General features: G+C 71.2%; 50 protein-coding genes, 1 tRNA gene and 1 pseudogene (2 of these 52 cut by a window edge). 21 read left to right on the top strand and 31 right to left on the bottom strand.

Translation table 11 applies throughout. The features are described 5' to 3' along the window. The 3 genes from ACIBF8_RS23155 to ACIBF8_RS23145 form a co-directional block, all read right to left on the bottom strand. Positions 1-3,803, bottom strand: partial view of a carbohydrate-binding protein gene (locus tag ACIBF8_RS23155; protein ID WP_396785522.1) — the 5' portion only. 1,129 nt of this gene lie to the left of the window's left edge; 3,803 of the gene's 4,932 nt are visible here — the first part of the coding sequence; its start codon is at positions 3,801-3,803; the stop codon falls past the left edge of the window. A gap of 346 nt (positions 3,804-4,149) precedes the next feature. Then, positions 4,150-5,112 (bottom strand): zinc metalloprotease, encoded by a 963-nt coding sequence (locus ACIBF8_RS23150; protein WP_396785520.1) that lies wholly within the window; start codon positions 5,110-5,112, stop codon positions 4,150-4,152. A 158-nt stretch (positions 5,113-5,270) separates the two neighbouring features. After that, a complete protein-coding gene (locus tag ACIBF8_RS23145) occupies positions 5,271-6,023 on the bottom strand; it encodes a TIGR03089 family protein (protein ID WP_396785518.1) in 753 nt (250 codons plus the stop codon). Between the two features lie 288 nt (positions 6,024-6,311). Between ACIBF8_RS23145 and ACIBF8_RS23140 the strand changes: the two genes are divergently transcribed. Continuing rightward, positions 6,312-8,612, top strand: coding sequence for an esterase-like activity of phytase family protein (locus ACIBF8_RS23140; protein ID WP_396785516.1), 2,301 nt, complete (start codon positions 6,312-6,314; stop codon positions 8,610-8,612). Between the two features lie 92 nt (positions 8,613-8,704). Here the strand turns inward: ACIBF8_RS23140 and ligD (ACIBF8_RS23135) are convergent, their stop codons facing one another. Both ligD (ACIBF8_RS23135) and ligD (ACIBF8_RS23130) read right to left on the bottom strand, forming a co-directional pair. After that, positions 8,705-9,619 carry a non-homologous end-joining DNA ligase gene (gene ligD, locus ACIBF8_RS23135; protein ID WP_396785513.1) on the bottom strand — a complete coding sequence of 305 codons (915 nt, stop codon included), beginning with the start codon at positions 9,617-9,619 and terminating at the stop codon, positions 8,705-8,707. Then, complete coding sequence (ligD, locus tag ACIBF8_RS23130; RefSeq protein WP_396785511.1) at positions 9,609-10,550, bottom strand: non-homologous end-joining DNA ligase; 942 nt, start codon at positions 10,548-10,550, stop codon at positions 9,609-9,611. Before ligD (ACIBF8_RS23130) ends, ligD (ACIBF8_RS23135) begins: the two co-directional genes overlap by 11 nt. A gap of 85 nt (positions 10,551-10,635) precedes the next feature. Between ligD (ACIBF8_RS23130) and ACIBF8_RS23125 the strand changes: the two genes are divergently transcribed. From ACIBF8_RS23125 to ACIBF8_RS23100, 6 genes are all read left to right on the top strand, one after another. Beyond that, positions 10,636-11,664, top strand: coding sequence for a Ku protein (locus ACIBF8_RS23125; protein ID WP_396785509.1), 1,029 nt, complete (start codon positions 10,636-10,638; stop codon positions 11,662-11,664). Positions 11,665-11,737: 73 nt separating this feature from the next. Beyond that, the gene (locus ACIBF8_RS23120) at positions 11,738-12,376 is read left to right on the top strand and encodes a DUF4241 domain-containing protein (protein WP_396785507.1); all 639 of its coding nucleotides are present in this window, start codon (positions 11,738-11,740) and stop codon (positions 12,374-12,376) included. Positions 12,377-12,522: 146 nt separating this feature from the next. Further along, entirely contained in the window at positions 12,523-13,191 is a 669-nt protein-coding gene (locus ACIBF8_RS23115; RefSeq protein WP_396785505.1) for an FKBP-type peptidyl-prolyl cis-trans isomerase, read from the top strand. A gap of 188 nt (positions 13,192-13,379) precedes the next feature. After that, positions 13,380-14,207: a hypothetical protein gene (locus tag ACIBF8_RS23110; protein WP_396785543.1), complete on the top strand. Its 828-nt coding sequence runs from the start codon at positions 13,380-13,382 to the stop codon at positions 14,205-14,207. A gap of 32 nt (positions 14,208-14,239) precedes the next feature. Continuing rightward, on the top strand, positions 14,240-14,893 hold the full coding sequence (locus tag ACIBF8_RS23105; RefSeq protein ID WP_396785503.1) for an HAD family hydrolase: 654 nt from the start codon (positions 14,240-14,242) through the stop codon (positions 14,891-14,893). Between the two features lie 28 nt (positions 14,894-14,921). Further along, the gene (locus ACIBF8_RS23100; protein WP_396785501.1) at positions 14,922-15,932 is read left to right on the top strand and encodes an NADPH:quinone reductase; all 1,011 of its coding nucleotides are present in this window, start codon (positions 14,922-14,924) and stop codon (positions 15,930-15,932) included. Between the two features lie 187 nt (positions 15,933-16,119). Here ACIBF8_RS23100 and ACIBF8_RS23095 read toward each other — a convergent pair whose 3' ends face one another. Next, positions 16,120-17,754, bottom strand: coding sequence for a fatty acid--CoA ligase (locus ACIBF8_RS23095; RefSeq protein ID WP_396785541.1), 1,635 nt, complete (start codon positions 17,752-17,754; stop codon positions 16,120-16,122). A gap of 71 nt (positions 17,755-17,825) precedes the next feature. On the opposite strand from ACIBF8_RS23095, the gene ACIBF8_RS23090 reads away from it, so the two are divergent. Further along, positions 17,826-18,317, top strand: coding sequence for an NUDIX domain-containing protein (locus tag ACIBF8_RS23090; protein ID WP_363609188.1), 492 nt, complete (start codon positions 17,826-17,828; stop codon positions 18,315-18,317). Between the two features lie 174 nt (positions 18,318-18,491). On the opposite strand, the gene ACIBF8_RS23085 is transcribed toward ACIBF8_RS23090, so the two are convergent. Next, positions 18,492-20,168, bottom strand: coding sequence for an MDR family MFS transporter (locus ACIBF8_RS23085; protein ID WP_396785499.1), 1,677 nt, complete (start codon positions 20,166-20,168; stop codon positions 18,492-18,494). Between the two features lie 175 nt (positions 20,169-20,343). After that, positions 20,344-20,886: a type 1 glutamine amidotransferase domain-containing protein gene (locus tag ACIBF8_RS23080; protein ID WP_396785497.1), complete on the bottom strand. Its 543-nt coding sequence runs from the start codon at positions 20,884-20,886 to the stop codon at positions 20,344-20,346. A gap of 170 nt (positions 20,887-21,056) precedes the next feature. Here ACIBF8_RS23080 and rfaE2 point away from each other — a divergent pair, with 170 nt between their 5' ends. Continuing rightward, positions 21,057-22,886: a D-glycero-beta-D-manno-heptose 1-phosphate adenylyltransferase gene (gene rfaE2, locus ACIBF8_RS23075; protein WP_396785494.1), complete on the top strand. Its 1,830-nt coding sequence runs from the start codon at positions 21,057-21,059 to the stop codon at positions 22,884-22,886. Then, positions 22,883-23,761, top strand: a complete 879-nt coding sequence (locus ACIBF8_RS23070) for a glycosyltransferase family 2 protein (protein WP_396785492.1) — start codon at positions 22,883-22,885, stop codon at positions 23,759-23,761. Before rfaE2 ends, ACIBF8_RS23070 begins: the two co-directional genes overlap by 4 nt. Positions 23,762-23,767: 6 nt before the next feature. On the opposite strand, the gene ACIBF8_RS23065 is transcribed toward ACIBF8_RS23070, so the two are convergent. The 3 genes from ACIBF8_RS23065 to ACIBF8_RS23055 are packed head-to-tail and all read right to left on the bottom strand — an operon-like array spanning position 23,768 to position 25,939. After that, positions 23,768-24,877 (bottom strand): glycosyltransferase family 9 protein, encoded by a 1,110-nt coding sequence (locus ACIBF8_RS23065; RefSeq protein ID WP_396785490.1) that lies wholly within the window; start codon positions 24,875-24,877, stop codon positions 23,768-23,770. A gap of 7 nt (positions 24,878-24,884) precedes the next feature. Next, entirely contained in the window at positions 24,885-25,436 is a 552-nt protein-coding gene (locus tag ACIBF8_RS23060; protein ID WP_396785488.1) for an Hsp20/alpha crystallin family protein, read from the bottom strand. Continuing rightward, the gene (locus ACIBF8_RS23055) at positions 25,436-25,939 is read right to left on the bottom strand and encodes a DUF2231 domain-containing protein (protein WP_396785486.1); all 504 of its coding nucleotides are present in this window, start codon (positions 25,937-25,939) and stop codon (positions 25,436-25,438) included. The genes ACIBF8_RS23060 and ACIBF8_RS23055 overlap by 1 nt, the downstream gene beginning before the upstream one ends. Positions 25,940-26,104: 165 nt before the next feature. Here ACIBF8_RS23055 and ACIBF8_RS23050 point away from each other — a divergent pair, with 165 nt between their 5' ends. The 3 genes from ACIBF8_RS23050 to ACIBF8_RS23040 all read left to right on the top strand — a co-directional run bounded on the left by ACIBF8_RS23050 (position 26,105) and on the right by ACIBF8_RS23040 (position 28,421). Continuing rightward, complete coding sequence (locus ACIBF8_RS23050) at positions 26,105-26,722, top strand: pyridoxamine 5'-phosphate oxidase family protein (RefSeq protein WP_396785484.1); 618 nt, start codon at positions 26,105-26,107, stop codon at positions 26,720-26,722. 27 nt (positions 26,723-26,749) lie between these two features. Further along, a complete protein-coding gene (locus tag ACIBF8_RS23045; protein ID WP_396785482.1) occupies positions 26,750-27,394 on the top strand; it encodes a class I SAM-dependent methyltransferase in 645 nt (214 codons plus the stop codon). 85 nt (positions 27,395-27,479) lie between these two features. Further along, entirely contained in the window at positions 27,480-28,421 is a 942-nt protein-coding gene (locus tag ACIBF8_RS23040; protein ID WP_396785480.1) for a patatin-like phospholipase family protein, read from the top strand. A gap of 4 nt (positions 28,422-28,425) precedes the next feature. Here the strand turns inward: ACIBF8_RS23040 and ACIBF8_RS23035 are convergent, their stop codons facing one another. After that, entirely contained in the window at positions 28,426-29,073 is a 648-nt protein-coding gene (locus ACIBF8_RS23035; RefSeq protein WP_396785477.1) for a TetR/AcrR family transcriptional regulator, read from the bottom strand. 702 nt (positions 29,074-29,775) lie between these two features. Between ACIBF8_RS23035 and ACIBF8_RS23030 the strand changes: the two genes are divergently transcribed. Continuing rightward, positions 29,776-30,687, top strand: coding sequence for an SDR family NAD(P)-dependent oxidoreductase (locus ACIBF8_RS23030; RefSeq protein WP_396785475.1), 912 nt, complete (start codon positions 29,776-29,778; stop codon positions 30,685-30,687). 409 nt (positions 30,688-31,096) lie between these two features. On the opposite strand, the gene ACIBF8_RS23025 is transcribed toward ACIBF8_RS23030, so the two are convergent. Next, positions 31,097-31,170: transfer RNA gene (locus tag ACIBF8_RS23025), tRNA-Thr, on the bottom strand. Positions 31,171-31,314: 144 nt separating this feature from the next. Between ACIBF8_RS23025 and ACIBF8_RS23020 the strand changes: the two genes are divergently transcribed. Continuing rightward, the gene (locus tag ACIBF8_RS23020; protein ID WP_396785473.1) at positions 31,315-33,057 is read left to right on the top strand and encodes a metallophosphoesterase family protein; all 1,743 of its coding nucleotides are present in this window, start codon (positions 31,315-31,317) and stop codon (positions 33,055-33,057) included. A gap of 150 nt (positions 33,058-33,207) precedes the next feature. Here the strand turns inward: ACIBF8_RS23020 and ACIBF8_RS23015 are convergent, their stop codons facing one another. The 6 genes from ACIBF8_RS23015 to tmk form a co-directional block, all read right to left on the bottom strand. Next, entirely contained in the window at positions 33,208-34,047 is an 840-nt protein-coding gene (locus ACIBF8_RS23015) for a stage 0 sporulation family protein (RefSeq protein ID WP_396785471.1), read from the bottom strand. Positions 34,048-34,356: 309 nt separating this feature from the next. Then, on the bottom strand, positions 34,357-35,037 hold the full coding sequence (locus ACIBF8_RS23010) for a hypothetical protein (RefSeq protein WP_396785469.1): 681 nt from the start codon (positions 35,035-35,037) through the stop codon (positions 34,357-34,359). Beyond that, positions 35,037-35,342 carry a hypothetical protein gene (locus ACIBF8_RS23005; RefSeq protein WP_396785467.1) on the bottom strand — a complete coding sequence of 102 codons (306 nt, stop codon included), beginning with the start codon at positions 35,340-35,342 and terminating at the stop codon, positions 35,037-35,039. The genes ACIBF8_RS23010 and ACIBF8_RS23005 overlap by 1 nt, the downstream gene beginning before the upstream one ends. Before the next feature lies 1 nt (position 35,343). Continuing rightward, complete coding sequence (locus ACIBF8_RS23000) at positions 35,344-35,673, bottom strand: YbaB/EbfC family nucleoid-associated protein (protein WP_007454690.1); 330 nt, start codon at positions 35,671-35,673, stop codon at positions 35,344-35,346. Between the two features lie 123 nt (positions 35,674-35,796). After that, positions 35,797-37,062 carry a DNA polymerase III subunit delta' gene (locus ACIBF8_RS22995; protein ID WP_396785465.1) on the bottom strand — a complete coding sequence of 422 codons (1,266 nt, stop codon included), beginning with the start codon at positions 37,060-37,062 and terminating at the stop codon, positions 35,797-35,799. Continuing rightward, positions 37,062-39,158: a dTMP kinase gene (gene tmk / locus ACIBF8_RS22990; RefSeq protein ID WP_396785539.1), complete on the bottom strand. Its 2,097-nt coding sequence runs from the start codon at positions 39,156-39,158 to the stop codon at positions 37,062-37,064. The genes ACIBF8_RS22995 and tmk overlap by 1 nt, the downstream gene beginning before the upstream one ends. A gap of 308 nt (positions 39,159-39,466) precedes the next feature. Between tmk and ACIBF8_RS22985 the strand changes: the two genes are divergently transcribed. Next, positions 39,467-40,672: an amino acid deaminase/aldolase gene (locus tag ACIBF8_RS22985; protein ID WP_396785463.1), complete on the top strand. Its 1,206-nt coding sequence runs from the start codon at positions 39,467-39,469 to the stop codon at positions 40,670-40,672. A gap of 43 nt (positions 40,673-40,715) precedes the next feature. On the opposite strand, the gene ACIBF8_RS22980 is transcribed toward ACIBF8_RS22985, so the two are convergent. After that, positions 40,716-41,321, bottom strand: coding sequence for a TetR family transcriptional regulator (locus tag ACIBF8_RS22980; RefSeq protein ID WP_396785461.1), 606 nt, complete (start codon positions 41,319-41,321; stop codon positions 40,716-40,718). 226 nt (positions 41,322-41,547) lie between these two features. Between ACIBF8_RS22980 and ACIBF8_RS22975 the strand changes: the two genes are divergently transcribed. Then, entirely contained in the window at positions 41,548-42,864 is a 1,317-nt protein-coding gene (locus ACIBF8_RS22975; RefSeq protein ID WP_396785459.1) for a D-arabinono-1,4-lactone oxidase, read from the top strand. 7 nt (positions 42,865-42,871) lie between these two features. Here the strand turns inward: ACIBF8_RS22975 and ACIBF8_RS22970 are convergent, their stop codons facing one another. Further along, the gene (locus tag ACIBF8_RS22970; RefSeq protein ID WP_396785457.1) at positions 42,872-43,450 is read right to left on the bottom strand and encodes a DUF559 domain-containing protein; all 579 of its coding nucleotides are present in this window, start codon (positions 43,448-43,450) and stop codon (positions 42,872-42,874) included. Between the two features lie 51 nt (positions 43,451-43,501). On the opposite strand from ACIBF8_RS22970, the gene ACIBF8_RS22965 reads away from it, so the two are divergent. Further along, the gene (locus ACIBF8_RS22965) at positions 43,502-43,816 is read left to right on the top strand and encodes a hypothetical protein (protein WP_396785455.1); all 315 of its coding nucleotides are present in this window, start codon (positions 43,502-43,504) and stop codon (positions 43,814-43,816) included. A gap of 139 nt (positions 43,817-43,955) precedes the next feature. Here the strand turns inward: ACIBF8_RS22965 and topA are convergent, their stop codons facing one another. The 6 genes from topA to ACIBF8_RS22935 form a co-directional block, all read right to left on the bottom strand. Beyond that, positions 43,956-46,850, bottom strand: coding sequence for a type I DNA topoisomerase (gene topA / locus ACIBF8_RS22960; RefSeq protein WP_396785453.1), 2,895 nt, complete (start codon positions 46,848-46,850; stop codon positions 43,956-43,958). 406 nt (positions 46,851-47,256) lie between these two features. Continuing rightward, complete coding sequence (locus ACIBF8_RS22955) at positions 47,257-47,973, bottom strand: hypothetical protein (RefSeq protein WP_396785451.1); 717 nt, start codon at positions 47,971-47,973, stop codon at positions 47,257-47,259. Beyond that, positions 47,964-48,503 carry a hypothetical protein gene (locus tag ACIBF8_RS22950; protein ID WP_396785449.1) on the bottom strand — a complete coding sequence of 180 codons (540 nt, stop codon included), beginning with the start codon at positions 48,501-48,503 and terminating at the stop codon, positions 47,964-47,966. Before ACIBF8_RS22950 ends, ACIBF8_RS22955 begins: the two co-directional genes overlap by 10 nt. Before the next feature lie 103 nt (positions 48,504-48,606). After that, positions 48,607-50,967, bottom strand: a complete 2,361-nt coding sequence (locus ACIBF8_RS22945; protein ID WP_396785447.1) for a sodium-translocating pyrophosphatase — start codon at positions 50,965-50,967, stop codon at positions 48,607-48,609. Between the two features lie 316 nt (positions 50,968-51,283). Beyond that, positions 51,284-51,721 carry an ATP-binding protein gene (locus ACIBF8_RS22940; protein ID WP_030334228.1) on the bottom strand — a complete coding sequence of 146 codons (438 nt, stop codon included), beginning with the start codon at positions 51,719-51,721 and terminating at the stop codon, positions 51,284-51,286. Next, positions 51,718-52,074, bottom strand: coding sequence for an STAS domain-containing protein (locus tag ACIBF8_RS22935; RefSeq protein WP_396785445.1), 357 nt, complete (start codon positions 52,072-52,074; stop codon positions 51,718-51,720). The genes ACIBF8_RS22940 and ACIBF8_RS22935 overlap by 4 nt, the downstream gene beginning before the upstream one ends. 233 nt (positions 52,075-52,307) lie before the next feature. Here ACIBF8_RS22935 and ACIBF8_RS22930 point away from each other — a divergent pair. The 3 genes and pseudogenes from ACIBF8_RS22930 to ACIBF8_RS22920 all read left to right on the top strand — a co-directional run. Continuing rightward, positions 52,308-54,794: pseudogene (locus tag ACIBF8_RS22930) on the top strand (DEAD/DEAH box helicase); the annotation flags it as partial. A gap of 99 nt (positions 54,795-54,893) precedes the next feature. Beyond that, complete coding sequence (locus ACIBF8_RS22925) at positions 54,894-55,103, top strand: hypothetical protein (protein ID WP_396785443.1); 210 nt, start codon at positions 54,894-54,896, stop codon at positions 55,101-55,103. Between the two features lie 164 nt (positions 55,104-55,267). Then, positions 55,268-55,846, top strand: coding sequence for a hypothetical protein (locus ACIBF8_RS22920; protein WP_396785441.1), 579 nt, complete (start codon positions 55,268-55,270; stop codon positions 55,844-55,846). Between the two features lie 225 nt (positions 55,847-56,071). Here the strand turns inward: ACIBF8_RS22920 and ACIBF8_RS22915 are convergent, their stop codons facing one another. From ACIBF8_RS22915 to ACIBF8_RS22900, 4 genes are all read right to left on the bottom strand, one after another. Next, the gene (locus ACIBF8_RS22915; protein WP_396785438.1) at positions 56,072-56,491 is read right to left on the bottom strand and encodes an Rv3654c family TadE-like protein; all 420 of its coding nucleotides are present in this window, start codon (positions 56,489-56,491) and stop codon (positions 56,072-56,074) included. Next, positions 56,491-56,808 carry a TadE family type IV pilus minor pilin gene (locus ACIBF8_RS22910; RefSeq protein WP_396785538.1) on the bottom strand — a complete coding sequence of 106 codons (318 nt, stop codon included), beginning with the start codon at positions 56,806-56,808 and terminating at the stop codon, positions 56,491-56,493. Before ACIBF8_RS22910 ends, ACIBF8_RS22915 begins: the two co-directional genes overlap by 1 nt. Before the next feature lie 101 nt (positions 56,809-56,909). Next, the gene (locus ACIBF8_RS22905; RefSeq protein WP_088981045.1) at positions 56,910-57,077 is read right to left on the bottom strand and encodes a DUF4244 domain-containing protein; all 168 of its coding nucleotides are present in this window, start codon (positions 57,075-57,077) and stop codon (positions 56,910-56,912) included. A gap of 22 nt (positions 57,078-57,099) precedes the next feature. Further along, positions 57,100-57,360 carry the final stretch of a type II secretion system F family protein gene (locus ACIBF8_RS22900; protein WP_396785436.1) on the bottom strand. It continues 399 nt past the right edge of the window, so the window shows 261 of its 660 coding nt (coding positions 400-660); the start codon falls outside the window, past its right edge; it ends in the stop codon at positions 57,100-57,102.

Here is a 57,360-nt window from a genome sequence, read left to right as displayed (position 1 = left end):
GTGGCCTTGTGGTCCGGGGTGCCGTCACCGTTGACGTCGACGGTGCCGTCGGGCGCGACCCGCGTCGGCCAGAGCTCGGCGGCGGTGACCGTGTAGAACTGGTAGTCGGCGAGCAGCTCGACGACGTCGTGGCTGACGGTGACACCGATCTTCGACTTCAGGTTGGTGCCCACGCCGTGCTCGTGCCCGGCGAGGACCAGGAACACGTTCGGGTTGACCTCGACGACCTGCTTGAAGAGCGGTGAGCCGTCCGGTGCGGAGAAGTCCGCGCCGCGTCCGTCCGGGTTGGCCGAGGGCTTCAGGTAGTCGTGGGAGAGCAGGATCCCGTTGCGGTCCTTGTACCGCTTGAAGATCGAGTCGGCCCACTTGGCCTCGGCCGGCGTGACGCCGTACGACAGGCCGACCGCCACGAAGTCCAGACCACCGGCGGAGAAGAGCAGGTAGTTGTTCTGGTTGTCCTTGCCCGGCGTGACGGAACCGTCGGCCTTGGTCGCCTCGTCCCACGCGTGGTACTCGGTGCCCTTGGGCCAGGACTGCGCTGTCCCGTAGTACCGGTCGGCGCTGAACGTACGGCTGAACCGGGACGTGGGACCGGTCTCGGCGCCCAACTGGTCGTCGTGGTTGCCCGCGATGACCTGGTTGACGACACCGTTGTCGTCGAGGATCTTCTGGAAGCCGGAGGCGGCGGCGAGTTCCTTCTCGACCTGCTCGTGCAGACCGGGCCGCTTCAGCGAGCCGTCCGGGTTGGTGGCCAGCGGGTCGTAGTAGTCGTTCTCGATGACATCGCCGGTGTGCGCGGCGTACGCGATCTTGCGGCTGGCCGCGTTGTCGGCGATCCACTGCATCTGGTCGCGGTACGCGGCCGACCAGATCGCCTGCTCCTCGGCCGTCTCGACGTCCGTGGGCTCGGCCTTGCCGTCCCAGTCGTCGTACGTGCCGCCGGCCGCACCCTCGGTGATGTACTGGGTGTCGGTGAAGTGCGCCAGCGAGAAGTCGTACGAGGCCGGGTCCTCGAAGCGATCCTTGTCGTTCTGCGCCGTCGAGTCGTGCGGGGACAGATCGTCGGCGAACGGGTCCTCGCCGGTGACCAGCACGTGCACCACACCGCCGTCGCGGTAGCCGGCCTCCACCGGCGCGGTCAGCACCGTCTCCTGCCCGGCCTGGCCGCGCGAGGAGGTCAACACGACCCACTTGTCGGTGGCCGGGTTCCACGCCCGCAGCGCCACGATCCGCGCCGGGTCGATGCTGCCTGACCAGCGCAACGTCGGCACCTGCTTGGTCGCCCCGAGCGGCAGGTCGTACCGCTGGAAGATCACCCCACGGCTGGACGGCGTGTCGATCGTCGCGCCGTCGAGCGGGCGCAGCGAGGCCACGTCCACGTTCCTGTCGTGCTGGACGTCGAGCGTGGTCGGCACGTCGGCCGCCTCACCCTGGTAACCGCCGGTCGGCAGGACCACGTCCGCCCTGGTGAAGGTGGCGGTCAGCCCGACCCCCTCGGCACCGGGGATCCGGGCGGACAACTCGGCCGAGAGCGGGTCGGTGTTCTTGACCGTCGAGTTCAGCTCGGTCGGGACGTCCGGGATGCTCGCGCTGCTGAACCGCACCTCGCGGGTGGCGGCGTTGCCGAGCGCGTCGGTCGCCGTCACCGCGATGGTGTGCTGCCCGGCCGGCAGGCCGTGACCGATCTGGTCACCCTGCTGCACGGCGACGCCGTCGAGCGTGATGACCGGCGCGCCGACCACCCCGGAGGCGTCCTTGATGGTGACGTCGAGCGCGACGGTCGAGGTCAACCGCTGCCCGGCCGCCGGGACGCTCTCCGCGACCTCCGGGGCCGTGTTGTCGGTGGTGAAGCGCCGTGTCGAGGTCTTGTCCCCGACGACCGCCTTGATGGTGTGGGCACCGTCCGCGATCGTCGTCGTGTCCACGTCGGCGCGCTTACCCAGCGCCGGTAGCGCCGAGCCGTCCGCCGCGGTGACGTCGAACAGGACCATCTTGTTCAGCACCGCGTTGTGACTGCTGCCGCAGGTGCCGTCACCGATGTACGTGGTCACCTGGGAGCCGGCGGGGTAGCTCGCCGAGCCGATGGTGACCGTGGTCTGCGCGGTCGACCGGGTCAGCTGGGTCGCCTTTCCGCCGGTCGGCAGCAGTTGGAAGTCGCGCAGGGTGAAGTCGTCGAAGTTGTCGCAACCGCCCGGCTTGGCGCTGCCGTGGTCGTTGCCCGCGACGAACTCCACGGCGTTGACGCCCGGCACCAGCCACTCGTTCGGGAAGGCGAGGTCGGCGACCTCCTTCTCCCACATGCCGATCTCCAGCGGGATGCCGTTGATCAGCACCTTGTTGTCGTACCCGTTGTCGCTGCCGTTGCCGCCGACGAACACCTTCAGGTGCGCGTCACCCCCGCTGCCGAGGGTGTCGACCGTACGCGTCGTCGGGGCGTCCGCGATGGTGAAGTGAAGTTCGGCGTCCCTGTTGGCAGCACAGGTGCCGTCGCCCAGCGCCATCGAGGCAGCTGTCGTCTCCACCTTCGTCACGGTCGTGCCGCTGGTGGTGACGACATACGTGGTGCCGGCCGTCACCGTGCCGGCCGTGCTCAGGGTGAGGCTCGTTGCCGCCCGGTTGAGCGTGAAGTCGTCGTGGTTGGCGCAGGTCGCGCCGTTGAGGGTGCCGTTGTAGTCGCCGGTTTTGATCTCGACGATGTTGTCACCGAGGTGCAGGAACCGGTTCGGGAACGCCAGCTTGACGTCCTCGGCGCCGGTCGCGCCGTAGTCACCGCCGAGGTCGACCCGGTGGCCGTTGACCAGGGCGTAGTTCTGGTAGCGCGCCCCGATGGAGTTGCCGGCCGCGACCGCGAGGCCGAGCGTGGCGGTGCCGGCGGCCAGCGCCTCCACGTTCTCGGCGGGCTTGTCGTCGATGGCCAGCGACTCGACCTGGTCCTTGCCACCGCCGGGCAGCGCGGCGATCACCGGCCGGGTGCCGCGTACGCGGGCACCGTCACCGGGGGTGACCACGGCCGCGCCGGCCGGCGCGTTGTTGACGTCCACCGTCACGGACGTCTTCGCGCCCGACAGGGTGGTCGCGCTGACGGTGTGCGTACCGTTGCTGAGCTTGCTGGTGTCAAGGTCGGTGCGCAGGCCGGACGTGCCGCCCGGCTCGCCGGAGATGACGAAGGTCAGGTCCTGGTTGAGCAGCTTCGCCGAGCTTCCGCAGGTGCCGTCGCCGAAGCTGTAGCTGAAGAGGTTCTGCTCACCGTCGGCGACCACGCCGAGCAGGCTGAGGCTGATGCTGCTCAGCGCGTAGTCGTCGTAGTTGGGGCAGCGGCCACCCTCACCGTTGGGCAACTCCTCGTAGCCCACGGCGGTCTTGGTGGTCGTGTCGACCCAGTTCGCTCCAGCGTGGACGGTGATGGTGTTCGCGCCGACCCGCAGCCAGTCGCCCGGGAAGTCGAGGGTGCCGACCTGCCCACCGGGGATGTCCGGGAGGTAGACCCGGTCCGCCTCGGCCGTGTGGTCGTTGACGGTGACGTAGTTGCGGTAGCGGGCCTCGGTGCCGTTGCCACCCATCTCGAAGGCGAGGTGGGCGGTGCCGGCGGTCCGGTCGGCGTCGATCCGGTCGCCGTCGACCGCGAGAGTGGTCACCGAGTCGTTCTCGGTCACCGGCTCGACGACGACGGGGACCGTGCCCTCGATGTTCTGCCCACTGGTGAGGTTGATCAGCGGTGCGTTGGCGCTGGTCGCGGTCGCCTGCGCGTCCGCAAGCGTGGGGTTGAGGGCTGTTGCCGGTCCGGCGATGAGGATGAGCGCCACCGCGGGCAGGATCCCGCGTGTTCGCTTCCGACCCGCACGTCTCTCGTGCGTCATGGCGGGGTTTCTCCTTATTGATGGGTCAAGGTGGACGCCACCGACGCGGAAAGACCCGCCACGGCACCACGGGGCCGAGCGGTTGGGTCGTGCCAGCGCTCCGGTCCACAGGTGCTGTGGCACGCCGGCGGGCGCGGCCGTTTGATGACCCTGCCGGCTCTGTGCGAACTCGCCAGCCAAGCCGGATGAGAGACGGACGCTGTACGGGTGAACAGTTAGTTGATCAACAGCGCGCACGGAAGGGCTGGCGGGTCGCCGCAGCGCGACCCGCCAGCCCCGGTTACCTGCGAAGTTAGCCGACGCCGCTGGCGCGGAACGCCACCCAGGCGTCGCTCATCCGGTCGGCCTGACCGGCGGTGAACATGTTCATGCAGGAGTCCTGCGTGTAGTCCATGAAGTTGTGGATCGGGTCCAGCCCGGGAGCGGTGCAGGTGTCCGCGCCCACCGGGCAGTCGAACTGTGGCGCCGCCTCGCGCGGGGTGTCCGCGACGAAGTCGCCGGATGCGGAGCAGCCGTGCGCGAAGGTGTGCTCCAGCATCAGCCAGTGCCCCACCTCGTGCGTCAGCGTGTCACCGAGGGCGTACTTGCCGGCCGTGCCGCCCGGCATCGACTCGTCGAGCATCACCACGCCGTCGATGTAGTCGCGGCCGTTGTTGTAGCCCTTCGGGAAGTACGCCCAGCCGAGGAGCCCACCACCGATGTTGGCCGCGTACACGTTCAGCGTGCGGGAGTCGCCGGTGTACAGCGCCTTCTTCATGTCCCGCTCGTTCTTGCCCGGCTCGACCGTGTACCAGGCGCTGTTCACCGTCCACGTGGTGTCGACGAGCGAGAACCGGAACGGCGTGTCGGCGGCGTCGCCCGCCGTACGACCCGCGAACGAGTCGTTGAGCACCGTCATCTGCGCCGCGATCAGGGTGTTCCACCTGGTCGTCTCGGCCGGGGTGAGCGGATGGTCGGAGACCATGTGGAAGACCGTCGGGATGGTGACGCTGCCGTTGGGCAGGCGCGGCGCGTCCTTGATCACGCCGTAGGCGTTGGCTTCGTTCTTGGCGTACAGCTCCGGTTCCTGCGCGGTGGCGCCCTCGGCGACCCGGGCGGCGCCGTGCGCGTCGGCACCGGGTTCGCATGCCGCGACGCCCGGGGAGGCGGTCGCGGGGGCGGCCGTGGCCAGCGCGCCGGAGGCGCCACCGGACGCCAGGAGCGTCGCGGCGGTGGCGGTGAGGACCGCCAGTCGGAAGGTCGGTCTCCTGTGCATCGGTGCACCTTTCAGTGAGGGAGCGGTGCGAGGTCGATGACGTCGTCTTCGGGTATGAGAACACGCCGACGACATCGACAAAAGACCCGCTGAACAGGGCGGATACCGATGTAACGGAACAGGATCGCGGAGCGCTGTTTGGCCGGTCCGGCGTGCGTTCAGAGCACCCGGGTCGCCTGCTCGGCGGCGACGACCGCGTCCCGCCGGGCCGGGTCGAGGTTGGCGCTGATCACCACGGACGCGCCGACCGAGAGCGGCGCGAGCAGCCATTTCAGCGGCTGCTCGGTTTCGGCGGCGTCGACCAGCAGTCGATCACCGGTGCGCAGGTCCAGCATCGCGGCGAACTCCTGGGCGATGGCACCCCACTGGCCGTAGGTGGTGCCGTCCGCGGAGGCTGGGTCCGACGGGCGGATGGCGGTGTGGTCGGGCGTGGCGTCGCCGTGGCGGAGCACCTCGGCGGACCAGTCCAGCCAGCCCAACGGCACGTCGGCGAGGCGACCCGGGCCGGTGCCGACGAGGTAGCGGTGCGTCGCGTCCGGCACGTCCTCCAGCCAGTCGTCCTGTCGTTCGGGGGTCACGAAGACCGCGTCGAACGGACGGTCGCCGCCGGGTTCGAGCACCGCCAGGCCCGCGGTGGCGCGCGGCCGGAACGACACCGCCAGGCCCGAGGCCCAGGCGCCCAACAACACCACGGCGGTACGCCAGTGCGGAGGCAGCAGCACCGCTACGCGGCTGCCGGGGCCCAGCCCGCAGCCGTCCCGCAGCAGGCTGGCGCTGCGCGCCGCCCAGGCACCAACCTGCTGGGCGGTGAGGTCGACCCGCTCGCCGGTCGCCTCGTCGCGGTAGCTGAGCAGCGGACGCTCGACCTCGACGGGTCGGGCTGCCAGGTCGGCCGTGACGATCGGCTGCATCTGCACGCTCCCCGGGTCGACGTCGGGACCACCCTACTCAACGACTTTGGTCGTACCGGTCGTCGGCCGATGGCCGTATCGGGTGACCGGGTGGCCCGCGCACGGTGCAGGTGACCCGCGAGACGCCGCCGAGGAGCGCCGATGCCGCCCGACCCCGTCACCACCGTCGCCCTGGTCGGGGGCGCCTGGTGGCGGCTGCGTGCTTCGCCCGCTGTTCACGTCGCCGCAAGCTGATGCTCCCCGACAGGTGTCAGCCTCCGTGCGGGTACGACCTAACGGAGGAAGTCCTTGACACTCAGAAGAGCATTCACCGCGCTCACCGCAGCCGGTGTCGCCGCCGCCAGCCTGACCGGGGCCACCCCCGCCACGGCCGGCGGGCACCACCACCCGGGCGCATCGCTCGCCTTCGACCGGGTCGCCACCTACCCGGTGTTCCAGAACCGCCCGGCCGGCGAGGACCCGGCGACCCCGACGGTCGCCGAGATCTCGGCGGTCAGCGAGGACGGGCGCACCCTGATCCACACCGACGCGCTGGCCCGGCGCATCGGCTTCCTGGACATCTCCCGTGCCGACCGGCCGCGCGGCCTCGGCACCCTCTCCCTGGCGCAGCTCGGCAACGCCGAGGACGAGCCCACCTCGGTCGCCGTGGTCGGCAAGTACGTGCTGGTGGTGGTCAACACCAGCGGCAGCTACACCGCGCCGTCCGGTCGCCTCGACGTGATCGAGTTGGCCAGCCGTAAGCGGGTGGCCAGCTTCGACCTCGGTGGTCAGCCCGACTCGATCGCGATCAGCAAGGACCAGCGGTACGCCGCGATCGCCATCGAGAACGAGCGGGACGAGGAGGCCACCCCGCCCGGCGGCGAGGAGGGCGACCTGCCCCAGGCGCCCGCCGGCTTCGTGCAACTCGTCGACCTGACCGGCAGGTCTCCGGCCGGTTGGCGGCTGCGGCCGGTCGCGCTGACCGGCGCCGACGGCAGCGCGCTGCCGGCGCTGACGCAGGCCGGCCTCGCCGCGCCGACCGATCCCGAGCCGGAGTACGTCTCGATCAACAGCCGCAACCAGCTGGCCGTGACGCTCCAGGAGAACAACGGCGTCGCCCTGATCGACCTGCCCACCGGTCAGATCACCAAGGTCTTCAGCGCCGGCACCGCCACGATCAGTGGCGTCGACACCAAGAAGGACGGTGTCATCGACCTGACCGGCAACATCGCCGACGTGCCGCGCGAGCCGGACGCGGTGGCCTGGGTCGACGACCGCTATCTCGCCACGGCCAACGAGGGCGACTGGCGCGGTGGCACCCGGGGCTGGTCCGTCTTCGACAGCCGCAGCGGGCACGTCGCCTGGGACGCCGGCAACACGTTCGAGCGGCTCGCCGTCAGGTACGGGTTGCACAACGAGGACCGGGCCGGCAAGAAGGGCACCGAGCCGGAGGGCGTGGCCGTCGCCGAGTACAACGGCGTCCGGTATGCGTTCGTCGGCTCGGAGCGGAGCAACTTCGTCGCCGTCTACGACCTGGGCAACCCCACCCGGCCGGTCTTCCAGCAGCTCCTGCCGACCACCAACGGGCCGGAAGGGCTGCTGCCCATCCCGTCGCGCGGGCTGCTCGCGGTCTCCAGCGAGGAGGACGACGCCGCGGTGAACGTCCGGGCCTCGGTGTCGCTCTTCCAGCTCGGCAAGGGCAGCCCGGCCTTCCCGAGCATCGTCTCCGGCACCGACGGCGCCCCGATCGGTTGGGGCGCGCTCGGCGCGCTGAGCGCCGTCCCGGGCAAGCGGGACCAGCTCTACAGCGTCACGGACGCCGCGTACAGCCAGACCCGCATCCTCACCATCGACGCGAAGCGGACGCCGGCCGTGATCACCGGCGCGCTGCCGGTGCGGGACGCGGCCGGTGCCCCGGTCGGGTACGACGCCGAGGGCATCTTCGCCCGCCCGCAGGGTGGCTTCTGGCTCGCCGTGGAGGGTGCCAAGGGCGCGGAGAACAAGCTGGTCCGCCTCGACGCCGCCGGGGTCACCCGGCAGAGCGTCGCGCTGCCTGCCGAGGTCGCCGCCGGCCTCGGTAAGCAGGGTCTGGAGGGGGTCACCGCGACCACCGACCGGCAGGGCCGGGAGATCGTCTGGGTGGCCGTGCAGCGGGAGTTGAGCACCGACCCGGCCGGCATCGTCCGGCTCGGCCGGTACGACGTCGCGGCCGGCACCTGGAGTTGGTTCGGCTACCAACTGGGGGCGACCACGGTGCCCGGCGACTGGATGGGCCTCTCCGAGATCACCGTGGTCGGCGACCGGCTCGCGGTCATCGAGCGGGACAAGCTGAACGGCCCGGCCGCCACGGTCAAGCGGATCTACACGGTGCCGCTGCCCGGCGCGGCGGCGACCGGCCCGCTGACGGTCCTCCCGAAGACGCTCGCCGTCGACGTGCTGCCCGCGCTTCGCGCCAGCAACGGCTGGACCCAGGAGAAGCTGGAGGGTCTGACCGTGGCCGGCAACGGCGAGGTGTACGCGATCACCGACAACGACGCGGTCCAGGACGCCACCGGAGAGACGGTGCTCCTGCGCCTCGGCTCCAGCCGGAAGGTCTTCGGACACCGCTGACCCGCCAGCCGACCCGGCCCGGCGTCCACCGCTGTGGACGCCGGGCCGACGTGTGGTTGTTGACCAGGGCGCGACGCAGGTAGGCGTGCGGGTCAGCGGGTGGGCAGTTCCGGGCCGCCGTCGAGCAGTGGAGCGAGCAGGTCGCCGTACTCATCGACCCGGGCCAGGACCTCGGCGGCGGTGAACTGGCGGACGGCCGGCTTCCGGCCGCGAGCACCGGCCTCCACCTCGTCCCAGGTCAGCGGCGTCGACACCGACGGCACCGACTGGGCCCGCAGCGAGTACGGCGCCACGGTGGTCTTCGCCGCGTTGTTCTGACTCCAGTCGATGAAGACCTTGCCCGGGCGCAGGTTCTTCGCCATCTTCGACACGATCAGCTTCGGGTGGGCCTTCTCCAACTCCTGGGCGATCCGCCGGGCGTAGTCGGAGACAAGATCGGACGACTGGGTTCCGGCGATCGGGCAGCAGAGCTGCATGCCCTTCTTGCCGGAGGTCTTCGGGTACGACTCGATGCCGTCGTCGGCGAGCCGGTCGCGCATCAGGACCGCCACCGGGCAACACTCGGCGAGCCCGGCCGGTGGGCCCGGGTCCAGATCGACGACCATCATGTCCGGGTGTTCGCCGACCTTCCACTGCGGTGTGTGCAGCTCCAACGCCGCCAGGTTGGCCAGCCAGACCAGGGTGGGCAGGTCGTCGGCGACCACGTAGTCGATGGTCTCCCGGCCCTTCGTCGACCCGGGGGCGGGCAGATTTTCCACCCGCACCCAGTCCGGGGTCGCAGCCGGCGTGTTCTTCTCGAAGAACGACTTGTCGTCCACCCCGTTGGGGAACCGGATCCGGGTCACCGGGCGGTCCCGCAGGTGCGGCAGCAGCACCGGGGAGATCCGGGTGTAGTAGTCGATCACCTCGCCCTTGGTGAACCCGGCCGCCGGGTAGAGCACCTTGTCCAGGTTGGACAGCTCCAGCGCGCGGCCCTCGACGTCCACCCGTAGCCGCTCAGCCGGCATCGTCGACCTCCTCCGGAGGCTTGTCCGGGCGCAACCGCAGCACCCGGGGGAAGCGCAGCCGGCCGTCGGGGGTGCGCTGGCCGTACTTCACCTCCACCACCACCCGAGGCTCTACCCAGATGGCGCCTCGGGCATCCTCGCGCGGCACCCCCGGCGCGAACGGTGACACGCCGGAGCGCAGCGGCTCCAACTCGGCGAGGAGCTGCCGCTCGATGGCCGCGCCGATCCCGCCGCCGACCCGACCCCGGTAGATCAGCCGGCCGTCCGGGCCCGGCACCCCGACCAGCAGCCCGCCGATCCGGCGCGCGCCCGGCCGCCAGCCGCCGATGACGAAGTCGCCGGTCACCTCCAGCTTGACCTTCACCCAGTCCGGCGAGCGCACCCCCGGGCGGTAGACGGCACCGACCCGCTTGGCCATCACGCCCTCCAGGCCGTGCTCTCCCGCCGCCTCGTAGGTGGCTGGCCCGTCGGCGAACACCGGCGGCACCGCCCACCGGGGGCCACCGAGCGCGAGCGCGTCCAGCGCCTCCCGGCGGCGCTGGTACGGCCAGCCGGTCAGGTCGTCGCCGTTCAGCCGGAGCAGGTCGAAGATCATGTACGTCACCGGCATGACCGCGGCCAACCGGGCGGCCTTGTTCCGGTCCCGCACGTGCATCCGCTCGGCCAGCGCGGTGAACGACGGCTGCCCGCCCTGCCCGAGCAGCACCACCTCACCGTCGAGCAGCGCGTCGTCGACCTGCTCGGGCAGGGTGGCCAATTCCGGGTACGCGGCGGTGATCTCGACGCCGGAGCGGGCATAGAGGTGCTGACCGCCATCTGAGATGTCGGCCAGGGCGCGCACGCCGTCCCACTTGAACTCGTACGCCCAGCCGGCACCCGCCGGGAGCGGCCCGGTCATCGCGAGCATCGGCTTGAGCGGCGCGCCGGGCACGACCCGACTGTAGTAGCAGGCCGAACACCTCGCGTCCGGTTCTTTGGGATGCGAGCATGGTCGATACCGGGGAAGGGAGCGCAGGATGCGTGCCATCTGGAAGGGAGCCGTGTCGTTCGGGCTCGTCTCGATCGGGGTGAAGCTCTACTCCGCGACCGAGGAGAAGGACATTCGGTTCCACCAGGTGCACCGCGAGGACGGCGGCCGGATCCGCTACAAGCGCACCTGCTCGGTCTGCGGCGAGGAGGTCACCTACGACGACATCGCCAAGGGCTACGACATCGGCGGCGGCGAGATGGTGATCCTCACCGACGAGGACTTCGCCGACCTGCCGCTGACCAGCTCCCGCGCCATCGACGTGCTGGAGTTCGTGCCGGCCGAGCAGGTCGACCCGATCCTCTACAACAAGGCGTACTTTCTCGAACCGGAGGGCGCGGCGACCAAGCCGTACGTGCTGCTGCGCGACGCGCTGATCGACTCGGAGCGGGTAGCCATCGTCAAGGTGGCACTGCGCCAGCGGGAGCAGTTGGCCACGCTGCGCGTCCGCGAGGGTGTGCTGCTGCTCAACACCATGCTCTGGCCGGACGAGATCCGTAACCCCGACTTCGGTTTCCTCGACGAGGACCTCAAGGTGCGTCCACCGGAGCTGGCCATGGCCAGCTCGTTGATCGACTCGATGACCGGCGAGTTCGAGCCGGACGTCTTTACCGACGACTACCGGGCCGCGTTGCAGGAGGTCATCGACGCCAAGGTGGAGGGTCGGGAGGTCGTCCAGCCGGAGGAGGTCGAGGAGGCCCCGGCCGCGGCGGTGGACCTGATGGCGGCGTTGAAGGCCTCGGTGGAGCGCGCCAAGGCGGCTCGCGGTGAGCAGCCCGCCCGTGGTGGTGGCGGTGGCGGCGAGCCGACGCCCATCTCGTCGGCCCGCTCCGCCCAGAAGGCGGCCGAGAAGAAGGCCGCCAAGGCGCCCGCGAAGAAGACCGCGGCGAAGAAGACCGCCGAGAAGAAGGCGGCCGAGCCGGCGAAGAAGACCGCCGCCAAGAAGACCGCCGCGAAGAAGGCCGAGCCGGCGAAGAAGGCGGCCGCGCGCAAGACCGCACCCCGCAAGAGCGCCTGACCGTACGGCAGCGACGGCGGTGTCCGCCGGGCCGGGTACGCTCCGCCGGCCGCTGGCGACCGGAGGAGCCCCCATGCCGTACACCCCTGACCTGGACCGGTTGCTGACGCCGGGCGCCCGCTTCACCGACGAGCACGGCGGTTACCTGGTCGAGGTCCATCCGGTGGGCGACATCGTGCTGCCGACCGGCCAGGTGGTCGGGTGTGACCCGCTGGTCTGCCCGGAGGCCGAGCCGTTCACGGTCACGGTGCCACCGGGGCGGTATGCCGCCCGCGCCTGGGTGGCGGTGGTGCTGCGGGAGGACGCCGAGGTGGACCGGCGGGTGGCCGCGTTTCAGCTGGTGGTCTCCGACGAGCCGACGAGCCGCTGGGAACCGGCCGTCGCGGGCGACCAGGACGTCGCCACCCTCGGTGCGGACGACTACTTCGGGTACGGGGTGGACGCCGGCACCGGCACCTTCGCCGACCCGGCAGCGCTCGCCGTCCTGGAGAGCTGGGACTACGACCGGGTCGAGCAGGTCTTCATCCCGGCCGAGCTGCCCTCGTCCCCGGTCCCGGGGCTGATCACCGCTGTCCTGGACGAGGCCAGCGGTGCCAACGTCGTCACCGTGACCACCGGTTGGGGCGACGGCTGCTACGGCACCTGGATCGGCCGTGCCGCCGACGGTCGGGTCACCTCGTTCGTGACCGACTTCATGGTCGTCCCGGAATAACCGCCCGGGAAAGCCCTGGAACTGTCGCGTTGGGCGATCCGGGGCGTCCGCGGCGGGCACGGTAGGCCGCGGTGCGGGTACCGTGTGCGTCGGCTTTCCCCCCGGCACCGGGTGCCGGCCACACTTCGCAGCAGGGAGTCGACGACGTGAGCGAGCGGACGCAGCAGAAGGGCCCGGACCAGAGCCCGGCAACCAAGTCGGGGCGCCGCCTGGCCGCCCAGTTGGCGGAGAAGAAGGCCGCCGACGCGAGGCGCAAGCGCAACGCGTGGGCCAGCGGCCTCGCCGCCGTCGCCGTGGTCGGGGTGCTGATCGCCGTGTTCGTGACGATCGGCGGGGGCGACGACAAGGCCAAGAACCAGGCCGACGCGACCCCGTCCGCCTCCGCCCCGGCCCCCGACGAGGCCGGCGCGCCCCCCGCTCCGCAGCTGCCCGAGGGCGCCGACCCCGCGCTGGGCACCAAGCCGACGGTGACGCCGGGCACGGGCGACCTCAAGAAGCTCGTGGTCACCCCGGTGATCAAGGGCAAGGGTCCGGCCGTGCAGAAGGGCCAGAACATCACCACCAACTACGTGGGGGTGTTCTACAAGGACGGCAAGGAGTTCGACTCCTCCTGGAGCAGGGGGGAGCCGGCCACGTTCCCGATCGGCGTCGGCCAGGTCATCCCGGGCTGGGACCAGGGCCTGGTCGGCGTGACCGTGGGCAGCCGGGTGCAGCTCGACATCCCGATGGAGCTGGCGTACGGCAAGGACGCCGCCGCCAAGGGCGCTCCCGAGGGTCCGCTGCGCTTCGTGGTGGACGTGCTCGCCGCCCAGTGACCTGTCCGGGTCGTCCCGGTTGTCGCCGGGCCGCGATGGACTTGTTCACATGGGGCTTACGGCCCGTCACCCAGCGGCAGTAGGTTCGGCGTCACCCCGGGCGGTTCGCCGCCCGGGGTGAGCATCCGGACCGGGACGCGGAGGTGCATGTGACGGCGCTGGACGAGCCTGGGCGGACCGCCCGGTCGATGTGGGCGTACTTCGAGCCGGTGCACGCGGTCACCTACCTGCACCCCCGGGCCCGCGCCGCGTACGAGGCGGTCGGTCTGCGCGGCTACTGGCGCGGTTACTTCGCCGGCCGCGCCGCGCCGCTGGGCGCCACCGAGGCGGCCCCGGTGATCGCCGCCTTCTTCAACTTCGCGCCGCCGATGGTGACGCGCGCGCTGCCGGCGGTGTGGCGGTTGGCCACGCCGCAGGAGGCGCTGCGCGCCCGCCTGACCGGTGCCGTGCAGGCGCTCGCGGAGCTGACCTACGAGCTGCCGGAGTCACACCTGGCGGAGGCCGCCGACCTGCTGGAGCGGGCCGCCTCGGCGGCGCAGACCGCCGGCCGGGTGCTCGGCGCGGCCAACGCGGCGCTCCCGATCGGGGAGTATCCGTTGGCACGCCTCTGGCAGGCCGCCACCACACTGCGGGAGCACCGGGGCGACGGCCACGTGGCGGCCCTGGTGGCCGCCGGGCTGGACCCGGTGGAGACGCTGACCGGGCGGGTCGCGCTGGACGGTTCGCCACCGCAGTACCTGCTGGGCCGGGGCTGGTCGGAGGAGCAGTGGCAGGCGGCCCGCGAGCGGCTGACCCAACGGGGCTGGCTGACCGGGGACGGCGCGGCCACCGAACACGCCCGAGCCGGGTTCCAGGCCATCGAGGACGCCACCGACCGGGCCGCCGCACACCCGTGGCAGGCGCTCGGCCCCGACGACACGGACCGGCTCCGGGAGTTGCTGGAGCCTATCGCCCGGTCCGGCCACACCCTGCTCCCGGAGGGCAGCCCGCTCGGCCTACCCGCGCTGCCCGGCTGACCGGGCGCCCACCGGTCGGGCAGGATGGTCCCGTGGCAGATGCGGTGGTCTTCGACCTAGACGGCGTGATCGTGGATTCCGAGCCGGTGTGGGAGGAGGTCCGCCGGGCGTACGTGGCGGCGCACGGCGGGACGTGGCAGCCGGACACGCAACGCCGCCTGATGGGGATGAGCACCGGCGAGTGGGCCCACTACCTCAGCGGGGAGTTGGGCGTCGACCGCACCGCCGAGCAGGTCGCCGTCGAGGTCGTCGAGGAGATGACCCGACGCTACCGGGGCCACGTACCCCTCATCGACGACGCCGACCAGGTCGTTCGCCGGTTGGCCGCGCGGTGGCCGCTCGGGCTGGCCAGCTCGTCGCCGACCCGGTTGATCGAGGCGGCGCTGGCGGCGACCGGCCTGACCGACGCGTTCGGCGCGACCCTCTCCACCGAGCAGACCGAGCGGGGCAAGCCCGCCCCGGACGTCTACGTGAGCGTGGCCGGGCGTCTCGGCGTCGACCCGGCCCGGTGTGTGGCGGTGGAGGATTCGTCCAACGGGGTGCGCTCCGCCGCGGCGGCCGGGATGCGGGTGGTGGCGGTCCCGCACGGCTCGTATCCGCTCGATCCGGACGCCGCCCAGCTGGCCGTGGTGACGCTGAACGCGATCGGCGAGCTGACCCCCGAGCTGGTGGACAAGCTGGGTTGACGCGGGCCGAGCCGGGTAGAGACCACGGATGAAGGCCATCGTGTACGAGCGCACCGGCGACCCTTCGGTGCTGGAGCTGGTCGACCGGCCGGTGCCGGAGGCGGGTGCCGGTGAGGTCCTGGTGCGGATGGCGGTCTCCGGGGTGAACCCGACCGACTGGAAGTCGCGCCGCAACTCCGCGCCGGACGGCTGGCAGATTCCCGGGCAGGACGGCGCGGGAGTGGTGGAGGCGGTCGGCGAGGGGGTCGACCCGGACCTGATCGGTGAGCGCGTCTGGATCTGGGAAGCCGCCTGGCAGCGGCCGTGGGGCACCTCGGCGGAGTACACGCTGGTGCCGGTCCGACAGGCGGTACGCCTCGGTGACGCCGCGTTCGAGCTGGGTGCCGCCCTGGGCATCCCGTTCCTCACCGCGCACCGTTGTCTGACCGTCGGCGAGTTCATGCCGGACACGCTGCGGGCCGGCGCGCTGGCCGACCACACCGTGCTGGTGCAGGGCGGCGCGGGTGCGGTCGGCAACGCCGCGGTCCAGCTCGCCCGGTGGGCCGACGCCACGGTGATCGCCACGGTGAGCAGCGCGGAGAAGGCGCAGCTCGCGGCGTCGGCCGGCGCCTCCTTCGTGATCAACTATCGGGAGCAGGACGTGGTCGAGGAGGTCCGCAAGATCGCCCCCGACGGGGTCCACACCATCGTCGAGGTCGCCCCCGCCCAAAACGCCCCGATCGACGTACAGGTGCTGCGGCACGGCGGCGCGGTGTGCATGTACGCCGACGGCGGCGGTGGTGAGGTGAGCATCCCGATCCGGGCGATGATGGCGCCGAACGCCCGCTGGCAGTTCGTGCTGGTCTACACCGAGCCGAAGGCGGCCAAGGCGCAGGGCGTGAAGGACGTGGCGGCGGCGGCCAGCCAGGGTGGCATCCGGGTCGGCGCGGACGCCGGCCTGCCGCTGCACTACTACCCGCTGGCCGAGGCGGCCGCGGCGCACCAGGCAGTGGAGGACGCGACGGTGGGCAAGGTGCTCATCACCACCAGCGACGCCTGATCGGGTCGCCACCCACCTGATTTCCCCGTCAGCGGGACAGAAGCGAAGAATTTTCGCAACAATGACGGTGCGGGGTCACCCCGCGTGGAGCGGGCGGCCCCGGCGCGGTGCGAACGCCGGGGCCGCCCCTGGGGAGAGTTGTTCAGGAGTACTCCCGCCCCAACAGGCGACAGTGCCTGCCAAAACGTTACGGGGCTGTCAGCTCCCGGACAGTCAGCTCACCCCCGGCGTACCGCGAACGGACGACCTTCTTGTCGAACTTGCCCACGCTGGTCTTCGGCACCGTGTCGATGAAGGCCCAGCGCTCGGGCAACTGCCAGCGCGCCACCGACCCGGCCAGGAAGTCCCGCAACTCCTCGGCGGTCACCGAGGCACCCTCCCGGACCACCACCGTGGCCAGCGGCCGCTCGTCCCAACGCTCGTCCGGGACACCCACCACGCACGCCTCCAGCACCGCCGGGTGGGCCATCAGCGCGTTCTCCAGCTCCACCGACGAGATCCACTCACCCCCGGACTTGATCACGTCCTTGGCGCGGTCGGTCAGGGTGATGTACCCGTCCGGCGAGAGGGTGCCCACGTCGCCGGTGCGCAGCCAGCCGTCGCGGAACTTCTCCTCGTCCGGGGCGTCGTCACCGACGTACCGGGCGGTCACCCACGGCCCCCGGACCTCCAGCTCGCCCACGGCCTTGCCGTCGGCGGGCATCGGGTCGCCGGACGGCCCGACGATCCGCGCCTGCACGCCCGCCGGCACCCGCCCCTGGGTGTAGCGGTAGCGCCACGCCTGCTCACCGGTCGCACCGGCGGGCGGGCGCGAGACCGACCCCAGCGGGGACATCTCGGTCATCCCCCAGGCGTGGATGACGTTGATTCCGTGCCGCTCGTCGAAGGCGTGCATCAGCGCCGGCGGGCACGCCGAGCCGCCGACGATCACCTCGCCGAGCGAGGAGGTGTCCACGTCGTGGGCGTCCAGGTAGGCCAGCAGATCGGTCCAGATGGTCGGCACCGCGCCGGCCAGGGTGGGCCGCTCGGCGGCGATCATCTCGGCGATCGGCGCAGCCTGGAGGAACCGGTCCGGCATGATCAGCGACGCGCCGGAGAGGAAGGCCGCGTACGGCAGGCCCCAGGACATGGCGTGGAACATCGGCACGATGGCCAGCTCGCGGTCGGTCGGCCCGAGACCGAAACCCTCCGGCATGCAGACCTGCAACGAGTGCAGGTAGATCGACCGGTGCGAGTAGGCCACGCCCTTCGGGTTGCCGGTGGTGCCGGAGGTGTAGCAGAGCGCTGCGGCGTCGCGTTCGTCGACGTCGGGCCAGTCGTACGTGTCGGGGCGGTCGGCGAGCAGCGCGTCCCAGTGGTGCACGGTGATCCGATCGCCGGCGGCCGCCACCAGCGGGGCCGGGTCGCCGCCGCCGACCACCACGACGTGCCGCACCGTGGTCAGCTCACCGATCACCCGGGCCAGCAGCGGAATGAGCGTGCTGTCGACCAGCACCACCCGGTCCTCGGCGTGATTGGCGATGTAGACGACCTGGTCGGGGAAGAGCCGGATGTTGAGCGTGTGCAGCACCGCGCCCATGCTCGGCACCGCGAAGTAGGCGACCAGGTGCTCGTTGTTGTTCCACATGAAGGTGGCGACCCGCTCGTCGCCGGTCACCCCACAGTCGTCGCGCAGCGCGTGTGCCAGCCGGGCGGCGGCCCGCCCCACCTCGGCGTACGTCATCCGGCGGGGTTCGGCGCCCGTCCAGGTGACCACCTCGGCCGTGCCGTGCACCCCTGCGCCGTGGTCGAGGATCCGGGAGATCTGCAGGGGAGCGTCCATCATCGTGCTACGCATGGGTAACAAGCTAGTGTCGGCGGTCACACGTTGGGAACCCCCGTAAGTTGTCGCAGGTGAGCATCTCCTGGGCCGACTCATACGTGGGGCAGTTGCGCGCGCTCGCCGGGGACCGGACGCTGATGTTCGTCGGCGCCCGCGCCGTGGTCAACGACGACGCCGGACGCATCCTGCTGATCAGACGCTCGGACAACGGCCAGTGGGCCATGCCGGCCGGCGCGATGGAGCTGGGCGAGTCGATCGCCGACTGCGCGGTGCGCGAGGTCCGCGAGGAGACCGGGCTGCGTGCGCTGCGGGTCTGCGCGTTCGCCCTCTACACCGGCCCGGACCGGACGAGCACCAACATGTACGGGCACACGTACCAGGTGTTCACGACGGCCTTCAAGGTCGAGGAGTGGGACGGGCAGCTGACCCGGGTCACCGACGAGACCACCGACGCCGGCTTCTTCCCTCGCGACCGGTTCCCCGCCCCACTCTCCGCCTCCGTCGCCGAAACCCTCGCCGACCTGGACGTCTTCGAACAGACCAACCGGCTCATCCTCAAGTAGGTCGGCCCCGGAGTCACCGACCCCGGGGCCGTGTCTCACTGCGGCAGGCGGACCCCCGCCTGACCCTTGATCGACTCGCGCTCACCGGAAGTCTGGGCATCCTCGGCGTCCGGACACCCCGACCTTCGGTGAGCGCGAGTCGATCAAAGGCGTGGTGAGATCAGCCGGCCGCACTCAGATCATCGTCTGGGACTTGGCCTCCATGTCCGCGGCGGCCTCCTCCTTGGATTCGCGGGTCAACGGCTTGCCACCGGGCGCCGGGGCCTCCCCGCCGAGCGGATCCGCGCCACCGGTGGCGCCCTTCGGGCCGGCACCACGCAGTTGCGTGTTGGGCAGCGTCAGGCAGACCACCACCGCCACGATCGCGATCAGGCCGGCGGTCAGGAAGACCATGTCCAGCGCGTCGACGAAGGCGCCCTGGATGGCCGCGCGTACCGGCCCCGGCAGGGCCAGGATGGTGGCCGGATCGTTGATCGAGATGTTGGCGCCGCCACTCGCCGCCACGGCCGCCTGCTCCTGCGGCGGGAGCTGCGCGATCGCGCCGGGCAGCCGGTCGGCGAGCCCACTCGTCAGCCGGGACGAGAGCACCGTACCGAGGATCGCCACCCCGAACGAACCGCCCAGCGACCGGAAGAAGGTCGCCGAGGAGGTGCCGGCTCCCAGGTCGCGTACGGAGACCGCGTTCTGCACCGCCAGGATCAGCGACTGCATACACAGACCCAACCCGACGCCGATCACCACCATGAACCCGAACGCCAACCAGAGCGAGGTGGCCACCTCCAGTTGGGTGAACAGGAACATGCCGACCAGCAGGGTCACCGAGCCGGCCACCGGAAACCACTTGTACCGACCGATCCGGGTCATCGCGCGGCCGGTCAGAATCGAGGTGATGATGATGCCGGCCATCATCGGCAGCATCAGCAGACCGCTGCGGGTCGGCGAGGCGCCCTTGACGATCTGCAGGTAGAGCGGGATGAAGATGATCGAACCGAACATCACCAGACCGATGACGAGCAGGGCCGAGTTGGCCAGTGCGAAGGTGGCGCTGCGAAACAGCCGCAGCGGCAGGATCGGCTCGGCCACCCGGGCCTCCTGGAGGACGAAGAGCACCCCCAGCACCGCACCGACCACGAAGAGCGTGATGATCACGCCGGAGCCCCAGGCGTACTCGTTGCCACCCCAGCTCAGCGCGAGCAGCAGGGAGCTCACCCCGGCGACCAGCAGGCCGGCGCCCAGCCAGTCGATCGAGTGGTCCCGACGTTCGAACGGGATCAGCCGCATCACGTGATAGCAGACGACGATTGCCAGAATCGCCAGCGGCACGTTGATGTAGAAGATCCACCGCCAGTCGGTCTCCGCGAAGTAACCACCCACCAGCGGTCCGGCGATCGACGAGATCCCGAAGACCGCGCCGAACAGGCCCTGGTACCGACCACGCTCCCGGGGTGACACCACGTCCGAGATGATGGTGAACGCGAGCGTCAGCAGACCACCGGCGCCGAGACCCTGGATACCCCGGGTGACGATCAGCTGGGTCATGTTCTGCGACAGCCCGGCCAGCAGCGACCCGACCAGAAACGTCCCGATCGAGAAGAGGAAGACTGGTCGGCGCCCGTACAGGTCGGCCATCTTGCCGTACAGCGGTGTGGACGCGGTCGAGGCGAGCAGGTACGCGGTGACCACCCACGAGTAGTGGTTGATCCCGCCCAACTCGCCCACGATGGTCGGCAGCGCCGTACCGACGATGGTCTGGTCGAGTGCGGCCAGCAGCATGCCGGTCATCAGGCCGAACATGAGCAGCCGGATCTGCTGACGATTCAGCACCGGTGCGTCGGAGGCTTCGGTGGTCATGTGCCCTTCTATCCCGCCACCCGCAGAACATGCGCCAAACCACAAAAAACCCCACCCCCCACCCCCCTTCCCCGGGGTTGATCAAGAGGTTTGCGTCATGCGGACGGCATTTCTTGACGCAAATCTCTTGATCAACAAGGGTGAGAGGGGGTGCGGCTGGGTGGGGGTGGGGGGTTTAGGCGGGGGTGAAGGTTTTGGTGATCTGGGCGCAGAAGGCGGGGAGGTCGTCGGGCTTGCGGCTGCTGGTCAGGTTGCCGTCCGTGACGCACTCCTCGTCTACCCAGGTGGCGCCGGCGTTGGTCAGGTCGGTCCGCAGGGTGGGCCAGGAGGTGATCCGCCGGCCCCGCACCACGTCCGCCTCGATCAGCGTCCACGGGCCGTGACAGATCACCCCGACGGGCTTGCCCGCGTCGAAGAACGCCTTCACGAACCGCACCGCGTCCGGGTCGCCCCGCAGGAAGTCCGGGTTCGCCACCCCGCCGGGCAACACCAGCGCGTCGTAGCCAGCGGCGTCCGCCTTGTCGACGGTCACGTCCACGTCGTAGGTCTTGGAGTGGTCCAGGTGGTTGAAGGACTGGATGGACCCGGGCTTCAGCGAAACCAACTCGGTCGTTGCGCCGGCGTTCTCGACCGCCTCGCGCGGCTGCACGTACTCGACCTCCTCGACGCCGTCGGCGGCCAGGAAGGCGATCCGCTTGCCCTGCAATGTCGCTGCCATCTCGATACATCTCCTTTCCGGGGGTACCTCAATCCCCTTCCCGCCCTCGAACGCCCGAAACAGGTCGGACAGGTTCGGACCGGTCAGGCGGCGTCGAAGGCGGCCTGACCAGCGGCGGGGCCGGCCGCCGCGCAGGTTTGCCCGGCAGGCCGCTGGGGACCCGGGGAGGCATGGCAGGAGCAGCAGCGGAACAGCGCCGGCTCGCCACCGTCGTGGAGAGCTGGCTCGGACGCCCAGTCCTGATCGTCGGTGACGCCATGTTGGACGAATGGCGCTTCGCCGACTCCGACCGGCTCTGCCGGGAGGCACCCGCCCCGGTCCTCACCCTGCGTCGGCGCATCTCCGCGGCCGGCGGGGCCGCGAACACCGCCGTCAACGTCGCCACCCTCGGCGGCCGGGCGGTGCTGGTGGCACCGGTCGGCGCCGACGTCGCCGGCGACGAGCTACATGACTGCCTGGACCGCGCGGGCGTCTGGGACCGCACGGTCAACCAGCCCGGACGGCCCACCCCGGTGAAGCGGCGGATGTTGGCCGGCAACCAGATCCTGCTGCGCGAGGACTCCGGCGACCCGGAGGACTCCCTGGACCACGACGGCGTGGCCCGACTGCTCACCGCCCTGAGCTGCGCCACCGAAGAGTTGCGCGCCGCCGCCGGCGGGGAGGCGCCGACCCTGGTGGTCTGCGACTACGGCCTGGGCGCGCTGCCCGCGCCGGTCCGCGCGTGGCTGGTCGAGCACCGCGAGCGGTACGCCACGGTCGCGTTGGACGCCCACGATCTGGCCGACTGGCGGGGTCTCGCGCCGACCGTGGTCACCCCCAGCTTCGCCGAGGCGACCCGACTGTTGGCCCGTGCCGGCGGTACGACCCGCCCGACTGGCGGGACCGAACTGCACCTGGAACATCCCGAGAGCGACCCGGTCGACGGGCCGTCCGAGATGACCGCCGGCGTGGCCCCGGGCGGGGTACGCGCCGACGACCTCATCGCAAGCGCCAGCGGCCGTCCCGGGCCGGTCGGTGAGCCCACCCCGGGTGAGGGCCGGGTGGCCCTCACCGGCGACGGGCTCAGCGTCACCGGCACCGGCGTCACCGTGAACACCCGGGCCGGTGAAGGTGTCGACCGAGCCGTCCTGGCCGAGTCCCGCCTGGCCGAGCTGCGCGCGCACACCGGTGCCGATGTGGTCGCGGTGACCCTGGACACCGAGGGCGCGGTGGTCGGCGGCACCGACGGGGAGCCGCGACGCAGTCACAGCACCCCGGTGCCGGCGAGCCACGCCGTGGGTGCCGGTGACGCATACCTGGCGGCGATGACGTTGGCCCTGGCCGCCGACGCGCCACTGCCCACCGCCGCCCAGCTCGCCCAGTTGGCGGCCACCATCACCGTCTCGGACACCGGCACCTGCGTGTGCCGGCGGGACGACCTGCTGGCCGCCCTCGACCAGCCGACCGACACCACGGGCCACCCCGCGCTGGTCGGCGGCGACGAGCTGGACGCGATCGTCGCGGAGTACCGCGAGGCGGGCCGGTCGGTGGTGTTCACCAACGGCTGCTTCGACGTGCTGCACCGCGGGCACGTGCGCTACCTGGAGCAGGCCCGCGCGTTGGGCGACCTGCTCATCGTGGCGATCAACTCGGACGGCAGCGTACGACGACTGAAGGGCCCGGACCGGCCGGTCAACCCGGTGGAGGACCGGAGCGCCCTGCTCGCCGCGCTCGCCTGCGTGGACCACGTGGTGGTCTTCGAGGAGGACTCGCCCGCCGCACTGATCGAGGCGGTCCGCCCGGACGTGTACGTCAAGGGCGGCGACTATCCGCCGGAGCTGGTGCCGGAGGCGCCACTGGTGCGCCGGCTGGGCGGTCAGGTGCGCACCCTGGGGTACGTGCCGGACCGGTCCACCTCGGCGATCATCGAGCGGATCCGGTCGCACAGCCAGGACCCGTCGCCACACACCAACGACCCGGCACCCGACCCGTCGCTGCGCACCCGCACCCAGGCGTCGTGAACCGGCCGCTCGACCTCGGCAGCCCCGAGGACTTCCGCGCCGACCGGCTGGTCGACGTGCTCATTCCGACCCGGAACCGCCCCGCTGAGCTGGCCGTCACCCTGGGCGGGCTCGCCGCCCAGGACGGGCTGCCCGGCTTCGGTGTGGTCGTCAGCGACCAGTCCGATGGGGACCCCGCGTACGCGCATCCCGCCGCGGCCACCATGGTCCGGGCGTTGCGTCACCGGGGGCACCCGGTGCTGCTGACCCGCCGGCTGCCCCGCCGGGGGTTGGCCGAACACCGGGCGTACCTGCTCGCCGCCTCGGCCGCCCGGTACGTCCTCAGCCTCGACGACGACATCTGGCTGGAACCGGGGGCGCTGCACCGGCTGGTCACCGCGATCGGTGAGCTGGGCTGCGGGTTCGTCGGCAACGGCGTGCACGGGCTCTCGTACACCGACGACGTGCGGCCGGAGTCGCACGGGCACTACGAGGAGTGGGTCGGCCCGCCCACGCCGGAGCGGATCCGACCCGACACCCCGCAGTGGCACCGGGCCCGGATCCACTCGGCGGCCAACCTGCTGCACATCACCGAGCAGTTGGCGTTGCCCCCGGGCGCGTGGCGGGCGTACAAGGTCTCGTGGATCGGCGGGTGCGTGCTCTACGACCGGGCCAAGCTCGTCGACGCCGGTGGCTTCGACTTCTGGCGTCGGGTGCAGGAGAAGCACCAGGGCGAGGACGTGGCCGCGCAGCTCGCGGTGCTGGCCCGCCACGGCGGGGCGGGCATCCTGCCCAGCGGCGCGTACCACCTGGAGTCGCCCACCACGGTCACCGACCGGGACGTGGAGGCGTGGGAGGTCATCCTCGCCGAGGAGGACACCCCGCAGCCGGCCTGAGCGCCGTCACCGTGCGGCCAGCAACTCCCGGGCGGCTTCCAGGACCTCGGCCACCGGCACGTCGGTGACGAACGAATCCCGGTGCGGGCACTCCCCGTCGCCCGGCCGGTGCGGATAGATGCCCGGCGTGCAGTCCACCCCGCAGACCGGGCAGTGCACGGTCCACGAGCTGATCGGCCGGTGCCGCCCCCGCAACGGGCTGGCCCCGTTGATCAGGTTGCCGACCCAGAAGATCCCCACCGTGGGCGCACCCACCGCGGCCGCCAGGTGCAGCGGGCCGGTGTCGTTGGAGACGACCAACGCGCAGTCGGTATAGCAGCCCACCAGCCCACCGAGGCTGAGCGTGCCCACCTGTGGGCGCACCGGCACCTGCGCCGCGGCGACGACCCTGTCCACCACCTCCTGCTCGGACGGCGTGCCGGTGACCAGCACCTCGTAACCGTCCTCGTGCAGTGCACGGGCCACCTCGGCGAAGCGCTCGGCGGGCCAGCGGCGGCGGGTGTCGGTGGCACCCGGATGCAACGCCACCCGGGGACGACCCGCCGGGCCAAGCACCCGGGCTGCCTCGGCCCGGTCGGCGTCGGTCACCGCCAGCGTCGGCGTGATGGTGGTGGCTGGCGCTCCCACCAGCGCCACCACCTCCAGGTACCGGATCACCTCGTGCTGGTAGTAGACGTAGCGGATCCACCGGTCCAGCGGCGGCGCATCGTCGCTGCGCAGACCGACGGTCAACCGGGCACCGAGCCGGCTGACCAGCGGATTGGAGTTGGCACCCCCACCGTGGAGCTGCACCGCCACGTCGAACCCCGCAGCGGCGGCAGCGGCCAGGAAGTCGTCCATCGACGACTCCGGCTCGCCCGGCTCCGGCGTACGGATGCCGGGCACCGGCGGCACCACCAGCACCCGGTCCACCGGGCCGGGCCGGTCGCGCCAGAGCTTCGCGTGCCACGGCGCACCGAGCAACACGATCTCCGCCGAGGGGTACGCGTCACGCAGCGCATCCAGCGCCGGCAGGGTGAAGATGAAGTCGCCGAGCGCGTTGGCGCGCAGCACGGCGATCCGCCGCACGTCGGGAAGGCGCTCGGAGGTCGGGCCGAGCATGGACGGGGAGACCACGCGGCCGCTACGGCCGGTCGATCTCGCCGACGGTGTCCGGGTGGTGCAGCTCCCGGTCCGCAGCGGGATCGGCCGGCATCGGCGTACCCGTGGAAAGGTCGCCGGAGCGCGGCCCGGTGCGGCCCACGGTGATGGTGCGCGGCGCGGGCCGGGACGCGCGAGGCAGGCGGACCCGGAGCAGGCCGTGGTCCATGACCGCGTCGATGGCGTCCGGGTCGACCCGTGCCGGCAGGTTGACGCGGTACTCGAAGCCGCGCGTCTCGAAGCCGCCGGGGATGCCCTGGTCGGCGTTGACCTCCGCCTCCGAACGGGCGCGCACGCACAACTCACGGTCGTCCAACTCGACCGCCACCTCCTCCGGCGCCACCCCGGGCAGCCGGACGACGACCTCCCAGCCGTCCGAGGTCTCGGTCAACTCGACGTCGGACGTCCCGGCGCGACCTCCGACCAGGCGGCTCAACTCGGCGCGCAGCGACTGCAACTCGCCCATCGGGTCCCAGCCCTGCTGCCGGCTGCCCCGCCACCCCCGGCCGAAGCCACCAAACTGCTGCTCGCTCATCACACCTCTCCGATCCGCTGCTTGGCCGTCGGCGGCCGTAGTGAGCTGGGCGCATCCAGGCCGGCGTCGCGGTCGACGCCCACACCGAGCCGGTCGACCAGCTCGCCACCGAGCCAGGCGCTGATGCCGAGGATCGCCACCGCGACCACCTCGATGGCGACCAGTGCCCCGCCGGCGGCCCGGGACTCCGCGTTGAGCCGCACGGCCCACACGGCGGCGAAGAGCAGGATCACCGCGACGTTGGCGCCGGCGTGCAGCAGGCCCACTCGCTTGGCACGGGTGCCGGTCGGGATCGCCAGCAGGTCGAACGAGCCGGCCGCCGCGGCCAGCAGGCCGCCGATCAGGCCGACGGTGATGTTCCAGTACGCGACCTCGCCGAGGAAGTCGGGACCACCCACGGTGTCCACCACGTCGAACAGCACCGCCGTGGCCAGCAACGCGACCGGGAACATGACCAGCATCGGATGGACTGGGTGGCCCAGTACCTTGAGTCGGCTCTCCATCTCCCGGCCTCCACTGGTCGGATCCTGCGGAACGGTCTCGTGCGACGAGCGGGTCGGGTGAGGCCGTACCCCCGGCAACCAGGCACAAACCTCGCGCTGGTCAGGGCGGCCTAGGCTGACGACGGTGGTGCCCGCCACCGGGTCAACGGCTGAGGGAGGATCAACGTGACGGTGGAGATCACCTCGCACGAGGAGTTACGCGAACTGCTCGGCGAACCGAACACGCGGGCCGCCAACAAGGACCGCCCCCGCCTGCACGAGCGGGACCGCGACTGGCTGGCCGCCTCGCCGTTCTGCCTGATGGCCACGGCCGGCGCGGACGGCAACTGCGACGTCTCCCCCAAGAGCGACCCGGCGGGGTTCGCCCTGGTCCTGGACGACACGACCATCGCGCTACCCGAGCGGCCGGGCAACCGGCGGGCCGACGGCTACCGCAACATCCTCGACAACCCGCACATCGGGTTGCTCTTCCTCATCCCCGGTCGGACCGACACGCTACGGATCAACGGGCGGGCCCGCCTGGTCAGCGACGCGCCGTGGTTCGACGACATGGTGGTCAAGGGACACCGGCCGGTGCTCGCCGTGGTGGTGGAGATCGAGCAGATCTTCTACCACTGCGCGAAGGCGTTCCTGCGGTCCGCGCTGTGGCGGCCCGAGACCTGGCAGCCCGACGCACTACCGTCCCGGGCACGCCTGATCAAGGAGGTCGAAGCGCCGACGGAGAGCCTGGAGGACCTGGAACGGCACTACGGCCCGGAGTACGCGTCGAAGATCTACGTCTGATCACGCCGCTGCTCTAGCGTTGCCGCCATGAGCGTCGACGGTTGGCTGGCCGACACCCGTACCTCCTACGACACGGTGGCGGTCAGCTACGCGCGTCTGGTACGTGACCTGCTGGCGGAGGCACCCCACGAGCGAGCCGCTCTGGCGTCGTTCGCCGATGTCGTGCGGGGCGTCGGTGGCGGGCCGGTCGCGGATGTGGGCTGCGGGACGGGGCGCATCACCGCCTACCTGCACACGCTCGGCGTCGACGCCTTCGGGATGGATCTGTCGCCCGGGATGATCGCGGTGGCCCGCCGTGATCACCCTGAGCTGAGGTTCGAGGTCGGCTCGATGATCGACCTCGAACTCGACGATGCCTCGCTCGCCGGCCTGGTCGCCTGGTACTCCCTCATCCACGTCCCCGACGACCAGATCGGCACGGTGTTCGCGCACTTCCGGCGGGTGCTGCGTCTCGGTAGCCCGCTGCTGATCGGCTTCCACGTGGGTGACGAAACGACACTCAAGACGGAGGGCTACGGCGGCCACCCGATGAACGTGTACGTCCATCGTCGTCAGCCAGCCCAGGTGGCGGCCCGGCTGCGTGAGCACGGCTTCACCGTCGAGTCGCAGCAGACCGTCACCTCGGCGGAGAGCCGGCTCGGCGGGATCATCCTCGGACGACGCGAGCGCTGAACACCGTTGTCAACTTCCTCCGGCCCCTGCTAGCTTAAAAACTGCGAACGATGTTAGCAGTTAACCCGATTCGAGTGGGGGACCGATGACAGACGACGCGCGGCCCGTCTGGGTGCTCGGTGGCGGTGGAGTGGCTGGCATCGCCTGGGAGACCGGAATCCTCGCCGGCCTCGCGGATGAGGGAGTGACGGTGTCCCCGGAGGCTGTCCTCGTCGGCACCAGCGCCGGAGCTGTCGTCGGCGCCCAGATCAGCAGCGGCACGCCGCTGACGGAACTCTTCGAACGCCAGCGCGAAGGCGTTGCCCACGAAACCTCGGCCACCCTCGGCTTCCTCGACCTCCTCCGGCTCGCGCGGGCACAACTGTTCGCCCGCAGTCCCGAGCAGGCCGCTCGCCGCCTCGGGCGGCTCGCTCTCTCCGCGCGCATCGACGACCCGTCGCGGCACCGTCGGATCGCCGAGGCTCGACTGCCCGACCACGCCTGGAAGGACGCGGACCTACGCATCATCGTCGTCGACACCGAGTCGGGTGCCAGTCGCACCATCACCCGGCACGACGACGTACCCCTCGTGGACGCCGTCGCCGCGAGCTGCGCCATGCCGACCTCCGCCGCTCCAGTCGCCATCGAAGGTCGCCGCTACATGGATGGGGGCATGCGGTCGACCCTGAACCTCGACCTCGCCCCCGGCGACGGACCGGTGATCGCCCTCGCGCCGAGCACCGCCGCGATCGGCCCGTGGGCGCGCATTGACAAGCAGCGCGCAGCGCTGGGTACGGGCCGCCGGGTGGAGCTGCTGCTGCGGGACGCGGCCTCCAAACGAGCGCAGGGGGCCAGCGTGATGGACCGATCCATCGTGCCCGCGCTCGTGTCCGCAGCCCGCGACCAGGGCCGACGCGAGGCGTCTCGGGTGGCCGCGGCCCTGTCCACGGCCAGCCATCCATCGCGACGGCGCGTTCGCCGTCCTACCGCATCCAACAAACCGTTACCAGGTTCAGGCATAGCTGAATTAACACCGCCGGGGCCGTGACCGGTCAGGTGAGACATACCCCGTTGAGGAGCATGGTCAGACCTCGCTCGTAGTACTCCTGCTCGTCGGGCAGGCCGAGGAAGAAGTCGGCGGTTTCGGTCAGATGGGGGTAGTCCTGGGGGGAGAGCGACTTCAGTCGTGCGCGTTTGGCCGTGAGCAGGGACTCCCGCAGGGCCGGGTCGGCGGCGGCGGGGTCACCCGGCTGCCGGATCACCAACCCGATCAGCGCGTTGAGCAGGAAGATGCTTAGCTGGGCAGCGGCCACCGGCGAGTGCCCCTCGGCGCGCAGCAGCGCGATGACCCGCTCGGCCAGATCGATGCCGGGGTCCGTACGCATGAAGCGGAGCGGCGTGATCTCGGCGAGGGCGGGGTGCGCGCGCAGGACGCGCAGCAGAGCCGTCATCACGGTACGCAGGTCGGCCTTGCCGCTGCCGGTCAGGTCCACCTCGCCGAGGATCCGTTCGACCAGCGCGTCGAGCAGCGCGTCCTTGTCCTTGAAGTGCCAGTACAGCGCCATGGGTGTGACGTTCCAGGCGGCGGCGACCCGGCGCAGCGTGACGGCGTCGAGTCCGTCGGTGTCGGCGATGGCGAGAGCGGTGGACAGGACCTCCTCGCGGTCGAGTCGTTCGGAGGCGGAGGGTCGGGGTGACATGCGGCTTACTTTATCTCGTAAAAGGCAGTGTTGACGATCGACCACAGAAGCGCTACCGTGACTATACAAAGTAAATATACGTCACATAGTTAAGAGGTGGGCATAAACAGACCGCCCTCGCCACGGCAGCTCGTCGGGCTTCGGCCCGTCGCATGGTGGAGAAGTTCCTCGCCGAAGGATGGAATGTCGTCGCGACGCTGCGCAACCCGGCCCAGTGGGCCGGCGACCAGCCTCACCGACTTATGGTGCAGGCCCTCGACGTTCGCGACGAGGCATCGGTCGCTGAGGCTGTGACCGCGCCTGCCGACCATTCCGGCCGGCTCGACGCGTCGTCAACAACGCGGGTATGTGCCCGTTCCCGGTCTTCAAAGCGACACCGGATGCACGTCATGGCCCCGCCCCCGGTGGGAGCGCAACCGGCTTCTTCGGCACCTCGGCCACGATCGGCCCGTCCGCCGACAACCTCGGAAACCGTCTCGGTCCAGACCCTCTACGGGCCCGTGCGGTACTCGGGTCTGTCAACCGGGTCCCTGGCCTGGTCCGCACGCGGCTGCTGCCGCACCGCCGTCGCAGCACCTTTACGAGTCGTCGACTCGCCCAAGTGCACCGCCGCCTCAGGAATCCGGACAACGCGATCGCCAACGTTCTCGTGAGTAAGCGATACGCATCGGGCACGTCCATAAGTCTTCAAGGGAGAATTCTGTGACCCACACCATTGTCATGACCGGCGCGACTCGGGGGTTCGGCCGGGTCGCCGTCGAGCGCATCCTCGAAGGCGATCCTGAGGCGCACCTCGTGCTCCTAGCCCGCGGCGCCGCGGGAACTAAGCTCGCCGCTCATCTTGGCCAAGGCGGACGCGCCGTGACATCAATCCCGACGGACCTATTGTCACTGGGCAGCGTCCGTACGACGGCTCACGAGCTGATCCAACGGCTCGATACGGGACATCTACCACCGCTGCGTGGATTCGTCGGAAACGCCGGCCTGCTCTACACGAACAACGTCACGAAGAGCCCGGACGGGTTCGAGGCGACATTCGCCGTCAACGTCCTCGCCAATCACGTCCTTCTCCGCCTTCTACAGGACCGATTCAAGGCACCGTCACGGATCGTTCTCACCGTCAGCGACGCTCACTTCGGCGACTTCCGCCACAACGCGGGAATGATGCCCGCGCCGTCATGGCAAGACCCGGCTGCCTTGGCCCGAATCTGCGCCTTCCCGAAGCCGAACACCGTCACAGCGGGAGGGACCGCATACTCCACCAGCAAGCTCGCCGCGATATACCTCATCCACGAGTACGCACGACGTTTACCACAGGGCGTCGACATTGTCGCCTACAATCCCGGGTTCGTGCCCGGCACCGGCCTGAGCCGCGAAGCAGGCGCAGTCGTCCGGTTCGTGGGGCGACGCATCATGCCGTTGATGACGCTGACCCCGATTGCCTCGAGCCAGAAGAACGCCGGCCAACACCTCGCCGACGTCGCGCTCGGACACATCCCGGCACCTTCAGGTTCCTATATCGACCGCACACGAGAAGTCTCCTCGTCCAAGGAGTCCTACGACCCCAGTCGTGAACGACAGCTCTGGGAAACGCTAGAGGACCTGTGCCTCTGAATCACATCCTGACATCTGACCGCCCACGCGATCGGTTTCCTTGTCCGTGATGGCAGGTGGCGCGGTCAGCGGGCGGTGCAGCCGCCGTCGATGGAGAGGGCAACGCCGACGATGATCCATAGCTCAGGCACTGCGTTGGGTCTGCGCAGCCAAGATCACCTTCTGCATATGCCGCCGGGCCGGCGCGGCCCTCTTGCCATACCGGTCCAGGGCTAACGAAGGCACCGACCTGCCTGAAGCTCGTCGCTAGTCACGCGACAACCGGACCCGAGCAACGCGATCATGGGCCGCGTGGGGCGGTCGAACATGGTCGCACGCAGGCGTTATCGGGGTTATTCAGGGGAAATTCAAAACCCCATCGATGGAAATGGGGCCCTGACCAGCGACTGCTGGTCAGGGCCCCGCCCTGAGCCGCCTGACGGAATCGAACCGTCGACCTACGCATTACGAGTGCGTCGCTCTAGCCGACTGAGCTAAGGCGGCAACGATCAGCAAGTGTACGGCACCCCGGCGGCACCGACCGAACGGGATACCCCTGTCGCGCCCGCCCGCAGCAACCGGACATCGGCCGCCATCTGGACGCTTACCGGACAGCGAATGATCAGCTCCGGGACTACGCTGCGGCGGGTGAGCGACGAACGCGACGATTCCCCCCACCAGGAGCGTCCTGACCGCCCGCCGGCCGGTGAACGCGCCGCCCATCGGCCGCGCAGCACCGACCCGCTGGAGCTGGGCTTCACCCCTCGCAGGCCGGTGCCGTGGCTGGCGCCGTTCCTGCTGATCAGCACCGGCATCCGGACGCTGCTCGCGGTGCTCTTCGGGGCGTACCTCGACAAACGTGAGTTGCAGAACGCGTTCGGCGACGGCGTGTTCCGCCAGGTCGGGCCGGACGGCGGGCTGTGGCTCGACTACGTGGCCGACCTGGGTGACGGCTTCAACGCCACGTACTCGGTGGCGTACCTGCTGGCGCAGCCCGAGCTGACGCTCGACGGGCACCGGCTGCCCCGGGCGCAGACCCTGGTGATGGGCGGCGACCAGGTGTACCCGTCGGCGGCCTATGCCTCGTACGAGGACCGGTGCAAGGGCCCCTACCAGGCCGCCTTGCCGGTGGCGCCGGCCGAGAAGCCCACCCTCTTCGCGGTGCCCGGCAACCACGACTGGTACGACGGCCTCACCGCGTTCCTGCGGTTGTTCGTCCGTTCCCGGGACCGCAACTTCGCGGGCTGGGGCACCGGGCAGTCCCGGTCGTACTTCGCGGTAGAGCTGCCGGCCGACTGGTGGTTGCTCGGCGTGGACGACCAGTCCGGCTCGTACCTCGACGACCCGCAGCTGGCCTACTTCGACGAGGCGGCCCGGCGGCTCGGGCCGGAGTCCAAGGTGATCATTGCCGCGCCGGCTCCGACCTGGGTCAAGGCCGCCGACAACCCCACGGCGTACGACTCGATCGACTACTTCATCCGCACGATCATCGACCCGACCGGGGCGCGGGTGCGGCTGCTGCTCTCCGGGGACCTGCACCACTACGCCCGCTATTCCGGACCGGACCGGCAACTGATCACCTGCGGTGGGGGCGGCGCGTATCTCTACCCCACGCACAAGCTGCCGGAGCGCATCGAGGTGCCACCGCGGGACACGTTGGCCCGCAAGGCCAGCACTGCCCAGCCGTACGACCTGGTGGCCCGCTACCCGGACGCGGCGCGGTCCCGACGGTACGGCTGGGGCATCTTCCCCCGGTTGCCGTTCCGCAATCCCGGCTTCACGACGCTGCTCGGCATTCTGCACACCCTGCTGATGCTGGCCATGGCGGGCGCGACGGCGAACTGGGCCGACAGCACCGACCAGCGGCTGTTCAGCGTCCCGTTGGTGGTGATGGTACTGGTGACGGTGGTGGCGGCGGCCCTGTTCGCCAAGCCGCCCAGTGCGAGCGGAAAACGCCACGCCCGGCACTGGATCCTCGGCGTCGGCCACGGCGTGGCGCAGGTGGCCCTGGGAGCGGCCGGCACCTGGGCGTGGTTGGCGCTGCCGTTCTACGACTGGCCGTGGCCGCTGCCGGCAGCCGCGGCGGCGGTGCTCTACGGCCCGGTGATCGGTCTGGTCGCCAGCCAACTGGTGGCGGCGTATCTGCTGGTGGCGGGCTCGTTCGGAGTGAACGTCAACGAGCTCTTCGCCGGCCAGGGCATCGAGGACTCCAAGTCGTTCCTGCGGCTGCGCATCGATCCGGACGGAACGCTGACCATCTACCCGATCGGAGTGGACCGGGTCGCCCGCGACTGGCGGGTCAATCCCGACCAGTCTCCCACCCAAAGCTGGCTGATCCCCAAGTCGCCACTATCCCCCCACCTAACCGACCCCCCCACAGTCCTCCGCTAACAGCCCACCCGCCCCACCCCGCCCCACCCCCGTTGATCATGAAGTTATTGCTCCGACAAGCCGCGCGAGATGGCAATAACTTCATGATCAACGTGGAACGGGGCGGATGCCCGGGCGGGAGGGTCGGGTGGGGTGGGGGTGGGGGCCGGGTTAGGGGGTGTAGTGCTGGTCGTGGGCTTGGCGGGGGGCGCAGACGGAGGCGCGGGAGCAGGAGCAGCGGGAGCCGTCCGCGTCCAGGCGTACCGTCACCGCGTCTCTCGGAACGCTGTGGCCGACGACCCGGCCGTCACCCTCGGGCGTGGAGACCCGGCTGCCGACCGCCGGGGCGGTCTCCTGGAAGCGCTGGTAGAGCGGGTGCTCGTACTTCAGGCAGCACATCAACCGGCCGCACGCGCCGGAGATGCGCAGCGGGTTGAGCGGCAGGTCCTGGTCCTTCGCCATTCGGATGGTCACCGGCTCGAAGTCGGTGAGGAACGTGGCGCAGCACAGGTCGCGACCGCAGGAGCCGATGCCGCCCTGCACCCGCGCCGAGTCGCGTGCGGAGAGCTGCCGCAGCTCGACCCGACAGTGCAGGGTGGCGCCCAGGTCGCGGACCAGGGACCGGAAGTCCACCCGGTGCGGGGCGGTGAAGTACACGGTGCTGCGCTCACCGCCGTTCTCGGCCGAACCCAGCACATGGTCGACGGCCACCACCTTCATCGGCAGGCCGTGCGAGCGGATCAGCCGTTTCGCGGCCACCTTCGCCTCCGCCTTACGCCGACGCAACGCCTCGTCGCGGCGTAGGTCGTCGTCGCCGGCCAGCCCCACCAGGCGGGGGAAGCCGTCGGTGTCCTCGGTCACCCACTGGGCGGCCCACACGCACTCCGCCACCTCGGGCCCGTCGTCGGTGGGCACCAGCACCCGGTCGCCCACCTGCGGACGCAACTCACCCGGGTCGAGGTAGTAGAGGCGCCCGTACCGGTTGAAGCTGACCGCGCAGAGCATGCCCATCCCCCCACCCTACGACGGGTCACGGCGCAGAGCGCACCGGCCGGCTACGCCCCGCTGCCATCCATGACCGTCGACTTGACCCATTGCCGGGCATCCCGTCGTGCCGTTGCTCCTCGCCCGGACGGTTGAATCCGGGTCCGGGCAGGAGACAAGAGGCGCCTTGGCGGCGTTGAGTGGAGGCAGACCTGCGGGGGGTGCAGGGGGAAGACCACGGCGTCGCCGTGGGTGCCGGCTCAGGCCGGGTGCCCGCGAGCGACGCCGTGGCCTGCCCGGGACACAGCGGCCTCGGCCGGCAGGATCGAGACCCGCCTACCAGCCGACCCGGGTGGGCTCGTCGTAGCGGGGTCGCCCATCCGCTGGCGGCCGCCACGCGGTCTCGGCCAGGCTCGGCGCCCACTGGCGCAGCAACGTCTCGGCACCGTCGTACGCGACGCAGAGCACCGCCAGCACCCGTGCGGCGATCTCGGCGGCGTCGGCCACCCCGGGCCCGACCGGCCCGGGACGCGTCGAGGCACCGGTGGCGGTGGCGGCGACCACGGCGACCGCTTCGGCCGAGCGGAGCACGTCGGCCAGCGTGCGGGCCAGGGCGAGACGACTGCCCTCCACCCAGTCGGCGAGGGCGTCCGCGTAACCCGCGGTGGATTCGAGCCGCCCGACCAGGCTGTCCGGCCCTTCGTCGAGGTGGCGCAGCAGCGCCGCCCGCTGTTGCCCGTACGCCGTGGCGGCCGGGCCGGACCAGAGCACCGCGTCGGTGAGCGCGGCGGAGACGTCGTCGTACCCCCGGACGAGCCGGCGCACGGCGTGCCCGGCGCTGGCGAGCGGCACGGGGTGCAGGTCGAGGAAGCTGCGGACCGCGTCGCCGGGCAGCACCTGCATGCGGCGCAGCAGCGGCCAGACCCGGTGCCCCTCGGGCACGCCGGCCGCGATCAGCGTGTCCACCCGGCGCAGCAGGTCGAGGCCGGGCTCGGCGAGCCGGTCCAGGGCGTCCATCACGGCTCCCCGGCGAGCCGGCGGCGGGCCGCCCGGTCGACCTCGGCGTAGCGGTCGGCGGCCTCCCGGACCGCCGCCGCGGCCGCGGCCAGTCGACCGGCCGCGGCGCGGGCCTCCCGGGACCGGTCGTCGGTGGCGGTGGCCCACTGCCGGTGCAGCGCCCGACCGATCTCGCCCGGACGGCCCGGCGCGTCGGCGCCGAACGCGGCCTGGGCCGGGTCGCTGGCGGTGACCGTGTGCGACACGACGGTAAGCGTGGCGCTCGCCTCGTCGAGCCGGGCGGCGAGCGCGCGCAGTGTGTCCATCTCAGGCCCCCGCGAGCGGTCGGTAGGCGGCGAACGTCTCGTTGTGCAGCTTCTCCCGGGCCCACTCGGCGGCGTCGGCCGCCGCGGTGACCGCGGCCTGCACGGAGCCGGCCACGTCTCGCGGGCTGCGGGTGTGCAGCGGCCCGAGGAACCGGACGTCGGTGATCCGTCCACCGGCCGTGACCACCACCTCGACCAGGCCGTCCGGCGACCGGACGGTCACCTCGACGGTCGACACCGCCTGGTCGAACTCGGCCTGGAGGGACTCGATCCGGCGGTAACGGCGCACCGCCTCCTCGATCCAGGCTTCGTCGATCTCCCCCCGCGGCATCGGCCAACTCCTCCCGGGTGATTCCTCACTCAGCGTGCTGTCACCGTCACCACGGCACACCGGACCGTACCGCACCGCAATCGGGCCTGTCGATGCCTGTGGACAACGGCCGAAAGCTGGGGGTCAGCCCTTCCAGAGGGCGAGCATCATCGCCTCGACCGCGATCCGCGGCTTGACGTTCGCCTCGATCGCCGCGCGGCAGGCGAGCACGGCCTCCAGCCGACGCAGCGACCCCTCGGCGTCCCACTTCTGCGCGCCGGCGCCGGCCAGCGCGGCCGTGTCGGTGTGCACCGGGGCGACGGGGGCGCGCAGCGCCATGGTGAGCGCGTCCCGGTAGAAGCCCGCCAGGTCGACCAGCGCCCGGTCCAGTGCGTCCCGCTGGGCCCGGGTGGCCCGGGACTTCTGCCGCTTCTCCAACTCCTTGAGCTGCCCGGCGGCGCCCCGCATCGCGCCGGCCGCGCCCCGGCCGGTGCCACCCGCGCCGAGCGCGGTCTCCAGTGCCGCCCGCTCGGTCGTGTCGGCTTCGGTGACCGACGCCTCGGCCTCCGCCTCGGCCGCCTCGATCAGCGCGGACGCCGCGTCGAACGCCGCGCCGACACCGGTCAACCGGCGGGGCACCGCCAGCACCGCTTCGCGACGCTTGCGGGCGTCCGGGTCGCGGGCCAGCCGGCGGGCCCGACCCACGTGGCCCTGCGCGGCCGCCGCCGCCCACTGCGCCACGTCGGGCGCGATGCCGTCCCGACGAACCAGCACCTCGGCCACCGCGGCGGCCGGCGGCTGCCGCAGGGGTACGACCCGACAGCGCGACCGGATGGTCACCGAGATGTCGTCCGGGTGGGTGGACGGGGCGCAGAGCAGGAAGACCGTCCGCGGCGGGGGCTCCTCGATCGCCTTGAGCAGTGCGTTGCCGGCGGCCTCGGTGAGCCGGTCGGCGTCCTCGATGATCACTACCTGCCAGCGCCCGCCGGACGGGGTGCTGGCCGCGCGGAGCACCAGCGCGCGCATCTCGCCGACGCCGATGGAGAGCCCCTCCGGCACCACCATCCGCACGTCGGCGTGGGTGCCGCCCATCGTGGTGTGGCAGCCGGGGCAGTCACCGCAGCCGGTGCCGTGCACGCACTGCAGTGCGGCGGCGAACGCCCGTGCGGCGACCGAGCGACCCGAGCCGGGCGGCCCGGTGAAGATCCACGCATGCGTCATCCCGGCCGACGGATCCATTCCACCGGCGGCGGACGCGGACTTCTCGTCGCCGGTCGGGCCGGCGGCGATCAACGCGGGCGCCCGGTCGGTCGCGCCAGCACGCAGCACGGCGGCTGCTGCGGCGGCGGCCCGGCGCAGCTCGGCCACCGCCTCGTCCTGGCCGACCAGGTCGGCGAAGACGTCTGTCATCAGGTCTTGTGCTCCATCGTCACCAGCTCCGCGTCGGATAACTCAGGCTGCACCGAGGTGTCCGGGCCCTGCGCCGGCCGGGGGTGCACGATGCCGCCCGGCTTGCCGAGCATCTCCTCGACGCGGCGGACCACCTGCCCGGTGATCTCGTCGGCCGGCCGGGACGCGTCGAGCACCAGGTAGCGCTTCGGGTCGGCGGCGGCGAGGTCGAGGAAGGCGTACCGGACGCGCTCGTGGAAGGCGACCGACTCGGCCTCCAGCCGGTCGGCGCCGGCGTTGCGCGCGGCCACCCGGGACAGACCGGTGTGCGGCTCGACGTCCAACAGCACCACCAGGTCGGGCTTGAGCCCGCCGGTGGCCCAGGAGGAGAGCCAGGAGACCTCGTCGACGGGCAGCGTCCGGCCGGCGCCCTGGTACGCCAGGGACGAGTCGACGTACCGGTCGCTGATCACCACACCGCCCCGGACCAGCGCGGGCCGGACGACGGTGGCCACGTGGTGCGCCCGGTCGGCGGCGTAGAGCAGCGCCTCGGCCCGAGGGGAGGGCGCGTCGTCACCGGAGGTGTCCAGCACGAGTGACCGGATCCGCTGGCCGACCGCGGTCGCGCCCGGCTCGCGGGTGACCACGACGTCGCGACCCTGGCCACGCAGCCGCTCGGCGAGCGCGGTGAGCTGGGTGGACTTGCCGGCGCCCTCGCCACCCTCGAACACCACGAACAGCCCGGCGGAGACGAACGGCTCGGAGGGCATCAGCGGGCGGCCCCGGATCGAGCCCCAGAGGTCGGACAGGACCGGGACGCCCTTCTTGTCGTCCATCTGACCGAACGCGCTGATCCCGGCGAAGATGCCGGCGGCACCGGCGGCGAGCAGGAGCAGTCGGGTGGAGGAGACGGAGATGCCGAGGTCCGCGATGGTCAACTTGCGGGAGCCGCCGACACCGACCAGCAGGCTGCTCAGCCCGATGGCCAGGATCAGCACCAGCCGGGTGCCGATCTGCACCACGGCGAAGACCCGGCCGCGTACCTCGTCCTTGATTTCGCCACCGAGCAGGGTGGTGCCGGCCAGGAAGGCCATGCCGGCGCCAGCGCCGACCAGCACCGCGCCGACGATCGCCATGGACAGGTGGATGGCGAAGGCGAGGGTCATCACGGCGGCGCTGGCCAGCACGATGCTCATGCCGAACCAGCGGCGCCGGGACATCTCCTTGACGACCATCGGGCCGAGGCCGATGCCGACGGCCAGGCCGATGAAGATGGCACCGAAGAGCAGGTAGAAGGCGGCGTCACCCGCGCCGAGCGAGGCGGCGAAGAACTTCGCCGTGCCGATCACGATGCCACCACCGGCGAACGCGCCGAAGATGCCGAGCACCAGGCCGCGGACGAGCCGGGTCTGACCGATGTACTTCCAGCCCTCGGCGAACTGGCGCCGCATGCTCTGCTCGGTGCGCTCCCGCTCGCCGGTCTGCGCCTGGCTGATCTCCTTGATCCCGAATGCCACCACGAGGGCGGTGGCCAGCCGGGAGAAGGAGTTGACCCAGAGCGCGAGTTGGGCGGGCTCCGCCCAGCCGAGGTCGCCACCGGCCACGGCACGGACACTGCGGTCGAGCACCGCGGCGACGACCGCGGCGAGAATCGGAGTGAGGCCGTACGTGGTGATCAACGTGAGCTGGTTGGCCGCTTCCAGCCGGGCGCGCGGGATCAGGTTGGGGACCGCGGCCTCCTTGGCCGGGATCCAGATCAGCGTGACCGACTCGATCAGGAAGGTGGCGACGGTCGCCCACAGGACCACCACCGCGCCGCTGGCGCCGGCGAGCGCCACCATCGGGATCGAGGCGAACAGGACGAACCGGAGCAGGTCGCAGATGACCATCGTCCAGCGGCGGTCGAAGCGGTCGGCGAGGACGCCGGCGATCGGCCCGAGCACCAGCGCGGGCAGCAGCCGGATGGCGATCACGCCACCGAAGGCCGCGCCCTTCGCGGTGCTGCCCTGGACCTGGGAGGCGGCGAAGACGGAGGTGGCCAGCAGGCCGAGCCAGTCCCCGAAGGAGGCCGCGCCGAGCACGATCCAGAGCCGGCGGAACGGCTGGATGCGCAGCACCGACCGGATGGCGGCATAACCGGACGGATCTACCTGACCACCACTGGACGGGTTGGCGGCGCTGCCCGACTGGTCGTTTGAGCGCGACACGCGGGGCGACTCGCCGCTGTTCTGGCTTTCGATGGCCGTACCTCCACGTGCCGGCCCATCGCTGGGCACCTCCGGTGCAACACTCTAGACCCGGTGGGGGGCCACCCCCCGGGCGACATTCTCCTGCTCGCTGAGCCTAGGCCGCCGAAGGTACCGGCCGCAGCCCGGACGTACGCGAGGGTATTTCGCATTCTCCGTCAGACAGTTAGCGTGCACACGTGGCCATCGAAAGCGACAAACTTCGCGAGCGCCTGGATCGGGCGACCGCCCATCTCGACCCCCCGTATGCGGTGGTCGACCTCACCGCCTTCGACGCCAATTCGGTCGCCTTGGCCGATCGCGCCGCCGGCAAACCGGTCCGCCTCGCCAGCAAGTCGGTCCGCAGCCGGGAGTTGATCAGTCGAGCCCTCGCGCGGCCCGGCTGGCAGGGCGTGATGGCGTTCACCCTGCCCGAGGCGATCTGGCTGGTCCGTGCCGGCGTCAGTGACGACGTGCTGGTCGCGTACCCGAGCGCGGATCGGGCCGCGCTCGCCGAGTTGGGCGCCGATCCGACGCTCGCCGCCGCGATCACCCTGATGATCGACGGCACCGGCCAACTCGACCTCATCGACGCCGTCGCGCCCCCGGGTCAGCGCACCGAGCTACGGCTCTGCCTGGATCTGGACGCCTCCTGGCGACCGCTGCGCGGGGTGCACGTCGGCGTCCGCCGCTCACCGGTGCACAGCGCTCGGGCCGCCGGCGCGCTCGCCGCCGCCGTCGCCGATCGGCCCGGCTTCCGGCTGGTCGGGCTGATGTCGTACGAGGCGCAGATCGCCGGCCTGGGCGACGCGCCGCCGGGGCGGGCGCTGCTGGCCGGCGCGATCAGGCTGGCCCAGCGCGGGTCGTACCGCGAGCTGCTGGCCCGCCGTGGTGCGGCGGTCGCCGCGGTACGCGAGCACGCCGACCTGGAGTTCGTCAACGGCGGCGGCACCGGCAGTGTGGCCGCGACCAGCGCCGATCCCGCGGTCACCGAGGTCACCGCGGGATCGGGCCTGTACGGGCCGACGCTGTTCGACGCGTACCGCGCCTGGCGGCCCACCCCGGCGGCGTTCTTCGCCTGTGCGGTGGTCCGCCGACCGACGCCAGAGCTGGCGACGGTGCTCGGCGGTGGTTGGATCGCCTCCGGCCCGGCCGCCGACAGCCGGCTGCCCCGACCGTGGCTACCGGCGGGACTGAAGCTGGTCGGCACCGAGGGCGCCGGTGAGGTGCAGACTCCGCTCTCCGGGACCGCGGCGGCCGATCTGCGCGTCGGCGACCGGGTGTGGTTCCGCCACGCCAAGGCCGGTGAGCTGTGTGAACGGGTCAACGAGCTGCACCTGATCGAGGGGGACGAGGTCGTGGCGACCGTCCCCACCTACCGGGGTGAGGGGCAGGCCTTCCTCTGAGGCCGGAGGCCGGCCCCGGCCGAAGCCCACGCCCCGCGCCGACTCAGGCGGGCTGGGCCGCCTGAGTCTGCTTGCCGGCGGTGGACCGGCCATTGTCCGGGCCGTCGACCTGGCGGTGCAGGTACTCGCGGATCAGTGCCTTCGCCTCCAGCAGCACCCGCTCGTCACCGTCGGATTTACGCCGGAACGCGAGCTTGATCAGCGCGTCCGCCGCCTCGACCGCGATCTCCAGCACGAAGCGCAGCTTGGGTACGTCGGTAAGCCCGAAACGCTCGGTGAGCACCCGGGCCAACTGGTCGGCGATCACGCCGTTGTTGTCCCGCTGCTCGTCCAGCAGGTGCAGGTCGACCACGTCGCCGAAGTGCAGGGTACGGAAGCCGGGAACGGTGCGGTGCATCGTGATGTACTCGTCGATGCCCGCGTCGACGCCGTCCCACCAGTGGGTCATCTCGTCGGAGGCGAATCGCTCGTCGAGGCGCTGGAGGTAGGACTCCATGGTGCGCAGGGTCAGCGCCTGCACGATCGCCCGCTTGTCCGGAAAGAACTGGTAGACCGACCCGATCGCCACCTCGGCCCGCTCGGCGAGCAGGGTCGTGGTCAGCCCCTCGTACCCCACCTCGTCGACGAGTTCGGCGCAGGCATCCAACATGCGCTGTACCCGCGCGACACTTCGACCTTGCACCGGTACGCGGCGCAGCGGCCCGGTCGTGGCGGCTGGTGTGGACACTCTGCGCCACCCCCCTTCGACGGATGAACATATCTCCACGTCACGAGTCCGTGACTACCGGTACAACGAGCGGATCGCAATTGCGGTATTTACCAGCTAGAACGTTCCTGATATGAAGTCAGTTCATATTCATGAATGAGGAGCGCGCATGGCCGGCACCGCACCGCTCACCGCTCGATGGTCCAATTGGGCCGGCAACCAGCGTGGCAGTGCCACCGCGATCCTGCGCCCCGGCTCGCCGACCGACGTCGTAGCAGCCGTCCGATCGGCCACTGCCGACGGCGCTCGGATCCGGGTGACCGGCAGCGGCCACTCGTTCACCGCGGTCGCGCTCGCCGACGACCGTCGGATGGAGCTGTCCGAGCTGGACACCCTGGTCAGCGTGGACGTCGCGCACCGGCTCGTCACCGTACCGGCGGGAATGACCCTGCACGCGCTCAACAGCCTGCTCGCCCGGCACGGCCTCGCGCTGCCCAACCTCGGTGACATCGACGCGCAGACCGTCGCCGGGGCGATCTCCACCGGCACCCACGGCACCGGGGCCGGTTACGGGTGCCTGTCCACCTTCGTCGAGGTGATCACCCTGGTCACCGGCACCGGCGAGGTGCTGCGTTGCTCCGCCGACGAGCACCCCGACGTCCTCGCCGCCGCCCGGGTGTCACTCGGCGCGCTCGGCGTCCTGGTCGAGGTGACCCTGCGCTGCGTGGACGCCTTCGTCCTGCGCGCCCACGAACGCCCGGCCCAACTGGCCGACGTGCTCGGCGAACTGCAGGAGCTGATCGACCGGCACGACCACGTCGAGTTCTACTGGTTCCCGTACACGTCCAGGGTCCAGCTCAAGGCCAACGACCGGGTACCCGCCAACGACCGGCCGCTGTCGCGCTGGCGCGGCTGGTTGGACGACGACTTCCTGTCCAACCGCGTCTTCGCCGGCGCCTGCCGACTCGGCCGGGCCGTGCCCGCGCTGGCCCCGGGAATCAGCGCGGTCTCCGCCCGCGCACTCACCGAGCGTCGGTACACCGGCCGCTCCGACCGGGTCTTCTGCACCCCACGCCGGGTCCGCTTCGTGGAGATGGAGTACGGCCTGCCCCGCGAGGCGCTGCCCGAGGCGCTCGCCGCGCTCCAGCGGATCGTGGACGGCCTACCGTTCAAGGTGCTCTTTCCGGTGGAGGTGCGATTCACCGCCGCCGACGACATCTGGCTGTCGCACGGCTACGGCCGGGACAACGCCTACATCGCCGTGCACCAGTACGTCGGCATGCCGTACGAGCCGTACTTCCAAGCCTTCGAGGCGGTGGCCGCCGGGCTGGGCGGTCGCCCGCACTGGGGCAAGCTGCACTACCGCGACGCCGCCTCGCTGGCTACGGCGTACCCCCGCTTCGCCGACTTCCAGGCCGTCCGCGACCGCCTGGACCCGAACCGCGTCTTCACCAACCCCCACCTGAACCACGTCCTCGGCGCGTAACGGCCCTTCAGCCGCTCCATCCGGCCGCCCGCAGCGCCCCCAGGATCTGACGGAGAGCCTCGTCCGGGTGAGCGCGGATCACCCAGGCGGGGAACCGGAGTACGCGGTCGCCGACCATCCACAGATCGTTCTGGCGACGCATGTCCGCCCACCACGCACGCGGATCGAGATGCTGCCCGCCGTCGATCTCGACATGCACTCCCCACTGCTCGAAATAGGCGTCCAGGTAGCGACGTCGCCCGGTCGAGTCACAACGGACTTTCTGACGATTCGGTTCGGGCAGCCCTGCACGACGGATCAGACCAAGGAAGTCCAGCTCTGCCAGAGAGTGGGCACCGCCTGCGGCGTCCGCAGCCGTGGCCAGAATCAGCTGGCGACGACGGACCCGGGGCAGCCGTTCGACGACCAGGTGCAGGTCATCGCCGGCCACGATCCGCTGTTGGAAACCAGCGGCGACGATCGCCCGCGCCTGCTGGTCATCGCCGGCCCACTGCGCGCCGTCCACGATCGAACGAGCCGGCATGGTCCGTCGAGGTTGACCGACCGCCAGCACGTCTCGATCTGTCAATGTCGTGGTCCGGTGCACCAGTACACCTGGCGGCAGCGAGCCACGCCGGCAGGAGGCGGGGAGCAGGATGTGGATCGGGCGGCCGGGGAAACCGCTGAGGCCACCAGCCCGTGCTGCGGTCAGGCCGCCCAGGATCGCCTGCGGCCCTGCGGCGAGGACGGCTACCCACCGGAGTTGGCCGGCACTGACCGGGCCGTTGTGCGCGATGAACACGGCTCGATGAACCTGACGCCACATCCCGGTCGCCACCCGATGCCGGATGGCCTTGGTCGACAGGTGCCGCCGCGCCTGGTCGAGGCTCACCACATCTTCCTGATGGAAGAGCAGCCAGGTCAGCTCGTCCGCGTCATCGCGAGGCAGCCGGCGACCCCAGGCAGCCGGTGACGAGGCCCTCCGGAGACTCATAACCGTCAAGTCTCCCGATCAGCAACTCCGCCAGCAGCCCCTGTGGATAACAACGAGATCTTGGAAGGATAGTGCCCCTCCAGGGGCGGATTCCTTCCAAGATCTCGCAGATCCGGGCCTACTCCGTGCTCGACGCGGCCTTGCGCGGGGCGGCCTTCTTGGCCGGCGCCTTCTTCGCCGCCGTAGTCGCCTTGGCCGTCGTCGTAGTCGCCTTGGCCGTCGTCGTAGTCGCCTTGGCCGTCGTCGTAGTCGCCTTGGCCGTCGTGGTCTTCTTCGCAGCCGTGGACTTACTCGCCGCGGCCGTCTTCTTGGTGGCCGTGGCCTTCTTCGCCGGGGCCTTCTTCGCCGCCGCCTTCTTGCGCGGCGCCGGACCCTTCGCCCGCTTCTCGGCCAGCATCTCGGACGCTTCCTCGATGCTCAACGCCTCCGGCGTCTGCCCGCGCCGCAGCGACGCGTTGAACTCCCCGTCGGTCACGTACGGGCCGAACCGGCCATCCTTGATCACCAGCGGCTTCTCGGTCGCCGGGTCCACGCCCATCTCACGCAGCGGTGGTGCGGCGGCCCGCCGTCCCCGAGCCTTCGGGGCGGCCAGCAGCGCCAACGCCTCGTCCAGGCCGACCGTGAACATCTGGTCTTCGGACTCGAGCGAACGGAACTCCTCGCCCCGCTTGACGTACGGGCCGTAGCGACCGTTGTTGGCGAAGATCTCGACGCCGTCCGGCGCGACACCGATCAGCCGGGGAAGGCTGAGCAGCTTGAGCGCCTCCTCCAGGGTCAGCGAGTCCGGGGTCTGCGTCCGCAGCAGCGACGACTTCCGCTCACCGCTGGACACGTACGGCCCGAACCGCCCGGACTTGAGCACGATCGGCTCGCCGGTGGCGGGGTCGTCGCCGAGCTTGCGTTCACCGCTGCCGCCGAGGAACAGCTCGTGCACCTTTTCCGGGGTCAGCTCGTCCGGGGCGAGGCCCTCGGGGATCGGCGCCCGGTCGCCCTGGGCGGCGCTCTCCTCACCCTCGGCCGGCGTCGCCGGGGCCTCACCGGGCACCGCCCGCTGGAGGTACGGCCCGTACCGGCCCACCCGCACGACGACCTCGCGGCCCTCGTCGTCGGTGAACAGCGGGATGGAGTTGACGCTGCGGGCGTCGATGTCGCTGAGGTTCTCGGTGACCAGCTTCTTGAGCCCGCCGGAGCGGGCGATGTCCTGGTCGCCGGCACCGTTGGAGCTGCCGAAGTAGAACGCGGTGAGGAAGTCGACCGCGGCGTGGTCACCGCCGGCGATCTCGTCCAGCTCGTTCTCCATGGTGGCGGTGAAGTCGTAGTCGATCAGGCGGGGATAGTGCCGCTCCATCAGCCCGATCACCGCGAAGGCCAGGAAGGTCGGGATCATCGCCTGGCCGCGCTTGGTGACGTACCCCCGATCCTGGATCGTCTGCATGATCGACGCGTAGGTGGACGGGCGGCCGATGCCCAGCTCTTCCAGGGCCTTGACCAGCGAGGCTTCGGTGTAGCGCGATGGCGGCTGGGTGTGGTGACCCTGCGCGGCCAGCTCGTCGGCGGTCAGCGGCTGGTCCTTGACCAGCGCGGGCAGCCGGCGCTCGGCGTCCTCGGCCTCGGCGTTCTCGTCGTCGCTGGACTCGACGTACGCGCGCAGGAAGCCCGGGTCGGTGATGGTCTTGCCGGTGGCGCCGAAGTCGGCTTCCTCCTGCGAGGTGGAGACCGCGCGGATGCGCACCGACACGCTGGAGCCGACCGCGTCGGTCATCTGCGAGGCGATGGTGCGCCGCCAGATCAGCTCGTAGAGCTTGAACTCCTCGGCGGACAGCTCCTTGGCCACCTCGCCCGGGGTGCGGAAGTTGTCCCCCGCCGGACGGATCGCCTCGTGCGCCTCCTGTGCGTTCTTCACCTTGCCGGTGTAGCGGCGCGGCTCCGGCGGGACGCTGCGCTCGCCGTACAACTCGACGATCTGCCGGCGGGCCGCCGAGATGGCGGTCTCCGACAGGTTGACCGAGTCGGTACGCATATAGGTGATGTAGCCGTTCTCGTACAGGCGCTGCGCGGTGCGCATCGTCTGCTGCGAGGACAGGCGCAGCTTGCGGGCCGCCTCCTGCTGGAGGGTCGAGGTGATGAACGGCGCGTACGGGCGACGGCGGTAGGGCTTCTCCTCGACCCGGGTGACGGTGAACGGCCGCCCCTCCAGTCGGGCCGCGAGACCCCGGGCGCCGCCCTCGTCGAGGTGCACCACGCCAGCGCCGGCCCGGACGCGACCGGTGGTCGGCTCGAAGTCCTTACCGGTGGCGATCCGGTCGCCGTTCAGCGCGATCAGGGTGGCGTTGAACGCACGCGGACCCTCACCGGCGTTGGCGACCGCGAGGGTGGCCAGGATGTCCCAGTATTCGGCGGTGCGGAAGGCCATCCGCTGCCGCTCCCGCTCGACCACGATGCGGGTCGCCACGGACTGCACCCGGCCGGCCGAGAGCCGTGGCATGACCTTCTTCCACAGCACCGGGGAGACCTCGTAGCCGTAGAGGCGGTCGAGGATCCGGCGGGCCTCCTGGGCGTCGACCAGATCGCGGTCGATCTCGCGAGGGTTGGCCACCGCCGCCTGGATCGCCGGCTTGGTGATCTCGTGGAAGACCATCCGCTTGACCGGGACCTTGGGCTTCAGCGTCTCGACCAGGTGCCAGGCGATCGCCTCGCCCTCGCGGTCCTCATCCGTCGCCAGGAAGATCTCGTCGACCTCCTTGGCCAGCTTGACCAGCTTGCTGATCTGCTGCTTGCGGTCGGCGGAGACGACGTAGAGCGCGTGGAAGCCGTTGTCCACGTCCACCCCGAGCCGGGCCCAGGGTTCCTTCTTGTACTTGGCCGGCACATCGGCGGCGTTGCGCGGCAGGTCGCGGACGTGACCGAAGCTGGCCTCCACGACGTACCCCGGGCCGAGGTAGCCCGAGATCGTCTTGGCCTTCGCCGGTGACTCGACGATGACCAGACGGGTGGTTCCAGCGTTGCTTGGCACGTCTCTCCCCGACCTCACTCCTGCTCGTAGCCTGCCGGCGCTCGGACAGCGACCGCTTTCGACCCCGCCGTCGCACCGGCGGTCCGGATGTCCAACGTAACGCGCCGCCCGCGTTTCGGGTTCTGCGGGCCGCAAACCGCTTCGGCACTGTCGGACGGCGCCACCGTACACCGTGGGTAGGGCTCGAAGCGGGTCACTGTGACGATGGCGGACCGACGACCGAGGTCCGACCCGCCCGTTTTCCGCCTGGATCAACCCGACCGCTGTCCAACACCAGACACCCACCCGCCCACCTCCGGGCCGCCGCCCAGCCGGGTCGATCAAGGACTTGTGGTGGGCGTTTTAGCCCCGGGAGAGCGGTATGCCCCCCACCACAACTCCATGATCGACGCACCGCGGGTCGGGGTCAGGTCGGCCAGGCGTCGACCGGCGCTGCGCTGGGTGGGTCGCCGACCAGTTCGGTGAGCCGGGCCAATCGGCGGCGTCCGGTGATCCGGTAGGCCGGGCCAGCCTCCCCCGACGTCAGCAGCGTTCCGGCGAGTCCGGCCGCGTCGAGCGCCCTCCCGATCGGCTCCCAGCACTCCTGGCCGTCGGCGCCCAGCCGCAACAGAAAGCCGTCGGGAGGATCCGGCGTCCCGGCGGCGGCGACCCACAGTCGCAACCGCCGACCGGTCAGGTGGAAGGCGGCCGGCGGGCGTTTCGTCGGACCATCCAGCCAGGCCGCCGCGAGCGGCTTCAAGATCCGGGTGTACGACGTACGGACGGCGTGTCGCTCGTCCTCGGTCGGCTCCCAGCTCGCCGCCAGCCCGCGCGACGCCAGCTCGGCGACGAGCACGTGCACCCGCCAGGCGGCGTCCACCTGCACCCAGAGCCGGGCGGTGCCGCCCATCCGGACCACCTCGCCCGGCCCGGCGAGCAGCCCGGCCAGGTCGGCGACCGTGGGCTCGGCCGCCTCCGCGCCGAAGAAGACGAGTTGCCGACCCGCGCCGTCGCTCGGATGCGAGCCATTCGGGGACGAGCTACCGCGGCGTCGCGCGGGGACGGGCGCGTCGGGTTCGGGCGCGGGAAACAGCGCCGGGGGCGACGGTGCCTCCCCGGTGTCACCGAGCCCGCTCAGCGACACTCCGGCACCTCGTTGAATGCCTGTTTCAACTCCTCGGAGTTGAGCTTGCTGGTGTCCAGCGCGCTGGCGTCGTACTCCTTGTTGAGCGTCTCCACCGCGGCCCGCACGCCGTCGTAGAAGACGGTCGGCTCGCCGATGCCCAGGCCGTCGATGGTGTCCCGGGCGCGGCCGTAGGCGTCCCGCATCTTCCCCAGCGAGCTGCGGAAACCGGCGGAGATCGCCTCGCCGTTGTCGGTCTCCGGGACGCCCGCCTGCTCCACCTTGCGGCGCGCGGTCTCGCTGGCCTGCTCCGCCCCACCGAAGAGCCGCACCAGGTTCTCCTTGGCCTGCGCCGGCGTGGTCTGCGCGGTCATCTGCTCATCGGTGCTGCTGGTCAACTTGCTGATCTCGGAACGCCACGGGGTGAGCGCACCGCAGACCGAGGCCGCCCAGGCCCGTGGGCTGGGGCCCCCGCCGCAGCCGGCGAGGACGACGATCGTGGCCAGGACCACCGTGAGCTTTCCGGCGGCAGACGCCCGGCACGTACGCATGCGTTGCAGCGTACGGCCTTTGGCCAGGTGTGGCACCGGGCCGGACGGCCGGGGTCCCCGGTCGACGCGGTACGTCGACCGGGGACCCCGGGTCGGTGGTGGATCAGGCGTTGACCGTCTCCGGACGGTGATCGGTGCTGCCCGCGCCGGTGTTGCCATCGACGTCGGAGTCGGACATCGCGATGCCCTTGCGCTTGCTGAACACCACCGCCGCCACGATGATCGCCGTTGCGACCAGCGCGATGGTCACCCGCAGGCCGACGTTGCGATCGTCGCCGACGCTCCAGGCCACCACGGCGGGGGCGATCAGCAGCGAGACCAGATTCATCACCTTGATCAGCGGGTTGATCGCCGGACCGGCGGTGTCCTTGAACGGGTCGCCGACGGTGTCGCCGATGACCGTGGCGGCGTGCGCCTCGGAGCCCTTGCCGCCGTACGCGCCGTCCTCGACCAACTTCTTGGCGTTGTCCCAGGCCCCACCGGAGTTGGACAGGAAGACCGCCATCAGGGTGCCGGCGCCGATCGCCCCGGCCAGGTACGCCGCGAGCGCGCCGGGCCCGAGGCCGAAGCCGACCGCGATCGGCGCCAGGATGGCGAGCAGGCCAGGGGTCATCAGCTCACGCTGCGCGTCCCGGGTGCAGATGTCGACGACCTTGCCGTACTCCGGGCGCTGGGTGCCGTCCATGATGCCGGGCAGCTCACGGAACTGCCGGCGGACCTCCATCACCACGGCACCGGCCGAGCGGGACACCGCGTTGATGGCCAGCCCGGAGAAGAGGAAGACCACCGCCGCACCGATGATCAGGCCGACCAGGTTGCGCGGGTTCGCCACGTTCAGCGAGTTGAGGATCTCCCCCCCGACGTCGCCCACGCCAGCCGTCGCGTACGCGCTGCTGAGCGTGTCGGTGTACGAGCCGAACAGCGCGGTCGCGGCGAGCACCGCCGTGGCGATCGCGATGCCCTTGGTGATCGCCTTGGTGGTGTTGCCGACCGCGTCGAGCTCGGTCAGCGTGCGAGCGCCGTGCTCGTCGATGTCGCCGGACATCTCGGCGATGCCCTGGGCGTTGTCGGAGATCGGCCCGAAGGTGTCCATCGCGACGATCACGCCGACCGTGGTGAGCAGGCCGGTGCCGGCCAGCGCCACCGCGAACAGCGACAGCGTGATGGAGCTGCCGCCGAGGAGGAAGGCGCCGAAGACGCCGGCGCCGATCAGCAGCGCCGAGTAGACCGCCGACTCCAGCCCGATGCTGATACCGGCAAGGATCACCGTCGCCGCGCCGGTCTGCGAGCTCTTGCCGATGTCCTGCACCGGCCGCCGGTTGGTCTCGGTGAAGTAGCCGGTCAGCGCCTGGATCGCGGCGGCCAGCACGATGCCGATCACGACCGCGCCGATGGCGACCAGTCGCGGGTTGCCGGTGGCGTCGGTGAGACCACTGTCGAACTCGCCGAAGGTCGCCGGCAGGTACGCGTACGCGGCGATCGCCACCAGCACCGCGGAGAGCACCGCGGAGAGGTAGAACGCCCGGTTGATCGCGGTCAGGCCGTTGCGGTCGGACGCGCGCAGCCGGGTGATGAAGACGCCGACGATCGCGATCAGCACGCCGATGGTGGAGATGATCAGCGGGAAGACCAGGCCCTCCTCGCCGAACGCGGCGCGACCGAGGATCAGCGCGGCGACCAGCGTGACCGCGTACGACTCGAACAGGTCGGCGGCCATACCGGCGCAGTCACCGACGTTGTCGCCCACGTTGTCGGCGATGGTGGCGGCGTTGCGCGGGTCGTCCTCGGGGATGCCCTGCTCGACCTTGCCGACCAGGTCGGCGCCGACGTCGGCGGCCTTGGTGAAGATGCCGCCGCCGACCCGCATGAACATCGCGAGCAGCGCGGCGCCGAAGCCGAAACCCTCCAGCACGGTGGGCGCGTCACCCCGGTAGACGAGGACGACCACCGCCGCACCGAGGAGGCCGAGGCCGACGGTGAAGAAGCCGACCACGCCACCGGTTCGGAAGGCGATCTTCATGGCCGCCTCGCGGCCGCCTACCCGCTCCCTCGCGGCGGCGGCCACCCGCAGGTTGGCTCGGGTGGCCAGCCACATGCCGGCACCGCCGATGAACGCGCTGAACAGCGCGCCCACCACGAAGAAGAGTGAGCGGCCGATCTTCACCGCGAGTTCGCTGCCGTCGGTGTCGTGCACCGGCAGCAGGAAGAGCAGTACGACGGCGACCACGACGAAGATCGCCAGGGTGCGGAATTGGCGAAGCAGGTAGGCCGAGGCGCCCTCCTGGACCGCCCCCGAGATCTCCTGCATTTTTTCGGTGCCCTTACCAGCGGCCAGCACCGTTTTTGTCAGGGCGGCAGCGAAACCGAGCGCCACCAACGCGACAACCGCGGCGATGACGACGTAGGTGACATTGCTTCCGGTAAGGGAAAGCCCGCCGCCGTCGGCGGCCAAGGTCTCGGACATCTGTGTCCTCCTGTTACCGAACAATCGCGCCGGTGAGTGGAGACGCACTGACCGACGCCTGGATGCGGACTCGCAAGCGCGCGCCAACCCACCAGCGGACCAGCGATGAACACCCATACCCGCTGGCTGCGGGATAGGTCACTTGCTGACAACCCGGGTACTGTAGCCCTCCGCAGTGTTGGAGGTCACACCCAGGTGGCACCGTGTCGCGATGATCTTCGTCGCTGTGTTATGAAACGAAATCTGATATAGGGCCCGATCCATGCAAAGAAGGCCGCATCCCCGGCAGGGGACGCGGCCTACGCAGCGGAACCGATCAGCGGCCGACCGGCCACACCATCCGCACCTCGGTGCCGATGCCCTCGTCGACCGGGCGCACCTGCAGGTCCTCGACGAAGCCGGCGAGCAGGGCGAAACCGACGCCGGTGGTCAGCGCCTCGTCGGTGAGCGACTCGTTGGCCAGCTCGTCCGGCGGCAGCGCGGTCAGACCGATACCCGCCTCGATCGGCGCCCGGTCCACGACCCGCACCGCGTACGAGCCACCGTCGGACATCTCCACCAGCACCGGGTCGGCCAGGCCGTACTGCCGGTGCAGCGCCACCGCGCGGGTGCACGCCTCACCGATGGCCAGGCGCACCTCGTCGAGCAGGTCCTCCCGGACCCCGGCGCGCCGGGCCACGGCGACCCCGACCAGGCGGGCGGTGCGCACGTGCACCGGGGCGGGCGAGAAGGAGAGCTTGACTGTCGCCATCACGCGCCGGCGCCCGCCGAGTCGGCGCTGATCGCCGCGTCGACCGTCGGGTGCAGCGGGAACACCTGGTCCAGCGCGGTGATCCGGAAGATCTTGAGCAGCGGCTCCTTGTCGCAGACCAGGGCGAACGAGCCGCCGGCCGAGCGCAGCCGCTTGAGCGCACCGACCAGCACGCCCAACCCGGTGGAGTCGAGGAAGTCCACCCGACCGAGGTCGACCACCACGTGACGAGCCCCGCCGTCGATCAGTTCGAGGAGTCGCTCCCGGAGCCGGGGCGCGGTGTAGACGTCCACCTCACCACCGACCTCGAGCACCGTGTGCTCGCCCAGGGTGCGGGTCGCCAGTGACAGCTCCATCGGTCCTCCTCGCCAGAGCCGTAAACTCTCGTGGGCATCTAACCACTACCGCCGGGGCGGCCTGCGGACGCCAGCGCAGGCTTCCCCTTACCCCGGTGTCCGACTTTTCATCTCCGAACACCAGTGCGAGAGTGCAGGGCGTGACCTCCAACGACTTCAGCTCGGCGCGTCGCACGCCGCGCCACGACCTGGAGTCGTCGTCCGCGGCCACCGTATCCGCTGGTCCTGACCTCGGGCCAGCGCCGGCCGACCTGCTGCGCAGGCTGCGCGCCCGGGGCGCCGTCGACCCGGTCACCCACGTCGAGCGGGTGCCGGCCCGCGCCGGGGTGCCCGCGCCGTGGCCGGCGTGGGCGTCGGCGGACCTACGCGCGGCGTTCACCCGGCGCGGCGTGGTCGCGCCCTGGCAGCACCAGGCCGAGGCGGCCACCCTGGCGTACGAGGGCCAGCACGTGGTCGTCGCCACCGGCACCGCGTCCGGCAAGTCACTGGCGTACCAGCTGCCGGCCCTGGCCACCCTGCTCGCCGACCCCCGGGCCACCGTGCTCTACCTGGCGCCGACCAAGGCGCTCGCCGCGGACCAGTTGCGCGCCGTCGCCGCACTGGAGCTGGAGGGGGTACGCCCCGCCTGCTACGACGGAGACACGCCGCGCGCCGAGCGGGAGTGGATCCGCCGGCACTCCCGGTTCGTGCTGACCAACCCCGACATGCTGCACCACGGGATCCTGCCCGGGCACGCCCAGTGGTCCGGTTTCCTGCGCCGACTCGCGTACGTGGTGATCGACGAGTGCCACACCTACCGAGGGGTGTTCGGCTCGCACGTCGCACACGTGCTGCGTCGGCTGCGCCGGCAGTGCGCCCGGTTCGGGGCCACCCCGGTGTTCGTGCTCGCCTCGGCGACCTCCGGTGACCCGGCCACCGCGGCCGGGCGGCTGACCGGCCTGCCGGTGACGGCGGTCACCGAGGACGCCTCACCCCGGGGCGGGGTGACCTTCGCGCTCTGGGAGCCGCCGCTGCTGCCACCCGACTCGGGCTCCCCATCCCCCTTTGTGCCCCCGCAGGCGACCGGCGACGACTCCTCCCCCTCGGTGCCCCCGCAAGCGCACGGTGACGACTCCTCCCCCTCGGTCCCCCCGCAAGCGCACGGTGACGACTCCTCCCCCTCGGTCCCCCCGCAAGCGCACGGTGACGACTCCTCCCCCTCGGTGCCCCCGCAGGCGCACGGTGACCACGACGAACTCCGGCAGGTCCGCCGGTCGGCGCTGCGCGAGACCGCGGACCTGCTCGCCGACACGGTCGCCGAGGGAGTACGCACGCTCGCGTTCGTTCGTTCCCGCAAGGGCGCCGAGGTGGTGGCCGCCAACGCGCGTCGAGCGCTCGACGACGCGGTGCCGGGGCTCGGCGACAAGGTGGCCGCCTACCGGGGCGGCTACCTGCGGGAGGAGCGGCGCGAGTTGGAACGGGCCCTGCTGCACGGCGACCTGCTCGGCCTGGCGTCCACCAACGCGCTGGAGCTGGGCGTGGACCTGGTTGGGCTCGACGCGGTGCTGATCTGCGGCTACCCGGGCACCCGGGCGTCGCTGTGGCAGCAGGCGGGCCGCGCCGGGCGCTCCGGGCAGGAGGCCCTCGCGGTCCTGGTGGCCCGGGACGACCCCCTGGACACCTACCTGGTGCACCACCCGGAGGCGATCTTCGGCGCGCCGGTGGAGGCGACGGTGCTCGACCCGGCCAACCCGTACGTGTTGGCACCGCAGCTCGCCTGCGCCGCGGTGGAGGCGCCACTCACCCCGGCCGACCTGGCCCTCTTCGGCGAAGGGGCGAAGGAGGCGGTCGACGAGTTGGTCGCGGCCGGGGCGCTGCGGCAGCGGCCCACCGGGTGGTACTGGCGGCACCGGGAGCGGCCCGAGGTGGATCTGCGCGGTGAGGGCGGCGCCCCGGTGGCCGTGGTGGAGTCGTCGACCGGCCGGCTGCTCGGCACGGTCGACGGCGGCTCCTCGCACTTCCTGCTGCACCCCGGCGCGGTCTACCTGCACCAGGGCGTCTCGTACGTGGTCGACGACCTCGACCTCGCCGACGGCTGCGCGTTGGTACGCACCGAGGAGCCGGACTGGTCCACCCACGCCCGCGACGTCACCGACCTGTCCGTGGTGTCGGTGCGCTCCTACGTGGACGCCGGGCCGGTCGGCATGTTCCTCGGCGAAGTGGACGTGACCAGCCAGGTGGTGTCGTACCAGCGGCGACGGATCGCCACCGGCGAGGTGATCGACACCCGGCCGCTCGACCTGCCCACCCGGGAGCTGCGCACGGTGGCGGTCTGGTTCACCCTGTCACCGCAGTCACTGACGCTCGCCGGGGTCCAGCCGGCCGATGTGCCGGGCGCGCTGCACGCCGCCGAACACGCCGCGATCGGTCTGCTGCCGCTGATGGCCACCTGCGACCGGTGGGACATCGGCGGGCTCTCCACCGCCCTGCACCCAGACACCGAGGCGCCGACCGTCTTCGTCTACGACGGGCACCCGGGTGGCGCCGGGTTCGCCGAGCGGGCGTACGGGACGGCGGCGGCGTGGCTGCGGGCCACCCGGGACGCGATCGCCGAGTGCGGCTGCGAGACCGGCTGCCCGTCCTGCGTGCAGTCACCGAAATGCGGCAACGGCAACAACCCGCTCTCCAAGCCGGACGCGATCCGAGTGCTCGACGTGGTGCTGGCGAACCTGCCCGACTGACCACCTTGCATGAATCGGCATGGCACAGGGCACAATGACATGGGAGCGCTTCCATCGATGCCTATGTTGCTGATCGCCCCCCGTGCCCGAGGAGAAGCCGTGGCCGACACCATCGCCGAGACCGTCGACCTGCTCTACACCATCGACCAGGACAATCTCACCCTCGACCAGCAGATCGCGCTGGGGTCCGCGCTGGCGGCCCTGGCCCAGGCGGAACGGCTGGAACAGATCAACGAGCGGCTACGCGGCATCCACCAGGTGCTCAACACCTGGGCGATGCGGGCGGCGACCTCGGTCGACAGCCGTTGACGTCCTCCGGAGTGGTCCTGCCAGGGCACCAGTGATCACTCCCTGCTGGGTAGTCGTCCGGCGGCCCCGACGGCTACCCAGCACCACCTGATCATGGAGAGCAGGGGCCGCGACGGTTGTCGGGCTGTGCGAGACTCCGGCGCACCAACCCCGGAGGAGTTCACATGCAGCTCGACAACTTGCAGGGCCAGCACCAGTTCCACATCCGCCAGCGACTGCGCATGATGGTCAACCAGTACGAGGTCCGGGCGGTCTCCCCGGACGGCACCGAGGGTGAGTTGCTGGCGTTCGCACAGCAGAAGCGGCTCGCCTTCAAGGAGCAGGTGACGATCTACACCGATGACTCCAAGCAGCAGCCCCTGCTCGGCTTCAAGGCCCGCCAGCGCATCGACCTCGGTGCCACGTACGACGTCACCGACGCCGGGGGGAACGCGATCGGCCTGTTCCGCAAGGACTTCGCCCAGTCGCTGCTGCGGTCCACCTGGCACGTCGAGCAGGCCGGCCTGCCGCAGGTGACGGGCCAGGAGCGCAGCCTGCCGGTGGCCCTGCTGCGCCGGTTCGTCGACTCGCTGTCCTGGCTGCCGTACCACTTCGACTTCACCGCCGGCGGCCAGCCGGTCTTCACCGTCGTGAAGAAGTGGGGCCTGCGCGACAAGTACGTCGTCGAGGTGCAGAACCCGCAGATCGACCGCCGCCTGGTCATCGCGATGGCCGTCGCCCTCGACGCGCTCCAGGCCCGCTGATCCACCCGGCCCAACCGGCCACCCACTCCTCGCCGCCGGCCGGGACTTGGACCTCGACCAGTCCCGGCCGGCAGGCTCGGGCGCCTCGGCCCTGAGGTGGCAGGCCATCGGCGGCTCGGCCCTGAGGTGGCAGGCCATCGGCGGCTCGGCCCTGAGGTGGCAGGCCATCGGCGGCTCGGCCCTGAGGTGGCAGGCCGTCGGCGGCTCGACCCGGCCATGCGTCGTTCAGCCGCGAACCGGGCCGGCACGGGCGCTCGCCGCGGCTACGCGGGTCAGGCCGGGTAGTGGCGTGAACGCCACCTCGACCGTCACCAGTACGTCGAGCCCGTCGAGGTGACAGCTGACCAGCCGGCCGTCGTTGCGGCTCGCGATGTCGGAGGCGGACGCGCAAACCACGGCGTCGCCGTCGAAGGCCCGGCTGGCCCCGGCCAGCGCGCCGAGATCGGCAGCCACCGCCGCGCGCTGCCTCGCCACCCCGGCGGCGACGATAGCGGCGCCGAACGTCCCGAACACCACGAAGACGAGCCCGATCGCCAGCAGCAGGACCGTCGCTCCACCTCGTTGCGGGTCCGGCCGACCATCAACGAGCCGATCGCCAGCCGGTTCGGGACCGGAGCGGGCTGACCGCTCGTCAGCTCGTCGCACTACCAACTCCCCTCGTGAGCGCCCGGTTCCACGGCGGCGACGGCGGTAGCGACCACGGTGATCCGCGGTAGGCGCCCGCCGAGCGTTCGGACCGGTGCCCGTACCGTCGCCCGCACCCGATCACCGTCGATGGACACCGACACCTCCGCTCCTGGCGGCGCCGCACGACCACCTTCCGCGCCGCCCTCCCCGCCACGGGCGACGGCAAGCGCCGCCTCCCGGGCCGTGTGCAGGCAGCTCGCCTGGGTGCTGACGGCGTTGACCGCGGTCAGCCCGGCCAGCAGGAGTAGCAGCAGCGCCGGCAGGCCAGCCGCCAGCTCGGCGGTGAAGGACCCACGCTCTCCGCCGCCAGCCCGTTCGGCGACGCGAAGTCTCCGCCTGCCCGGCCTGGAGTCGCGGCCGGCCCGCCGGCGCTCGATCACTTCAGCGCCCGGTCGATGACGGCGGTCAGCGCCGACTGGACGTTGCCGGAGGTCAGCACCTTCAGCAGGATGCCGGCGAAGGCGACCGCGGCGAGCGTGCCGACGGCGTACTCGGCCGTGTTCATCCCGGCATCGCCGCGCAGGCGAGCCATGAGTTTGCGCATGGTTGTTTCCCTTCTCGATGGGTCAGAGCACATCGCCGAGAACGGCGACGATCACCGGCACGAGGCCGGCGAGAATGAACGCCGGCAGGAAGCAGAGCCCCAGCGGCAGGACGATGAGCACCCCGGCTCGACGGGCCGATGCCTCGGCAGCGGTGGCCCGGTCGGCACGCAGGTCGTCGGCGAGCCGGGTCAGTGCGCCGGCCAGAGCGGCACCGCTGTTGGCCGAACGCAACGCCGCCGCGGTCAGGCGCTCCGCGCCGGGCACTCCGTCCAGCGCCGACCA

It is taken from the genome of Micromonospora sp. NPDC050276, from assembly GCF_044459545.1.
In the GTDB taxonomy this organism is placed as follows: domain Bacteria; phylum Actinomycetota; class Actinomycetes; order Mycobacteriales; family Micromonosporaceae; genus Micromonospora.
This window is presented reverse-complemented; position numbering and strand designations above follow the sequence as displayed.

Excerpts from the sequence above, each read along its gene's own strand:
- ACIBF8_RS23150 (WP_396785520.1), bottom strand. The coding sequence starts at position 5,112 with ATGCACAGGAGACCGACCTTCCGACTGGCGGTCCTCACCGCCACCGCC.
- ACIBF8_RS23145 (WP_396785518.1), bottom strand. The coding sequence starts at position 6,023 with ATGCAGCCGATCGTCACGGCCGACCTGGCAGCCCGACCCGTCGAGGTC.
- ligD (WP_396785513.1), bottom strand. The coding sequence starts at position 9,619 with ATGCCGGCTGAGCGGCTACGGGTGGACGTCGAGGGCCGCGCGCTGGAG.
- ACIBF8_RS23125 (WP_396785509.1), top strand. The coding sequence starts at position 10,636 with ATGCGTGCCATCTGGAAGGGAGCCGTGTCGTTCGGGCTCGTCTCGATC.
- ACIBF8_RS23120 (WP_396785507.1), top strand. The coding sequence starts at position 11,738 with ATGCCGTACACCCCTGACCTGGACCGGTTGCTGACGCCGGGCGCCCGC.
- ACIBF8_RS23110 (WP_396785543.1), top strand. The coding sequence starts at position 13,380 with ATGTGGGCGTACTTCGAGCCGGTGCACGCGGTCACCTACCTGCACCCC.
- ACIBF8_RS23100 (WP_396785501.1), top strand. The coding sequence starts at position 14,922 with ATGAAGGCCATCGTGTACGAGCGCACCGGCGACCCTTCGGTGCTGGAG.
- ACIBF8_RS23095 (WP_396785541.1), bottom strand. The coding sequence starts at position 17,754 with ATGGACGCTCCCCTGCAGATCTCCCGGATCCTCGACCACGGCGCAGGG.
- ACIBF8_RS23085 (WP_396785499.1), bottom strand. The coding sequence starts at position 20,168 with ATGACCACCGAAGCCTCCGACGCACCGGTGCTGAATCGTCAGCAGATC.
- ACIBF8_RS23080 (WP_396785497.1), bottom strand. The coding sequence starts at position 20,886 with ATGGCAGCGACATTGCAGGGCAAGCGGATCGCCTTCCTGGCCGCCGAC.
- rfaE2 (WP_396785494.1), top strand. The coding sequence starts at position 21,057 with ATGGCAGGAGCAGCAGCGGAACAGCGCCGGCTCGCCACCGTCGTGGAG.
- ACIBF8_RS23060 (WP_396785488.1), bottom strand. The coding sequence starts at position 25,436 with ATGAGCGAGCAGCAGTTTGGTGGCTTCGGCCGGGGGTGGCGGGGCAGC.
- ACIBF8_RS23055 (WP_396785486.1), bottom strand. The coding sequence starts at position 25,939 with ATGGAGAGCCGACTCAAGGTACTGGGCCACCCAGTCCATCCGATGCTG.
- ACIBF8_RS23045 (WP_396785482.1), top strand. The coding sequence starts at position 26,750 with ATGAGCGTCGACGGTTGGCTGGCCGACACCCGTACCTCCTACGACACG.
- ACIBF8_RS23040 (WP_396785480.1), top strand. The coding sequence starts at position 27,480 with ATGACAGACGACGCGCGGCCCGTCTGGGTGCTCGGTGGCGGTGGAGTG.
- ACIBF8_RS23035 (WP_396785477.1), bottom strand. The coding sequence starts at position 29,073 with ATGTCACCCCGACCCTCCGCCTCCGAACGACTCGACCGCGAGGAGGTC.
- ACIBF8_RS23015 (WP_396785471.1), bottom strand. The coding sequence starts at position 34,047 with ATGGGCATGCTCTGCGCGGTCAGCTTCAACCGGTACGGGCGCCTCTAC.
- ACIBF8_RS23010 (WP_396785469.1), bottom strand. The coding sequence starts at position 35,037 with ATGGACGCCCTGGACCGGCTCGCCGAGCCCGGCCTCGACCTGCTGCGC.
- ACIBF8_RS23005 (WP_396785467.1), bottom strand. The coding sequence starts at position 35,342 with ATGGACACACTGCGCGCGCTCGCCGCCCGGCTCGACGAGGCGAGCGCC.
- ACIBF8_RS23000 (WP_007454690.1), bottom strand. The coding sequence starts at position 35,673 with ATGCCGCGGGGGGAGATCGACGAAGCCTGGATCGAGGAGGCGGTGCGC.
- ACIBF8_RS22995 (WP_396785465.1), bottom strand. The coding sequence starts at position 37,062 with ATGACAGACGTCTTCGCCGACCTGGTCGGCCAGGACGAGGCGGTGGCC.
- ACIBF8_RS22980 (WP_396785461.1), bottom strand. The coding sequence starts at position 41,321 with ATGTTGGATGCCTGCGCCGAACTCGTCGACGAGGTGGGGTACGAGGGG.
- ACIBF8_RS22975 (WP_396785459.1), top strand. The coding sequence starts at position 41,548 with ATGGCCGGCACCGCACCGCTCACCGCTCGATGGTCCAATTGGGCCGGC.
- ACIBF8_RS22950 (WP_396785449.1), bottom strand. The coding sequence starts at position 48,503 with ATGCGTACGTGCCGGGCGTCTGCCGCCGGAAAGCTCACGGTGGTCCTG.
- ACIBF8_RS22945 (WP_396785447.1), bottom strand. The coding sequence starts at position 50,967 with ATGTCCGAGACCTTGGCCGCCGACGGCGGCGGGCTTTCCCTTACCGGA.
- ACIBF8_RS22935 (WP_396785445.1), bottom strand. The coding sequence starts at position 52,074 with ATGGAGCTGTCACTGGCGACCCGCACCCTGGGCGAGCACACGGTGCTC.
- ACIBF8_RS22920 (WP_396785441.1), top strand. The coding sequence starts at position 55,268 with ATGCAGCTCGACAACTTGCAGGGCCAGCACCAGTTCCACATCCGCCAG.
- ACIBF8_RS22905 (WP_088981045.1), bottom strand. The coding sequence starts at position 57,077 with ATGCGCAAACTCATGGCTCGCCTGCGCGGCGATGCCGGGATGAACACG.